Below are 52,096 nucleotides of genomic sequence, written 5' to 3' on the forward strand. Positions count from 1 at the left end.
AACATAAATGGTCATTTAACTTTTCTACAGTACACGCATCAAACAAACTGACATCATAGGTCCAGTGAACCTCTGCACTTTCATCATGTATTGCCAGGCTAATATTCAAATCAAACTTCGCAGAGATTTTGTCTGAATGATGAGGTGTAATGTCTAATCCAGCAAGATGCGTAGTTTCTTTATCATTGAGCACGCCATAGTTTGTATTCGTGGTCATCATGATTTGAAATAATGGTGCGTGGTTGGTGCTTCTTGGTACTTTTAAACGTTCAACTAGCTGCTCAAACGGGACACTCTGATTTGCTTGTGCTGCCAAGTTCACCTGTCTAATATGTGCAAAATAATCTGCAAGTGTCTTATGAGCCGTATTGACTCTAAGCACTAAGGTATTCACAAAGAACCCTATTAATGTCGCTAGCTCTTCTTGTAGCCTGTTTGCCACAGGCGTACCTATCACAATATCATGACTGTTGCTGTGTCGTGATAACAACAACGACAGTGCGCCATGGCACAACATAAACGGTGTTAAATTATATTTCTTTGCAACACTCGTTAAGCCTTGAGATACCTCTTTTGAGAGGCGTTGGCTTAAACAAGCGCCATCACTTGTTCTGTACTTTGGACGTGGCCTATCTAGCATCAAGCCGTGAACTGGCGGTAGCGCTGTTAATTGTTGCTCCCAATATTGCAACTGCGTTGCAACCTTTTCAGACTCCGCACCGCTTCTTTGCCACACAGCATAGTCGGCATATTGAATACTTAACTCAGCCAGAGGACTTGGTTTATTTTTGTAAAATGCGTCATAAAGTGTCAAGAATTCCCGTGTAAGCAATTCCATCGACCATCCATCGGTCGCAATATGATGCATATTCAACAGAAAAGTCCCTGACGCGTCGCCTGTTTGAAAGTAACCAACCCTCAGCATCAAGTCTTTTGATAGGGTGAACGACTTTTTAAGGTCACTCTCAATTAAACGTTCTACTTCAAGGCGTTGAGTTGATTCTTCTAAATGAGTTAAGTCCTCTACACGAATATGAAAGTCAATTTCATTAATAGGGCAAACTTGTTGATACATTTCACCGTCAAGTTCTGTATAAACGGTACGAATTACTTCATGTCGCTCAATAATCACTCTAAATACACTGTCTAGCAACGCTAGATCTAATTTTCCTAACACCTGCAAGATGATTGGTGAGTTGTACTCAGCAGACCCATCTTGTAATTTATCTATCAACAACAATCGCTGTTGCGCATAAGAGGTGGGTAGCGGTTTTGTCCCCCTTTGGACTTTTGCTATCACTGCATGTTCAGGCTTATTTGCAGCGCGTTCACGCTGAATTTTCTGCAAAAAGCTAATAATCGCCTGCTTATTCGCAATGATTTCTTGCTTAATCTCAGCGGGAAACTCACTTACTTTTAGTTTAAATCGAAGTTCACTTCCTTCTACATGAAGAAGCACGCCCTGTACTGCCGCTCGCTTGACAATATCCGCGATATTATTAGACATACTTTAAATTTCCCTTTACTAAAAGCCTATTGGATTGCCAAAAGATACGAGTATCTTCCTTTCCCCTTTGTAGGGCGTTCTGGCATGTGCTTTGAGCACGTTATCAACAAGCATTAAATCACCGTTTTTCCAGTCAAACTGAATTTGGCATTGTTTATACACATCACGAATATGATCAACATAGTGATCTGGAATTTGACTACCATCTGCATAATAGCAATTGCGAGGATACAACAGCTCTTGTTCATACATGGCTTTGACATCTTCTTGGGACTCAGGACTTAGGCAATGGAAATGCCAATGTAGTACCTGATTAATCCAGCTCTGCTCATTATTAACAGGATGGTTCATCACCGCTGGTCTAATAGAGCGAGTGACCAACACGTCACCATTTACCCATTCAAAGTCCATGTGCTTTTCTTTGCACATATGCTCAACCTGCTGCTTGTCTTCGGTATTAAAAATCGTTTTCCAACCTACGCCAAGATAGTCATGTGACTCATATTTACGAACATATATAATCCCCTTTTCAATGAAACTGTCTCTCACCTCACTGTTCAAGTTTTTTAGCACTTCTCGGCTATCAACAATTGGAGTCTGGCCACCTTCAAACGCTTTTTGTTCACAAGCAAATATCGCTAGCGCAGGAAACATATGATTGAAAGTATTCTCATTATGCCATAACAGAAACTCTGCATTTGCGTAGTTGATAGGTCTTTGAACGGTAGAACCTTCTGCTGCGGGATAATGCTCGCCGTTGTATGTAAGCGTTTCGCTAAATAGCAGTTCAGATACGCCTTGGACCGCTTTGTAATTATTAAACTGACCACCTCTTACCAACACAGCTCCCGCAGTGTTGAGCATTTCTGTAATATCGCCTTGCTGTTCTGATAAGAAGCTCAATGCACTGTGACTATCGCAGTCTAATTCGATTAAATAAGGGCTATATTGGCTGTCGCACATTCTTTTATACATCGTTTTTATATTATTTTTCATGCTTTGCTACCTCAATTCGAATGATGACTTATAGTGCGCCCTCTGACATAACGTCTACATCACTGTATATATCGCTGCTTTCATCCAAAATCATCATCAGGTCAATCTTGTTTGCGATACTTGCTATCGTTGGTTCTTCAAACAATTGCTCAACATTTAGCATCTGCTTAAACACGGTCTTGATCCTCACCATCATTCGCATGGTCAATAAAGAGTTTCCTCCCAGCTCAAAGAAGCTTGCTGAAGTGCTGATCTGTGCTTCATTCATCCCCAGTAATTCAGCCCAAATACGCAGCATTTTTTCCTCGGTTTCGGTCTGGGCACCGTTAAAGTTATCTTTACCATTGGTATTTTCAGGACGCGGTAATGCACGCTTATCCACTTTTCCATTCGGCGTTAGCGGCCAATTCTCAACTGGCACATAAACATCTGGAAGCATATAATCAGGCAAACTCAATGCTAAATATTCTTTAATACTGGTCAGTAATTCTGACTCAGCTGCAATTGATGATTCAGCTGGTTTGATATAAACAATTAGCTGCTGTACACCTGCATTTTCAGCTACCAACACAAGCGCAGAATCAATGATTTCAAGCTGCTCCAACTGATAACCAATTTCTCCTAGTTCGATACGAAACCCTCTGACTTTTACTTGCTCGTCTATTCGACCAATAAACTCAAGTTTGCCACTGGGCAAATACCGAACAATATCACCTGTACGATACAAACGTTCTGAACTGTTAGGGTGGTTAGCAGCAAAGAATGGGTTACAAACAAAACGCTCTGCTGTTAATTCTGTCTGGTTCAAATAACCACGGGCAAGCCCATCACCAGCGATATACAACTCACCACACGCCCCCATCGGCAACAATTGCTTATACGCATCTAAAACTAACAGTTGAGTATTGAGTATCGGATGGCCAATATTGATATTGGTCGAATCGTCCTGTGACGCTAGGTTTTGTGCGTTAAACATTTCAGCACTACATCCAACCGTTGCTTCAGTTGGTCCATACTCATTAACGAAACTACTGTTGGGCATCAATACGGACATTTTTTGGGCAAGTTTATAACTAAACGCTTCACCACCAACGACAATAACATGCTTACTGAGCACTTTTTTTGGCAATTCTAAGCCCTGTAAATGTGCAGGCGTCACCTTAAACAGGGTACATTCTTCACTTTGTACTGCTTCGTTTAGTTCATTGAAAATATTATAATTTTCAGGGAGTATTTTAAGGTATCCAGAGGTTTTCAACCAAGCGCCAAAAAGCGTCGTAACAGTCGCATCAAAGCTTATTGAGGTACTTAGGACCGAACAGCGAAGATCATCGTGTAGATAGGACTGAACATGCGTTAGATAGTTACTAACACCTTGATGCTCTAGCATCACACCTTTGGGTTTTCCTGTTGAGCCTGAGGTATAAATTACATAGGCAAGATTTGTGGTACTCAAACCAAGATCGGTACATTGTAGGTTAGATGTTTTGTAATCGGAAAATGGGTGTTGACTATCTTTTTGGCCTATTCCATCTACTTCAACCCAACTGCAGATGCTATTTTCTAAACAAGTGTGTGACTGCGCCAAAACCACCTTAACTCCAGAGTCGATAATGATATGGTGCAACCTTTCTTGTGGATATTTCGGGTCTAACGGCACATACGCTCCACCGGCTTTGAGGATTCCCAATACACCGATTACCATTTCAATTGAGCGTTCGATACACAGACCCACTAAGGTGTCAGGTTTTACACCTTGCGTATGTATTAAATAATGGGCTAACTGATTACCTTTACTATTTAACTCTGCGTAGGTTAACTGCTCACTACCAAATACCACCGCAACCTTGTCAGGATGAGCTTGAGCCTGTTGTTCAAATAACTCATGAATACATTTGCCTTTTGGATAGTCCATAGCCGTGTCATTTAAGCCATAAACCAAGTGCTGCTTTTCCTGTTCAGAGAGTATAGCTAAACTATGTGGTGCTATAGTACCTTCAGTTACTTTACTGAGCTGTGCGAGCAAACAACATAAATGCTCATTCATATTCACAACGCTTGCCTCGTCAAACAGGCTCACATCGTAGGTCCATGTTATGTCTAAGCCCTCGTTGTGCCAGTTTACATCAAAATCTAAATCAAACTTGGCTTGCACTGCCTTTGACCCATGGCGTGTGATGTCTAATCCAGCCAGTGTCATACAATCAGTAATACGACTATCAACACCATAATCCGTGCTTAAATTCAGAGTGATTTGGAACACAGGCGTATGACTTACACTTCTGGCCACACGCAACCTATCAACCAATTGCTCAAATGGCATATCTTGATTAGCTTGCGCGGTTAAATTCACCTCTCTAATATGAGCAAAATAATCCGTCAATGTGTCATGCTGAGTATTGGCTCTAAGCACCAAGGTGTTAACAAAAAAGCCAATCAACGGTGCAAGCTCATCTTGCAGCCTGTTTGCTACTGGTGTGCCTATCACCACGTCTGCATTGTTGCTATATCTTGATAACAACAAGGACAACGCACCATGTAACAACATAAATGGAGTAAGCTGATATTGCTTCGCCAATATCGCCAACTGCCGGCTCACCGTTGCAGGTAATTGGCCTGTAACTTGGGCCCCTTTATATTGTTTAACCTGTGGCCTTGGGTGACTCAAAGGTAAACTATGTAATGCAGGAGCACCTGCTAACTGGCTCTCCCAATATGATAACTGCTTTTCCAGTGCCTCAACCGATAAATTGGCTTTTTGCCACCGAGCATAGTCCGCATATTGAATATCTAACGCAGGTAACGGATTTGCTTGGTTCTGACTAAATGCCTCGTACAGTGCAAAGCATTCTTTGGTCAGTATTTTCATTGACCAGCCATCTGAAGCAATGTGGTGCATATTAAATATCAATACACCTGCTTTATCACCCGTACATAAGTAGCTCACACGCAGCAGCACATCATTTGATAAATCAAAGGATGTGCTGATATCCGCTTCAATTTTTTCTTCCACAGCCAGCGTTTGTGCATCCTCGCTTAAATGTTGCATATCCACAAGCGCAATTGAAAAGTCAACCTGAGACATCGGGCGAATACATTGCATAACCTCGTCATCAAGCTCTGTATATGTGGTCCTTAGCACTTCATGACGTTCTATCAAGGTGGTAAAGACTTTTTCCATCAGCTGAGCATCAAACTGTCCTTTGATATTAAGTACAGCAGCTATATTGTATTCTGCTGAGCTGCCTTTCATATTATCAATCACCCACAGCCTCTTTTGACCAAAAGAGACTGGAAAATAATTGGTGACTTCAGCTGAGCGCGTACTAGGAAGAATGGGAGAAAACTGACGCATTGCTGTTATTTCTTGTAAAAATGCGATCATCTCAGCTTTGTTATTCACCAGTTCATCACGCAGTTGCGCCGTCAGAGCACCCTTAGGAGCCTTTATTTTTAACTCTCCGTCTTTTTCACTTAACTCTATACCTTTAGCCTTGAGTTGATTAAATAATGTAAAAACGGTCATATTGAAAGCTCCTCGAAATCTTCTTCTTGTTGTGTATCCGCATCAGATACGTCATTTTGTCCGTTAATTGCTGTAAGTAACTCAGATACATCCACAAGCGAAGTGGCACTAAATAAAGCTCTCATCGGCACATCTATATGTAGCTGATTACGAATTTTTGAAACTAGTTTAGTTGCCAATAATGAATGGCCTCCTAGCTCAAAAAAGTTATCATTGACTCCTATTTCAGTGGTACTAAGACTCAGTACCTCCGCCCATATCGAAACCAATTGGCGTTCCATTTCGTTACGTGGTGCAACATAGTTCTGACTTGATCCAAACGTAACATCGATAAGTGCGAGTTTGCGTCGGTCAACTTTGCCATTGATAGTCAACGGAATAGCCTCGACTTCAATAAACACCGAAGGCTGCATATAGGTAGGTATGCTTTGCTCAAGCAGTTCTTTTAGTGCTTCTTGATATATATCTTGGTCTCTCTCCAATTGATTTTCAGTCACATAGTATGCAACCAAATGCTTGCTACCATTGTGTTCTTTCACCAGTACCGCACTATCTTTAGTGTTTGGATGTCGATTGATTTGCGCCTCTACCTCTCCAAGCTCAATACGGAATCCGCGGATTTTCACCTGTGTGTCGATTCGGCCTAGATAATCTAACGACCCATCCTCAAGCCAACAGGCCAGATCTCCTGTTCTATACATATTGGACTGTACACTTGATAACTTTTTCACAAATGGGTTAGGTATAAAGCGCTCTTTGGTTAATTCAGGGCGATTCAGATAACCTCTCGCAACCCCTGCCCCCCAAACATACAACTCTCCAGGAACACCTATCGGAGCAAGTTCTCCACGATGATCTAAAATCGCAACCCCTAGGTCACTGAGTGGTCTGCCAATAACGCTGTTTGAATATCTGTGTTCAACATCATTTTGCAAAATTCTTCTGTATGTCACGTGCACGGTCGTTTCTGTAATACCATACATATTAATTAGCTCAGGACTTGCATCTGAGTGCCTCGCTAACCAAGGAGATAATGAAGCTAAGTTCAATGCTTCACCACCGAACACCACATAGCGTAATGATAATTTGGCATTATTCTCAATATCAGCATTGATGAACTCTTTGAAGGCACTTGGAGTTTGATTGAGAACCGTAACCTTTTGCTGTACAACTAAGCGATAGAACTCCTCTGAAGAGCGCGCTACATCCGACGGTACAATTACCAATTTGCCACCGTAGAACAATGCTCCCCAAATTTCCCATACCGAGAAATCAAATGCGTAAGAGTGGAACAGGGTCCATGTATCGTCCGCTGAGAACTTAAAGTTGTCCTGCGTGCTAGTAAATAAACGACGTACATTTTGATGGGTTACCATTACCCCCTTTGGCTTGCCTGTACTACCTGAGGTATAGATTACATAAGCTAAATGATTAGGCTTAACCTCTTGATTAAGACAGCCTCCTTCATTGTGTACCACTGTAGCGCAGTCGCTTACTTGTGACCATTGGGTGTCTAGCGCCAGTAACTGAGTGTCACGTTCGACCAGATTACTCAACTGATCTTTTAGAGTACTGCTCGTGAGCACTATTTTTGCTTGACTGTCTTGCAATATGTGTGCAATTCGCTCATATGGGTTGGCAGGATCCATCGGTACGTAAGCGCCACCTGACAGTAAAATACCAACGATGCCAACAAGCATATCCAGAGATCTATCAACGTACAGCCCAACTAATGTGTCAGGTTTCACGCCCTGCGACTGTAAATATATCGCTAACGCATAACTTTTATCATAAAGTTGCTGATAGCTAAGCGATTCATTTTGCCATACAACAGCAACCCTATCTGGGTGAAGCGCAACCTGTTCCTTAAACTGATCAACAATACAGTCCGTTTCAGGGAAGTGCACGCGTTGCTCTCCATAGCAAAGTAGTAATTGCTTTTGCACATCGCCAATTAAGCTCACCGTATTGATACTCTGCTCTGGGTTACTAAGTAACTGCTCGGTCAACGTTTTAAATTGATCCATCAGTGTCGTGATGACCTTTTCATTGTAGAAATGACAATCCCAAGTAAATGCGACTTCTAACGTTGCCTTTGGTTTACCAGCAATCGTAAGAGGATAATTTGGTGCTTCATAACCAATAAAGTCATTAATAAGACTATCAGCTTCTGAGATCTTCTCTACTGGATAGTTTTCATACACAAATAGTGTCTGAATAAAGTCTTGATTGCTGTTCAATCGACCGTTTGAACGTTTAGACAAGAGCGTCTGTATATAGGTAAGCGACGTTGTTTCATAGTTTAGCTTTTCAGACTCCCTGCGATGCATCTGCTGTAAGTGTTCTAAAAGACTTAACTGTGCGTCAAATTGCACACAGGTTGGGGTAGTATTGATACAAAGACCAACGAGCTGTTCGCTGTGCTCCACATCAAGTAAACTCGTACGCCCTGAACTCACACTACCGAAAGTGACTGCGGTATTTCCACTATGAAGGTGAAGTAATAAACCCCAAATGAATTGCAGCACGGTATTCGTCGTCAACCTGTACTTTTTAAGCAATTGTTCCAATTTGAGGGTATCGTGCGCAGAAAACACCAAAGTAGCTTGTTCAAATACATCTTTTGCCACACTCTGAGCCGTTGACACCAATGCCATAGGTAACGGAGTTTTGTCTTCATGATGTTGCAAGTACTGCTGCCACCAATTAGATTCTTCATCTAAATTTCGGCTTAATAGCTTACGAACGTATACCGCATAACTAGGTGTGGTCGGTAGTATATACTGCTGCTTCCCTACCATTGCCTGATATAATTTAAACATGTTTGACAGAACCACACCTTGAGACCAACCATCCATTACAATATGATGTAACTCCAACACCAAATAGCTTGATGTTTTCCCCTCAAATAGATGCATACGCGCCAGCGGACCACCATCAAAACTAATGCCTGACCGCTTGTTTTGCTGTATCCAGTGTATACAGCTCGCTTTGAGTTCAGTATCTGATTTATCTGACCAATCTATACATGCAATTTCAGTATCTACATGCTTTAAAATCACCTGAATGCCCATATTCGTCATTGCGAAATGATCCGTGCTAACTTGCATTCTTAACACATCGTAGTGATCAACAATCAACTGCCAAACCTTACTTAGGATAAGCTTATCAGCGTGACCATTTATCCCTATAGCGGATTGCGTTAGGTACATACCGTTGTTGTTTTCAGTCCGTGCAAACTGAGTCTCAAAAAGTATTCCCGACTGTAATGGTGTTAGAGGATACATATCCTGAAGGTTGTCAGAGTGAATATTACTCTTCTTAGCCAAGCTATCCACTAAAGAATCAAGCTGTGGTAATGAGGCTGATAGCAATGGAAAATCATCAGGCGTATAACCCAACCTAGGTGAATCACAGCAATGTTCAATCAATGCTTCTAGTACCTCAACATATTGAGCTTGCCATTGACTTAAAGGATGATGTTGCCACTTCTTGGGGTATCTAAAAGTAAAAGATAATTGCTCAAAAGCCACCACTCCATTAATAGTGAATAGGTTATCAACCTCCTGATGTGGCGATACGGTACTTCCAGATGAGGCATTACATAAAGAGAAGTAGCCGCTATCGGCATTTGTGTCATTCGATTGAAAGTCTCCAAGAAAGTTAAAACTCACCGGAGATTTTGGAAGGTTTACGAAAGCTTCATGTTGATTTAGATATCGGAATATTGAGTACCCTACCCCCTTATTTGGAATTGAGTGTAGTACCGTTTTTATTTCTTTTATACAAAGCCCTATATTCCCTGGATCTGATAATGTTAGATTGACCGGATAGATACTCGTAAACCAACCTAGAGTTCTTGTCGTATCAATCGCTGCATCCAGCTGTTCCCGCCCATGCCCTTCTAAATCTAGGGTCAGTGTTTTCTTACCTGTAAGCTGGCAGTAGCTTAATAGCAAAGCACTCAGTAATAAGTCATTTATGCCAGTGCCATAAGCTTGATTACAGTGTTTTAACAACTTTTTGGTATCGACTTTTGACAACTTCACTTTTTTATACTGAAGGTCTTGATTCCGATAGCCACCATTTTCATACTCATCGAAATTGTCATCAAACGTGCCACACGCACCTTCAATCTCTTTGCTTTGGGTCAGCCAAAAATCTAGGTCTTGCTGACCTTGCTCAGTGTCTTTATATGCTGCTAAGGAATCAACCCAATTACGGTATGAACTTCTTTTTTGAGGTAAGCTCAACGATTGGCCCGCCATATGCTGACCGAGCAATTTATTAAGGTCTTCGAGGAGAATACGCCAAGATACTCCGTCGATCGCGAGATGGTGGATTATAATCGCTAACTTATCGTGGCTAGCACTTGCCCCACTGAAGTAAATCCAACGCATCATTGGACCCGATTGCAAATCTAAGCGACTTTGCCATTGGTCACATGTTTGCGCAATAAACTCTAGCTGTTGTGTTTCATCATCTGTTTCAAATTCATAGCGATGAATTGTTGATAGAATGCTATTTTCATCAGCAACGTCACTGTAGTATTGCTGCCAACCATTCTCTGTTTGCACGTATCTGAACCGTAATGCATCATGATGCTTTAACAAGGACTCAGCAAGCTTATACAAAGATTCAGTTGATAAATTCAAGTGTAGTGCTAACACCACAGACTGATTAAAGTGGTGTATATCAGTCTGTGTGTGTTTGAAAAAGTAAGACTGAATCGGACTTAAAGCCACTTCTGAGTTTAGCAAACCTTGCTCTTTGATGATGTTTCGAGCTTTTGAGGTATTGCAATTGGCGAGTAGCTCACAGATGGACTGGTAGTTAAACATATCTCGTACATCAAAGTGAATACCATATTCTAGAGCTTTGGAAACGACCTGGATGGTCTTGATCGAATCACCACCGAGCTCAAAAAAGTTGTCTTTAATACCAACTTTATCAATATCCAAGTTGAGCACTTGTGCCCAGATAGCCGCCAAACGTTTTTCTGTCTCACTACAGGGTGCTACACGCTCATTTTTTGCTTCAAAACTTACATCCATTGCTTCCAGTGCACGACGGTCAACCTTACCACTTGGGGTCAAGGGCATCTCTTTTAGCCTGACAAACGCGTGAGGTAACATGTAATCAGGTAGCATCTTTTGCAGTGCAACTTTCACATCATTGTTATCAAGTTCAAAGGGCTGTTCGCCTTGCACATGAGCTATTATATAATAAGCGATGAGTGTCTTATCACTGTCTTGACCTCGCGCTACAACTACAGCATCTTTTATTTGGGCTACCTGATTGAGCTTCGCTTCAATTTCACCTGTCTCTATGCGAAACCCTCTAATTTTGACCTGATTGTCAATTCGGCCCAAATATTCAATACTTCCATCACTCAGCCAACGGACTAAATCGCCAGTTTGATACATACGTGTATTTTGGCAAAATGGATTCGCGACAAACCGTTCTTGCGTTAAAGCTGGGCGATTGTAATAACCTCTTGCCAGACCATCTCCCGCGATATGTAATTCTCCGGGCACACTTACAGGCACAATATTTTTGGTTTTATCCAACACATAAAGCTGTGTATTACTAATTGGAAAGCCAATTGGAATGATATGGCGTTGCGCTAGCACCTCAGCTGTAACACAACTCACCGTGCTAATAATCGTGGTTTCTGTCGGACCATAGGTATTAAACAGGGTCGTATCAGGGTACTGCTGAATAAATGCTTTCGCCTGTGAAAACTCCAATTTTTCTCCACCAATAATAACCCTTTTTACATCATGTAAAGGCGTTTTAGCTGATACCAATTGGTGAAAAAAAGCAGTAGGCACGTTCAGCATTGTAATGCTATGTTTATCTAGAAGCGCTTGAAAATAAGGGAGTGTCAGTAGCTCCTCTTTTTGCTCAATGAATAGTTGCGCACCGCTATTTAAAATAACAAACACTTCTTCTACGAATAAGTCGAAACTCATCGTTGAAAATAATAACTGTTTGTCGCTCTGAGTGACTTGGTACTTACTCTTGGTATAATGGTTATGATTAACCAAGCTACGATGTTCAACCATTACACCTTTTGGTTGCCCTGTTGAACCCGAAGTGTAAATCATGTAGGCCAAATTATGCGGCTCTACATCTTGGCGTAGGCTAACTTGCAGCTCTGTCAATTCCTTGACTCTATCGCTGAGCGCACTTTCTGATTGGTCTAACACTATGAGTTTGGTCTTTTCACCCACCATAGCCGCGAGCTTCGCTGCTAATTTCTCCTGTGTCAGGACGATGCTTGTTTGGCTATCTCTTACCATAAAGTTTAGTCGGTCTTCAGGGTAATCAGGATCAAGAGGTACATAGGCTCCTCCTGCTTGCAATATCCCAAGTAGCCCCACTAACATTTCTACCGATCTATCAAAGCATAAGCCCACAAGAGTATCCGGTTGAACACCCTGATCTTGCAGGTATAAGGCCAGTTCACAACTTCTGTCATAGAGCTGTTGATAACTTAATACCTCGTCTTTATAACGAATCGCAATATTATCAGGGGTCGCCGAAACCTGTTGTGCAAATAATTGATGAATGCATTGATGTTCTGGATAGTAAGTCTGAGTGTTATTAAATTCATACACTAGACGATGTTTTTCCGCTTCGTCCAAAATCGTCAGCTCATCAATATTAGCATCAGGCGCCACAACAACAGCCTTGCATAAGGCAATCAAATGCTGACTCAAACGCTCAATAGTTTCTGGTTTATAGAGTGATGTTCTATATTCAATAATCGCGTCTAAACCGCTAGCGGTTTCATTAAACACAATATCAAGATCAAATTTGCTCGTTGTACTTTCTAGTGGGTAGTGCTGGATATTATTTGCTGGAACCTGCATTGGCGAGTTTTGCAGTACCATCATGATTTGAAATATAGGATCAACGGCTAAGCTACGCTGTGGCTGCACTAAATCTACCACCTTATCAAAAGGCGTATCCTGATGCTTGTATGCTTCCAAACAGGTTTGTTTAACCTGCGCTAAAAGCCTACTAAATGACTCATTACCATCGACTTGGCTACGTAACGCAAGTGTATTGATAAACAAGCCAATTAATCCTTCTGTCCCTTCATATTGACGGTTTGCAATTGGACTACCCAAACAAATGTCCTGCTGACCTGTATAGCGATATAACACAGCTTTAAAAGCAGCCAATAATGTCATAAACAAAGAGCAGCCTTGTTGCTCGGATAAAGCCTTAAGCTCAGCGGTTAATTTTGCCTCTATTTTGAACTTGTGATTTGCACCAGTAAAATCTTGAACAGCGGGTCTTGGGTAATCCGTCATCAAATTCAAACTCTCTGGTACACCAGCCAGCTTCTCTTTCCAATAGGCAAGTTGTTGCTCTAATAACCCTTGCTCTTCAAGCAGCTGACGTTGCCATATACTATAATCTAGATACTGAATAGGTAGAGGGGGTAGCGCTGGTTTTTTGCCTTGCTGCAAACATGTCATGATCAAGCCAAATTCTTTGACGATAACACCCATTGACCAGCCGTCGCTGATGATATGATGCAAAGTAAGCATCAAAATGTGTTCGTGCTCAGCAAGTTTCAGTAGCTTACTTCTAATTAATGGACCACTTGCTAAATCAAAAGGGGTACGAGCTTCCAACTTACAAAGCTGTCGAGATTTTTGGTAACGTTCTTGTTCATTTTCACACTGGCTAAGATCAGTACATTCAAGTTTTAAATGAAACTCATCAGCAATAACTTGGCGAGCTTCACTGTTCACTTTTGGGAATGTTGTTCGCAGGTTCTCATGACGAGCAATGATCAGATTAAATGCCTGTTCGAGGTGTTGAACATTCAGTTCACCTGAAATACGAACCACTTTAGGAATATTGTAATTTGCTGTATGGGGGTCAAGTTGATCAATAAACCACAGCCGCTGCTGAGAAAAGCTCAAGGGGAATGCAGTGATTTTTTCGCCTTCTGCATCAGTTCTATCCACCTTTTTAATTGCGGGGATCTCACTTGCTTTGGAAACTCTGGATAAAAACGCAATTATTTCTTCTTTATTTGCAATGACTTTATTGCGGATCTCGTCTGTCCAAGCTCCTTTCGCAGCTTTAAACTTCAGTTGCCCATCTTGTTCCCATAATTTAATGCCCTTTGCACTAACCTCATTAATTAGTTTAGCTATGGTCATGCAGATACTCCTTCCAACTAACCGATTTCGTATTTTTATTTTTTAATCTAAGGCTTAGATAAGGGATCTTTCATCCTTTAAACATAACGTTTTACCACAATTATCTAAGCCTAAATTTACCAATTAACAATTTGACAACTTTATTGCAAAAAACACATCCTACAATAGATGTGCCCGATACTGATAGAGATTTCTCCACTATACTGAAAAGTAGAATACCGTATTCAATATCAATAAGTTGCCTTTGTTGTATCGCTACGACATAGCCACCAAAATTTTTCTTGGCCCTGAGTAGGCCGCACGCCCATGAGACATCAACATATTGTCTATCAGCAACACATCACCTTGTTGCCAAGGAAAGTAAATAGTTTGAGCATTAAAGGCTTCTCTCACTTGCTCTAGTATCTTATCTTCGATGGGACTCTCGTCACCAAAACAAGCATGTGTCGGGCAGTTCTCAAGCTTTCCTTCATACATATGCATGAGTGCTTCATAAAATCGTTTGGGGTGGTTAGAAGGGTGAAACTGGTCCGCCTGATTAAACCAGACTTTTTCTTTTGTGACTGGATGCACTTCAATACCAGAACCAATCTGGGTTGTCCTCAAGTTACCATTGCTATCCCAACGAAAATCAACATTAGATTTTTTACAAATCTCAGTCACTTCGTCACGATCCGTCGATTCAAAAGTATCTTGCCATGAAGGCCCTAGACCCTTGCCGCCATGAAGATTCCTTATGTACATCACTTTTCGTGTTTCAAATAAATCTATGATCGCAGGGTCGAGTAATTGAAGCACTTTACGACCATCAGCAATCAGAGTATTGCCATCTGCATTAGGAGGAGTAATACAACAGAAAAACAGTTGTGAAGGCCATTGTTCGGCATAGGACAGTTCATTATGCAATGAAATAAACTGGTCAGCAGCATACTCTGTAGAGGTATAAATGCCCTTAGACATTTTCGTTCTAGGCGAATTTCCACCGACATAATCTAATAAGGAAGCTTCTTTAAAATGCTCTAGAAACTTATCAAACCGCAATACTGTGTCGATGTCGAAATTGCGAAACAAAACTGCTCCATGGGTCAGTAACTTCTCCTGCAGTAGATCTAAGTTGTTATTCTTCCACTCAAGTAGTTCGCTAAATACATCTTGTCCATTACTACTGTCATTGGGCTGTCTTTCGACTAAAAATGGTGAATTGGCTTGTTTACAATAAACATCTGTTACTACTGACATATTCTACTCCTTACAACCATCTTACGACGGTAAGTTAAAACTCTTTTTATACGTTTAGTTGTGGACAACCGTTATTAGCTAGTGCGGTACCATCTAGGTTGTAAACTCGTTGCCTTGTCACAAAATTGGACAGTGATTGGTTCTGCCCAGCCATTTCTCGGATTACAGTAGGGGTGGCCGGAGTACTTATTTCAGCTACTTTGTTCCATGTCCTTGTTTCATAGCAATGAACATATCCAGGGATATAGCGACGGTAAGCACGTATCTGCAAACATGAATCTGCAAGTACGTAATATTTACTATCAAATGCAACGTCTCTGGACATAAAACTACCGACGTCGATTGCCTCTCCTTTATTGCTGACAACACACCCACTAAACGAGTCACATATTAAGAGGTTGTCGTCATTACCAAATCCAATATTTCCTATTGATAAGTCGGTCATTATTATTCCTTTTATATGTTCCTATCTTCATTGAGCGGATAGGAACTGACTTTTAAAAGTTGCTATAAAGTGCCTTCTTCGAATTCACACTCATCAAATCCTTCATCTTCCGAGTCTTGCAAGTGACCTTGAGCTGCCATCAGCTCTTGTGCAATATCACTCACAGTTGGGGAGTCAAAAAGTATATGTAGAGGTAAATCAAGATCGAGATTCTGAGCGACTTTAGACACTAACAACACGGCGAGTAGCGAGTGCCCACCTAGTTCAAAGAAGCTATCATTGACACCTATTTTCTCTGGGTTCAGCTCTAAAATTTCAGCCCAAATATCAACTAATATCTGTTCCATCTCATTGCCCGGAGCAGCATAGCTTTCACTGGACTCCAGCGTTACATCCATTCTTTCCAACGCCAAGCGATTAACCTTACCGTTTAACGTCAATGGTATCTCTTGCAAACAAACAAATGTTGCTGGAAGCATGTACTCTGGCAATGTTTTTAATAGATGCGGTTTAAAAGCCTCGTTGCTAGACGTACTGTCGTTTGACTCTTGCACCGTGTAAAAAGCGAACAATTGTTTATTCGCTCCGTCGCCTTGTGCAACCACTACGCTTTCTTTAACCTGTGCATGCTGATTCAAACGCTCTTCTATCTCGCTAGGCTCAATACGGAACCCTCGGATCTTAATTTGCGTGTCAACACGTCCTAAGAACTCAATGTTGCCATCCGCTAGCCAGCGTACCTTATCACCCGTTCTGTACATGCGTTCCCCATCAACAAATGGGTTTTGCATAAACTTCTCTTCACTCAGTTCTGACTGATTTAAATATCCTCGAGCCACACCGTAACCTGCGATATAAAGCTCTCCCGGTACCCCTATTGGCTGCACCTGTTGGTGTTCATCCAAAATATAAACTTTGGCATTACTCAATGGTTTACCCAGTGGAATAACACTAAGCTCACTACCTATTAACGCTGATGTGGATAGTTTCGAGATTGTGGTCTCCGTCGGTCCATAGTTGTTATACACTTCACACTGTGGATTCAGGTTATTTACTAGCTCCACCATTGGCTTTGTTAGTGGTTCACCCGCAAAAATCAGTACCTTCGATACTCTAAGTATCTCCTGCTCTGACACCATAAACATGTCAAAGTGTGACGGTGTGATCTTCATACACTCTATCGGGTGAGCTGCTATGTATTTATGTAGCTCTATCGGGTTGTTTACAAAGTCATTTGAGAACACATGTAATGTCTTACTAAACATCAATGGTACAAATAACGAGATGTTTCCTAAGTCTGACGAGAAGGTAGACACTGAACCAAATGTTTCACAGCGTGTTAAGTCCATTTTATCGACAACTGAGTAACAATAATCAACAACCATGCGGTGCTCTACCATCACCCCTTTTGGCTTGCCTGTAGAGCCTGAGGTATAGATAACATAAGCTAGGTTGTTTGGCTTAACATCTGTTTGTAGATCTAACCTGGTACTGTTTAATGTCTTTAAGCACTCAGGGGCCAGTTGTCCTTGTTCGTCTAATACAATCACCAATGTCTGTGACGACACCAGTTGACGTACTTTGTCCACAAAACCCGCTTGCGTGATAACTATCTCAGCCTGGCTATCTTCAAGCATATAGCTCAGTCTATCTTCTGGATAATCTGGGTCTAATGGCACATACGCACCACCCGCTTGGAATATACCCAGTATCCCGACCATCATACTTAACGAACGCCCCACACACAGCCCAACTAAGCTGTCTGGTCGTACGCCTTGTAATTGCAGATATAACGCCAACTCATAACTGTGATCCGATAGCTGTTGGAACGTCAGTTGCTTCGACCCACCAGATAATACAGCTTCTTCGATTGCAATCTTATCTGGGTTTGCGGCAACTTGTTGTGCAAACAACTGGTGAATACACTGATCTTGCACATAGTTGGCTTGTGTTTGGTTATGTTCTACCAACAACTGCTGTCGCTGTGCAGCATCAATATAGTCAAACTCATTTATTCGCTTTTGTGGTGCTTGAGTTATAGCACGACATAAAGAAACAAAATGAGTACCGATACGCTCGATAGTCTCAGCCTTATAAAGTGCAGTTTTGTATTCAATAACCCCTCTCAGCCCATTCGGAGTTTCAATGAAACTCACCACCTGATCAAATTTACTGAAGTTATACTCCAATGGGTACGAACGAATGCTTTGATCGAGCGACTCCATAGGCACGTTTTGCAATATAAACACTATCTGGAATAACGCACTCACACTGGTATTTCGTTCAGGCTGTACTAAATCAACAACTCTCTCAAACGGACTGTCTTGATTTTCATAAGCTTCTAAACATGTGCTTTTCACCTGAGCGAGTAGCGAGTTGAACGAAGCCTTACCATCAATTTGGCTTCTCAGCGCAATATGGTTAACAAACATGCCGATTAGATTTTGTGTCTCTGCATATTGTCGGTTTGCAATCGGGCTACCAAGACAAATATCATCTTGCCCAGTATAGCGATATAGCAATGTATTAAATGCAGCTAGTAACATCATGTACAACGTACACCCTTGCTGCTCGGCGAGATCTTTCAAATCCGCCGTCAACTGCGCATCTAAATCGAAGGTGTGTCGTGTACCCGCAGAAATCTGAACACTTGGTCGAGGGTAATCTGTAGCCAGATCAAGCATCTCAGGGACACCCATCAATTTATCTTGCCAGTAAGCTAATTGCTTCTCTAGTAACCCACCTTCTTGCAGCAACCTCCTCTGCCAAATACCATAATCTAAATATTGGATAGGTAACGGTGGTAGCTCAGGGCTTCTACCTTGTTGTAAGCATTCCATGATCTGGCTAAATTCCTTAATCATGACACCCGTAGACCAGCCATCTGTAATGATGTGATGCATAATCAATACAAGAATATGCTCGTCATCCGACAACTTCAGTAGTTTTCCTCTAAAGAGCGGGCCGCTCGCCAAGTTAAAGGGTGCTTCAGCTTCCTGTTGACATAGCTGTTTCGCTTTTTCATGACGAGTTTCACTGTCTACGCAGTGACTCAGGTCAGTAACGGTCAATGAGAATTTAAGCTCTGCAAGCACAACTTGCTGTGCCACACCATCTTCATCCGGAAAAACCGTTCTCAAGCTTTCGTGACGTGAGATAATTAAATTGAATGCCTGCTCCAAATGCTGTATTTCAAGCTCGCCTTCAATAAGCACCGCATTTGGCACATTATAAACAGCGCTATTTGGTGCAAATTGATTTACAAACCACAGTCGCTCCTGAGAGAAACTCAATGGGAATGATGTGATTGCATCACCATTCTCAAGCACTCTACTCTCTGGAAGAATAGGCGGAACTTTATTACTCTCAGCCTCAGCCACTAACTCTGCAAAGCCAGCAATACTTACTTGTTCAAGAAGTGCTTTGAGCGGCACATCAATGTCAAAATGAGTACGAATACGAGAAATTAGCAATGTAGCCAGCAATGAGTGTCCACCCAGCTCAAAGAAGTTATCGTAGATGCCTATGCTGGCAGCTTCAATTTCCAATACATCTGCCCAAATTGAAACCAACTGTTGCTCTATTTCATTGCGTGGCGCAATGTAATCCTGGCTCGATGAAATATTAGCCTCCATACTCTCTAGCGCCAAGCGGTTCGTTTTACCATTCGCTGTCAAAGGTATAGTCAGTAAGCTGGTGTACGCAACTGGCACCATATAATCTGGTAGGCTCTGCTCAAGCCATCGTAATAGCACCTCTTTATCAAGCTCTACTAGATGGCTTTCACTGCTATCAACGGCAACATAAAATGCGACTAGCTTCTTGCTACCTCCCTGGCCTTGCGCGACAACGATACTCTCTTTAATGTCTGGATGCCGGTTAAAACATGCTTCTATTTCCGCAGGCTCAATACGGAACCCTCGGATCTTAATTTGCGTGTCAACACGTCCTAAGAACTCAATGTTGCCATCCGCTAGCCAGCGTACCTTATCACCCGTTCTGTACATGCGTTCCCCATCAACAAATGGGTTTTGCATAAACTTCTCTTCACTCAGTTCTGGCTGATTTAAATATCCTCGTGCCACACCGTGACCTGCGATATAAAGCTCTCCCGGTACCCCTATTGGCTGCACTTGTTGGTGCTCATCCAAAATATAAACTTTGGCATTATTCAATGGTTTACCCAGGGGAATAACACTAAGCTCACTACCTACTAACGCTGATGTGGATAGTTTCGAGATTGTGGTCTCCGTCGGTCCATAGTTGTTATACACTTCACACTGTGGATTCAGGTTATTTACTAGCTCCACCATTGGCTTTGTTAGTGGTTCACCCGCAAAAATCAGTACCTTCGATACTCTAAGTATCTCCTGCTCTGACACCATAAACATGTCAAAGTGTGACGGTGTGATCTTCATACACTCTATCGGGTGAGCTGCTATGTATTTATGTAGCTCTATCGGGTTGTTTACAAAGTCATTTGAGAACACATGTAATGTCTTACTAAACATCAATGGTACAAATAACGAGATGTTTCCTAAGTCTGACGAGAAGGTAGACACTGAACCGAATGTTTCACAGCGTGTTAAGTCCATTTTATCGATAACTGAGTAACAATAATCAACAACCATGCGGTGCTCTACCATCACCCCTTTTGGCTTGCCTGTAGAGCCTGAGGTATAGATAACATAAGCTAGGTTGTTTGGCTTAACATCTGTTTGTAGATCTAACCTGGTACTGTTTAATGTCTCTAAGCACTCAGGGGCCAGTTGTCCTTGTTCGTCTAATACAATCACCAATGTCTGTGACGACACCAGTTGACGTACTTTGTCCACAAAACCCGCTTGCGTGATAACTATCTCAGCCTGGCTATCTTCAAGCATATAGCTCAGTCTATCTTCTGGATAATCTGGGTCTAATGGCACATACGCACCACCCGCTTGGAATATACCCAATATCCCGACCATCATACTTAACGAACGCCCCACACACAGCCCAACTAAGCTGTCTGGTCGTACGCCTTGTAATTGCAGATATAACGCCAATTCATAACTGTGATCCGATAGCTGTTGGAACGTCAGTTGCTTCGACCCACCAGATAATACGGCTTCTTCGATTGCAATCTTATCTGGGTTTGCGGCAACTTGTTGTACAAACAACTGGTGAATACACTGATCTTGCACATAGTTGGCTTGTGTTTGGTTATGTTCTATCAACAACTGCTGTCGCTGTGCAGCATCAATATAGTCTAATTGATTAACACTCGTATCAGGGCTTGTCGTGATACTTTGACACAAAGTTGTGAAGTGCTTCGACAAGCGCGCTATCGTGTCGTGTTTAAACAACGATGTCGCGTAAACTATTTCACCAGATAACCCGTCAGCTGTTTCTGTAAATGTGATAGTCATATCAAACTTACTGACTTTGCTTTGTAACGGGTACGGCTGAATGTTACTCGCGGTTGCTCCCTTTGGCGTGTTCTGCAAAACAAGCATAACTTGGAACAGTGGGCTAATCGCCATATTACGAACCGGCTGTATTAAGTCTACAATTTTCTCAAAAGGCGTATCTTGATGTTTATAAGCCTCTAAACACGTTGTTTTTACCTGCTGCAGCAAAGAGGTAAATGATGCCTCACCTGCCACCTGATTACGCAACGCTAAGGTATTTACAAACATGCCAATCAGCCCTTCAACCTCTTCGTATTGACGATTAGCAATAGAACTACCTAAACAAATGTCTTGCTGACCGGTGTAACGATAAAGCTGAGCATTAAAGGCCGCCAACAAGGTCATGTAAAAGGTAGCACCTTGTTCTTCTGCTAGCTGCTTAAGACTATCCGTAAGCTGCCTATCAAAGCTAAAGTTCAAGCTTGCACCTGCGGTGCTTTGCGTGCTTGGTCTTGGGAAGTCTGTCATAAGGTCTAGACAATCTGGCAAACCAGACAGCTTGTCTTGCCAATAAGTCAATTGCTCAGCAAGGAAGCCTGGCTTATCCATCTGCTGCCTTTCCCACACGCTGTAATCTAAGTACTGAATAGGCAATTGAGGCAACTGAGGCATTTTGCCTTCTTGTAAGTCTTGAATGATAGCACTTAGCTCATTGATTATGATGCTCACTGACCAAGCATCGGTGATAATATGGTGCATAGTTACTATCAGAATATGCTGTTGTTCAGACAGTTGAAGCAGCTTGCCTCTGATCAAAGGGCCATTAGCAAGGTCAAACGCTCTAGCAGCTTCATTTTGACACAATATTTGGGCTTTTTGATTGCGAGCATCGGAGCTGTCGTAATAAGTTAAGTCAACCTGCTCTAATGCGAACTCTAGCTTATCTAGAATTACTAGTTGAGCCTGACTATCTATACATGGGAAAACCGTACGCAGGTTTTCATGACGTTCAATCATAATATTGAATGCCTGATCTAATTGCGCAACATCTAGCTCACCGCTTATAGTCATCGCTCCTGGAATATTATAAGCAGCAGAGTTTGGTTCAAACTGATCGATAAACCATAATCTCTCCTGAGCAAAACTCAGAGCATATGAGGCTTCACTTCTCGCTACAGGTGACAGCGGCATCAACGAGCCGTTTTCAGTGTCATCAATTAACGCCGCAAACTGAGCAATCGTCGGCTGCTCAAACAGTGACTTTATCGTTAGCTCTACGTCAAAATGACGACGAATCCGAGACATAACTTGCGCGACTTTCAGTGAATGTCCACCGAGTTCAAAGAAGCTATCATTGATACCTAACTTCTGTGGCTCAACATCTAGGATTTCAGCCCAAATAGTCACAAGTTGTGCTTCTATTTCATTACGCGGAGCAACATACACTTTCGCTGATTCCAAGTTCACAGCTCTTTGCTCAAAGACACGACGGTCTACCTTGCCATTAGGGGTTAACGGAATTTCATCAATACCAATGAATGCAGCAGGTAACATATATTCAGGCAAAGAATGCTTGATATATGTATTCAAGTCATCACGACTGATTTGTTCATCAGCACTGATATACCAAGCGATAAGTTGTTTATCGCCTTCTTGACCATGGGTCGTTACCACACAGTCTTTTATCGCAGGATATTGAGCAATACACGCTTCAATTTCACCCAATTCAATACGATAACCACGAACTTTGACTTGCTGATCTATTCGACAGATGTACTCTAAGTTACCCAAATTTTGGGCAGACCAACGCACTAGGTCCCCTGTTTTATACAGCTTACTGCTGGCATCGCTTGAAAACGGATTCGCAATGAACCTCTCAGCGGTTAATTCTGGTTTATTGAGATAACCTCTTGCCAAATTATCACCACCAATATAAAGCTCACCAGGCACACCGATTGGTGTACATTTTAACTGTGAGTCCAATACATAGAGCTGAGTATTAGAGATGGGTCGTCCAATAGGCACACTGTCAGGTAGTTCAGCGTTTTCACATGTCCAATGAGTCACATCTATCGACGCTTCTGTTGGACCATAAAGGTTGAACAGTTTTGTATTCGCTGCTTTGACGCTTAGGAATTGGTCTGCAAGTGTCTTGAGCAGCGCTTCTCCACTACAGAACACAAAACGAACTGACAGTAGTTCAGACATATTCACAACTGACATCATACTTGCCAGCATAGAAGGTACAAAATGCATGATTGACACTTGGTGTGCCTGAATTAAATCACGTAAATATTCAGGATCTTTATGCCCTTCAGGTTTAGCGACTATCAGCTGAGCACCATAACCTAACGTCCAAAAGAACTCCCAAACCGAAACGTCAAAGCTATACGGTGTTTTCTGTATTACACGGTCATCTGCATTGAGTTGATACGTTTTATCCATCCAGTCAAGTCTGTTCATTAATCCGCTATGGACAGACTCAACCCCTTTTGGCTGACCGGTACTACCTGATGTGTAAATCACATATGCAAGATGCGATGACATAAGGCCAATGGATGCTTTTTCAATGTTTTGAGTGCTATATATTGCGAACATATCAGCTTGATCTAGACATACAATCTGTTGTGCGCCCTGTTGGAACAATTCAGTCAATTTTTGCTGTGTCAATACTATCTCAGCGCCTGAGTCTTGGACCATATAATTTAGACGTGCCAGCGGTAAGCTTGGGTCTAGAGGGACATATGCTCCACCAGCTTTCATTATCGCCAGCAAACCTATCACCATTTCAATGGAACGCTCGACACTAATACCAACCAAGACGTCAGGTTTAACACCTTGCTCAATTAGGTAATGTGCCAGTTGGTTCGCTTTCTCATTGAGTTGTGCGTAAGTTAATGTCTCGCTTATTTCGCCATCGAAGGTGACTGCTCGTGCATTAGGTGATTGTGCTGCGTGAAGCTCAAACAATTCATGAATACACTTGTCTGTTTGGTAATCCGAGGCCGTATCATTCCATGTTAACAATTGGCTTTGCTGTTGCGCACTTAATACAGATAGCTCACCGACAGTGTCGTAAGAGCACTCTAACAAGCGCATCAGGGTTAGCTCAAAGTGTTCTAAAAACTCGGCAATTCCGTCTGCTGAGAACTGTTCTGCTCGATAGCCAAGTTCAAAGCTTAATTTACCTTGTAATCCAGTGCTCTCTGGCAATACCATCAATGTCAGAGCATAGTTCGTTTGTTCTTCATTTCTGATGTCAGTTACAGCTAATTGAGATCCTTGAATAATGTTGTGTATCTCTTGATCCACTGGATAGTTCTCAAATACCACCAGCGTATCGAACAGACTTCGTCCGCTACCATCCACATGACTTGCAGGGCTCAGAGACTGAATTTCCGACAGCGATAAGTAGCTGTTGTCGACACGATCGATGCTCGCTTGGTGCAAGTCTTGCAGCCAAGTCGCGATATCCTGACCGTGATCAATATTAACCACAACAGGAAGGCTGTTAATAAATAGACCAATTATTTGTTCAACGCCTTGTAACTCGGCAGGACGACCTGAAACAGTTTCACCAAAAACAACTTGTTGCTCTGCACTGTACCTGTGGATCACATAGGCCCAAGCTGCTTGAATCAAGGTATTTAAGGTAACTTTATAGTGTCTTGCGGTGGACTGTAATTGCTCGCTCACCTGAGCACTTAAGGTTAGTTTTTGCTGCTGTGCACCGGTAGTACTTGTGGGTTCTTTGCTACCAAGGTGAAGTTGTGTTGGAGATTCAACACTTGCCAACATGTCTTGCCAGAAGGCACGCGCTTGTTGTTCATCTTGTTGCTGAAGCCATGTTATGTAACTGTCATATTGCGGTATAAATGACTCTGCCTCTGACAGAAGCTCGCCGTTGTTATGACGTATATCTGTGTATATGGAGATCACTTCTTTCAATACTAATGGTAATGACCAGCCATCCGACAGTGCATGATGGTTTGACCATACTAAGCAATGGCGGTGCTTATCTAAGATAATCAAGGTGATCCGCATCAACGGTGTTGCTTTTAAATCAAACCCTAGTGCTCTATCGTCTTGTAAGAACTGTGTTAACTGTTGGCGTTGTTCTGCATCACTCAAGTGCGACCAGTCGAGCGTCGTGTATGGTAAATCAACATTCGTCAATACCAATTGATGTAGGTGATCCTCGGTGAAAGTAGTACGAAACACATCATGGCGCCTAACAACTTCTCTCCATGCTTGCTCCATAGCGCTGTTATCTAACTCACCTTCGATATTAATGGATAGCTGCGTCAAATATGCCGAAGCATCCAAGCTACTATGGAATAATAATCCTCGCTGCATCCCTGTGGTCTTATAGAGTTTTTCCAAATTAGGATAAACCTGATAGCACTCATCTAATTGCGCTTGAGTAACATTGCTCAACGGAAAGTCTGATGGCGTCACACCCGCAACTTCACTTTCTAGGCAATGCGCAATAATTTTATGCAACGCTGATTCAATACCTTTAACCAAGGCAGTCATAGTCTCTTGTTCGTATTGCAAAGCATTATATCTAAGAGAAAACTTCACTCGACCGCCGGCCACCAAACCATTGAGCTCAAGCTTATGGCTGCGTTGACGTTGCGCACTGACATCATCGCCAACAAACTCGTCTGCAACTTGGAATGAGCTTTCATTATTTACCACATTGTCAAACTGGCCTAGGTAGTTAAATAAGATCTCTGAACGATTAAACACTGTGGAGGCGTTCGTAGCATTTTGTGTTTCGCTCGCCAAAGCTTGTTGTAATAAACCAAAACCGATTCCATTGTTTGGCACACTTCTTAATTGTTCTTTAACAAATTTGATTACCTCACCGATTGCCGTAGCTGACTGTGTTTTCAGTGTCACTGGGAACACACTGGTAAACCAACCAAGCGTTTGATTCATGTCCAGCGTTGGACTTAATGGCTCTCGACCGTGGCTTTCCAAGTCAATACGCAGAGTGTCTTGACCTGTCCATCTGTGAATAGCTAGATATAGTGCTGATAACAATAAGTCATTAATTTGCGTACGGTATGCAGTTGCACACTGATTCAGTAGCGCTTGAGTTTCCTGCTCTTTCAGCTCGAATGAAACAGACTCACTCACCGCAATGCGGTTATCTTCAACACCACTATGATCGACTGGTAATGTTTCAACTGACTCATTTACTTGAGATAACCAAAATGCTTTTTCAGCTTGTAAACTATCGCTCTTTAAATAGCTTTCAAGGAAATTACCCCATTGTTGGAACGAGGAAGTTTTCGCCGCTAGGGTAATTTCATGTCGCTGCTGCCATTGCTCAAGTGCACTTGCCATATCTTGCAATAGGATTCGCCACGACACACCGTCAATTACCATATGATGTGCAGTTAACAACAGACGACGCTGTGTACGACCTTCAAATAGCACAGCACGGAACACATCTGCGTCTAAGATAGACAATCCCGCCTTTACCATGCTGCCGTGCTTAGCAAGCTCAGACAGCCATGCGTCACCTTCGACATCACTTAAATCAACAGATTGAACAGCACGAATAGCCAGTAGCTCAGTCAGTGGTACATAAGTCGCGGTGTTCTCATTGACTGACAAACGCAACATATCATGACGTGCGTATACTGCTGCTATGATCTTGTGTAACACTTCAATAGAAAAATTAGCTGGTACACTCAACAACACTGACTGGTTATAATGATGCTGATCGGTCTTATCACCCATTAAGAATTCACGCTGAATTGGAATGAGCACTTGCTCCCCTGCAACGCTTTCTTGTGGGGCAACAACGCTCGATTCAGAATTCGCTTGAGATGCTAATTTCTCAATCGTTTGACACTCAAAGATTTGCCGCGTTGTGATCACAATTCCTAGCTTCGCAGCCTGAGTCACCGCTTGAATTGCTAGAATAGAGTCACCACCAATCGCGAAGAAGTTGTCGGTGATACTCACTTTATTAAGCTTTAACAACTTCTTCCAAAGTTCACATAACTGCTCTTCTAACTTATTTCTCGGCGCAACATATTGCTGCATGAGCTGAGCAGGGACCGCTTTTTCCTCTAGCGCTTTACGGTCAACTTTACCATTTGGTGTATGTGGTAGATTGTCGAGCATTACAAATGCCGAAGGAATTTTATGACTAAGTAGCGATTGCGAGAGATATGAGCGTAATACATCACTCAGGTTTAACTCATTTAAGTCTGTATAACTACTCGCCCTATCAACCACAACATAAGCCACTAACTGCTTAGTGTCTTGAGAGGGTTCTAACGATTTAGCAAGCACCACAACTTCAGAGATCTGCGTGTGTGCAACGATGGCCGCTTCAATTTCACCTAACTCAACTCTAAAACCGCGTATTTTTATTTGCTGGTCGGTACGACCAATAAATTCTAGGTTACTAGGTTTGCCATTTTGGTCGGCAACACAGCGTACTAAGTCACCAGTTTTATACAAACGCTGTGCGCTGTTAAATGGGCTCTCAATGAACTTTTCTCTCGTCAGTTCAGGGGCGTTATGATAGCCGCGAGCTAAATAGTCCCCCCCAACATAGAGCTCCCCTGCCACACCAACCGGACACAATTGACGCTCATTGTCTAATACAAGTAGCTCACAGTGTGGTGCAGTAGTACCAATTGGTACTGAGCCACCGGCGTGTTGCGTACAATCATAAAAACTGCTCCAAACACACGCCTCTGTGGGCCCATATTCGTTAACAAGACGACAGTTTTGCCACAGACTATGAGACTGGTGTTGTTTTACCAACTGCTGATCACAAGGTTCACCTGCAACGATGACCGTTTGCACAGACTGACCTGGTTGTATATCCGCGGCCAATATCGTCTGGTAAACACTTGGTAAGGTCAGAAAATGACTAATTTGCTCTTGCGTTATCAGCATCTCAAAATCTTGTAACTCTAGCCCTTGCTTAGTATCAACAATACAAAGCTTGCCACCAGATACCAAAGTCCAGAAAATCCCTACCATAGAGCTGTCAAATGCGTACGACGAAAACAGCGCAAAGCTTTGTGGCGCTTCTTGGTATGCTTCAAACCTTGCTAACGTGGACTGTGCCAAAGCACCGTGTTCAATGGTGACACCTTTAGGCAATCCAGTTGAACCTGATGTATAGATAACATAGGCTAAATGATTCAATGCTACGCCTAATGTGTCTCTATCGAGGTTATCCTCACTGTATTCACCTAAAAAGCTATCCCATATATCCTCATCCAAAGGAAGAATCTGTAGGTCAGATAGTGGTAAATCTGCAAATAGCTCCGCACTGGTCAGAACCATCTCCACCCCTGAATTATCGAGTATGTGCTCAATATGTCTTTCAGGATAATCAGGGTCTATTGGCAGATACCCTGCACCTGCTTTTAGAACACCCCATATACCAACAATCATTTCCAGTGAACGCTCTAAGCACAACCCAACCAAGGTGTCGGGTTTAACCCCTTCTGCAACTAAATAGTTTGCAACCTGATTCGCTTTGGCATTAAGTTCTTTGTAAGTAAGTTGTTCAACATCTCGATCAGATGTTCGGATCACTACTGCCGCTTTATCAGGGTTATTGACAACCTGTTGTTCAAATAGATCTATGACCGACTTGCCAGTATTCTCAATTACGTGTGACTGGCTAAAACTCGTCTTTTGTGACGACCACTGCGACCAACGCAGTAGTTGTTCTGTTTCACCTTTAGATAGCACCGACAACTCGCTTATCTTAGCCTGCGGTGCAGCAATGATCTCTTTTAGCAATATTTCAAAATGCTGTGACATACGTTCTATTGTCACAGCATCAAAGATTGACGTGGCGTATTCCCAATCAAGCTTGAGTCCGCTTGCATGACCACTGTTTTCCAGTTCATAAATGTCTAAACTGAGATCATGAAGCGCAATTGATTGCGATTGCTCTATTCTTTGCGCCGATACATCAGGTAGGTCAAACCACCCTTGTTCATTATTTTGTAGTGCTAATTTAACTTGGAATAATGGTGAATAACCTAGGTTACGTTCTTGTTTTAGCTCATCGACCAATTTCTCAAATGGCAACTGAGTATGCTCGTATACATCTAACAAGTCATCCTTACTACGCTGTAACAACTCTGTAAAACTAGGATTGTGACCCAAGTTCAGTTGCAGCACGACACTATTGGTGAAAAAGCCGACCAATGGTGCCAATTCACTTTGCTCTCGGTTTGCAACTGGTGAACCAATAACAATGTTATCTGCTTCAGAGGTATCGTTATCTTTATTTGAATGTCTTGCTAATAAAATTGAAAGTGCTGCATGTAATACCATAAACATGGTCGCGTTTGACGCCTTTGCAAGCTTATTCAATCCCACTTGAATATCTGCACTTAGCATCTGAACGTGATGCGCACCTTTGTAGTCTTGTACCTGTGGTCTTGGCCTATCTAAAGCTAGGTTGTGTACTTCAGGTATTCCTTGTAAACGCTCTTTCCAGAATGCCAGATGCCTATCTAATGTCTCACCCTGCAGTGTTTCTTTTTGCCAATGTGCATAATCTCCATATTGCACTTCAATCTCAGGCAACTGCAAACTTGAGTCGCGGTAAAGCCTATTGAACTCATCAAATACGATACTAACGGACCAGCCATCTACCGCAATGTGGTGCATCGTGACTAAAAGAACATGCTCGTTCTCTTCTAGCTTTAACAACATGACTCGAATCATCAGATCTTCGTCTAGCGCAAATAGTTGCGTGGACTGCTGAGCAATATTGCTATTCACCGCCTGCTCTTGGTCAGCCTCTGACATTTTTGTCAGATCGAGTCGCGGTATTGAGAAATCCCACTTTGAAGACACGACTTGAATTGCCTCGCCTGATTGTGTTGTTTGAATAGTCGTACGTAACACCAGATGACGTTCAATAATGATCTCAAAAGCATTGGTCATTGCTTCAATATTCAACTCACCAGACAACTTAAAAGCTTGGCACATATTGTACTGGTGTGTGTCATGCTCTATTTGTTCTATAAGCCATAAGCGCTGTTGAGCAAATGACAGCGGCGTAGGCTTATCACTTGCAACAGATTGGATTTCAGCGTGATAACTGGTCGTTTCTCGGTCAATCACAGTGGCTAGCTGGCGCACCGTCTGCTCGCTAAATAGTGTGCGGATTGGCACATCCACATGCCATTGTGTTCTGATCTGAGCAACTAAACGAGCAGCGAGTAATGAATGGCCACCTAAGCTGAAGAAGTTACTGGTAACACTTATCCACTTACCCTGCTGCGGTTGGACGTTGAGCAATTGCTGCCAAATGTCACAAAGCTGCTTTTCCATTTCTGTTTCAGGGGCGATGTAATCATGGCTGTCAACAAACTGCGGTTTAGGTAATGCTTGTCGATTAACCTTTCCATTAGGTGTTAAGGGGATTTGCTCAAGACAAACATATGAATTAGGTAACATATAGCTAGGTAAAAGCACCTCTAAGTGTTCACTTACAGCTTGTTCTAAATCCGCGTCCTCATGCCCTGGTTTAACCGTGAAGTAAGCCACTAATCGAGCTTCATCCCCTTCACCAAACACATGCGCAAGCGCATCTGTTACCCTTGGATGCTGTTTTAGTCTGGCTTCAATTTCTCCAAGCTCAATACGATAGCCACGGACTTTAACCTGAAAGTCCGCACGACGCAGATATTGTAAGGTACCATCTTCAAGCCTACGAACTAGATCCCCTGTTTTATATACACGCTCATCGGAATGTGGACATTCAATAAAGCGCTCAGCCGTTAATTCACTGTGATTGAGGTAGCCTCTTGCTACTCCTGCACCGCTGATATACAACTCACCAGCAACACCCACTGGCACAGGGTTCAAATGGCTATCAAGAACATAAAGCTTAGTATTATTAATGGGTACGCCCAGCGAAATACTATTTTCAACTTTACATACCGCCGACCAAACTGCAGTTTCTGTCGGACCGTACATATTCCATAACTCAATATTACTATGACTGATCAGTGCATCCTTTAGCGTTTCACTTAACGCTTCACCACCACATAACACTTTTAAATTATGCTGAACACGCAATCCATGACCAACTAGCATTTTCCAAGTTGCAGGTGTAGCTTGCATCACCGTTACTTGGTGAGCTTGCATCAGATGTGTCAAATCATCTGGAGATTGTGTGTTTTCAGATGATGTAATCACCACCTTTGCACCAACACTAAGCGGTAAATACAGCTCTAACACATGAATATCAAACGATAAGGAAGTTACCGCTAATAACGTATCATCTTGCGTCATCCCAGGGGCATCTTGCATCGCTGACAGAAAGTTTACGGCATTGCGATGTTCCAGCATCACGCCTTTGGGCTTCCCTGTTGAACCTGAGGTATAGATAAGATATGCAAGGTGACCAGAAGTCAGACCCAACATCTCCTTATTTAGATCATGGTGCTCAAGTTGGGCTATGTCTGCTGCAATGCCCTCATCATCTAAACAAATGCAGTGTGCTTGTGGCAAACGATTACTCAAGTGTTTTTCCGTCACAACCCATTGTACTTGCGAGTCCTCTAGCATGTATGCCAACCGTGCCGATGGATAGTTAGGGTCCATGGGTAAATAAGCACCACCTGCTTTCATAATAGCCAACGTACTGACCAGCATCTGCACTGAACGGTCAAGACAAACACCAACAATAGAGTCTGGCTTTACTCCATGACGCACAAGGTACTGAGCTAAACGGTTTGCACGTTGGTTTAGTTGCTCATAGCTAATTGCTTCATCATTAAATATCGCAGCGACCGCATCCGGCTTCAGTGCGACTTGACGCTCAAACAATTCATGAATACACAGCTCTTGTGGAAATTCAGTAGCGCTATCATTGTTAATATTAATTAACCGCATCGACTCCTGTGCGCTAAGTAACGGCAATTGGCTTACTTTGGCATTCGGCATGTTGATAATGCTTTCCAGCAGGGTTTCAAAACTGTCAACCATTCGCTCGATAGTCGCATGCTCAAAGAGATCTGAAGCATATTGCCACTGCATCTCTAATCCTGATTCACCTTCACTCACCGTCAGCGTTAAGTCATACTGTGTAAAGTCGTTGCTCAACTGTTGCTGTTGGATCTCAAGTCCAGGCAGTGAAAGCTGTTCTACTTCTTGACTTTGTAGTATCAACATCACTTGAAATAGTGGACTGTGGCTTAGACTTCGCTCTGGCTGTAACACATCAACTAACTTTTCAAATGGCATTTGCTGATGCTCAGAAGCCGCTAATGTATTTTCTTTGCTTTGTTGAAGTAACTCAATGAATACCGGATCATCTGATAAATCAGAGCGGAACACTAAATTATTAATGAATAAACCAATAAGCGGCGCGACCTCAGCCTGTTCTCGATTCGCAACAGCAGAGCCAAAGACGATGTCTGTTTCCCCTGAATAACGGCTCAAGAAACTTGCAAATGCCGCGTTTAGCATCATGTACAACGTTACTTCGTTATCTTTTGCTAACGCATTAAGTCCATTAAGCGTAGCTTGATTAAGCGTACGCTCAACCGATGCCCCCTTGAAGCTTTGCACCGATGATCTAGCATGGTCTAGTGGTAAACTATGTACAATCGGTAAGTTACTTAACTGGGTTTTCCAATAGGTTAAGTGATTGTGTAAAGTATCTTCAGTGAGGTTTGTGCGTTGCCAATTTGCATAATCACTGTACTGAATATCTAGTTCAGGTAAATGGCTTTGCGTATCATGCACCTGCGCCGCATACAAAGCATTAATTTCTTTGGTTAGCAGCCCTGATGACCAGCCATCTGCTGCAATATGATGTACTGCCAACAACAAGATATGGGACTGAGCATTGAGTTTCAGCAGCTTGGCTCGAAGCATGAGATCTTGGCTAAGATCAAACGCTGTGTTTGTTTCTTCGTTGGTCAGCTCTTCAATACGCTTATCTTGCTCGGCCTGAGTCAAATCGGTGAGATCGACGCTTTTAATAACGAACGGCCTCACTTGCTTAATCTGTTGATAAACCTGGCCATTTTCCTCACTGAATGTAGTTCTCAATGCTTCATGACGAGATATAATCGTAGAAAAAGTTTCTTGTAGGTAAATTTCGTTCAATTCGCCATAAAGCTTCACTGAGCAAGCCAAGTTATACTGTGCAACTTCTGATTCTATTTGATTTACAAGCCACATACGCTCTTGTGCAAAAGAAGGTAGCAACTGTTTTGTATCTGGCTTTTTGGTAATTAATGGTAATTGACTCGCTGATGCGTTTTCCACAACTTTTGCTAACTTGCGAATCGTATTTGCAAAGAAGAAATCTCTGATAGACACTTCCACATGCCATTGCTTTTGTATCTGAGCAATCAAGGTGGTCGCTAATAGAGAGTGCCCACCGAGATTCAGGAAGTTGTCATTTACACCTATTTTGTCAAGGCCAAATACGTCTTGCCACAACACACAAAGATTGGCTTCCATCGGTGATAGAGCTTCTTCCGATTGCTTCGCTTGTTGCGATGCCACTGGTGCTGAGGCGCCCACTGTATCACTGTACAAAAAGTCTATATCATCAGCTAGATAGCGCTTTTTTGACAATGAGCGTTGGATCTTACCGCTAGAGGTTCTATTAATTTTTCCTGCTTTGAGGAATATAATATCTCCAAGCACGACTTCAAAATGTTCAAAGATAGCGGCTTTGATGGTTTCACACGCGAGCGCATAATCGAATTCGGCCATCTCGCTACGGCTAATTTCCAGTAGTAATATTGCATTACCATTGACCTCAAAAGCGCCAGCACCGTTTTGATTAAGACCAGGGTAAACACTATAAGCCAGCTTCTCAAAGTCCTGCGGATAATAATTGCGCCCTTTGATAATCATGACATCTTTAATACGACCTGAAATAAACAACTCACCTTCGTGAATAAAACCTAAGTCGCCCGTTCTGAGATAGCTCTGATTGTCATTCTCTAATCGCGCGCCAAAACTGGCAGCGGTTTTTTCTGGGTCATTCCAGTACCCTTGAGCAAGGCTTGGGCCTGCAAACCATATTTCACCAACCTGACCATCAGGTACAACTGTACACGTTTGTGGTGAGACAATTTTCAGATGATGATTTTCTTGAACCTGACCATGACCAATCAAAATCTGCTGCTTTTCGTCTTCTTGAGATAGGGTTACTCGCCCTTTTTGCAGCGCCTCACTACTAAATGGTAAAGCTGTGTAGGAAACTGTGTGTGCCCCACCACAAATGAATACCGTTGCCTCTGCCATTCCGTATGCAGGGAATAGTGATGACTCTTTAAAACCAATACGAGCAAAACGGTCACTAAATCGCTCAAGTGTTTGTGCATCTACTGGCTCTGCTGCATTAAACGCAACTCGCCAAGTTGACAGATCAATACCAGCTAACTGATGTGGCTTAATACGCTCGATACAATGATCAAACGCAAAATTTGGTGCGCCACAGATAGTTGCTTTAAATTCAGTAATCGCCTTAAACCAAGTCAGTGGACTCTTAATAAACCTCACTGGTGACATCAATACCGAGTGCGCACCAAGATAAATAGGCAATAGTAGCGTGTTTACTAAACCTAAATCATGAAATAAAGGCAGCCAGTTACAAAATACATCTTCTTGTGCACAGAGTGTTGCTTGCTGTAGAGTTTTCAAGTTTGCAACAATATTCCCGTGCGTTATGACGACCCCTTTTGGTGTCCCCGTAGAGCCCGATGTATACTGTAAAAAAGCGGTTGTTTCAGCCGTTGGGGGGGTGAGTGCAACTGGGGCATCATTGCCTGTTAACTCTTCAAAGCCTTTAACTGGAATCGGAGATAGCTCAGCTTGCAACTGACTTTTCATCTGTGCGTTAGTCAGAATTAAATTAGCTTTACAGTCATCAATTACCGTCAGAACTCTGCCCGCATGTTTTTTGCTTTGGGGTGGATACAAAGGAACCGCGACAACACCCGCGTACAAACAACCTAAAAATGCTTGTATATATTCCAAGCCAGGAGGATATAAAAGAACTACTCTAGATCCAGCCTCTACTTCTGACAATAACGAATGGGCAATTGATTGTGCCCGTTGATGAAGCTTGCCAAAGCTAATTTGTGATTGCTCACCTGCGTCTTCGATAAAAGTAAAAGCGTTGCTGCGAGCAGTTGAGCAGGCATGCGCCGCTAGATAATCATGAATAGTTTCCATTAGTATTCCTTACTCTTTAAGTTGTTTGCTTCTCGTTTTTATTGTTTTGTTACTTGAGGTGAATGGTTTTTTTACAAAACAGCATATCTGCTGGCACACCCATATCCTTACAAGCTTCGAGAAATTTTGTTGATTCTTGCACTTGTCTAGAGTCTTCTTCATGTTCTAGACCGTTAAAATATTTAAAGCAGGTCTCCAGCCCAATCGCATAAACGCACACCTGTTTAGCATTAAATGCCTGTACCATAGGGATTGCCTGTGCACAATCTGAACCATCTAGGCGCCTTGAGTTTTTAATCGCTTTTGACACTTTCTTTGTATGTAAAGCCCCATATGCCCACGTATATGGTGCACCAACGCATTCCATGCCAATGGCTAATACATCTAGGTCATTAAAGAGCTTCCCTAACTGCATGTATAAGTTTTGGTCAGGGTTTGAAGAGTCGGCCCCAAAAAAGCACTTTTTGCCATATGCTTCAATGTACCAAGCTGCCTTTGAACGAATGTTCAAGTCACCATGTTCACCAAGAAATGGTAAGCTCACAATACGGCCATTGGGAATTTCTATTTCTTCCAAATCATCGACTTCGATCACGTCAAAGTTCAACTGTTTCAGCATCAATCGTAACGACGGATCGGCAATAGTGCCTCCATTGTTTTTCGGCACAACAATCTGTTTAGTTTTGTAACGCAGTTGCAGTAATGTCTCTATATTTGCATGATCCATATGAGTATGAGTCAGCAAGATATAATCAATCGTATTGGGCAGCTCGCTATAGCCAATCATGGTATCGTCATGGTGACTTTCTCTTGAGGCAATAATCGGATCGACCAAGATACATATATCTTTGGTTTCAACCATAAAGCCCGCATGCCCAGTGTAATTAAGCCTGACACCTTCTTCTACAGGAACGTGCTTAATAGCCGGAGCTGCAGACGTAAAAAGATCTCTATACGACACACCACCTGTTTGTGAGAGCCCTTCGAACAACTCATCAATTTGTGTCAGTGTGAGCGGTTTTTCTCTGGATTGAAAAATAGCATCAACAATCGCGGCATTGAAATCAGCATTGACCTGAAGGTGATTTTCATCTGGTAAGCGAGGAGTGCTAAGTACAAACGGACGTTCACCCACTCTCGAGAGCAAACCAAAAGACAAACTTTGTAGCTGTGGTTTGTAATATTGGCTACGGTACATCAAAGGCTCAATGATACGATAGGATGGACGATGCTCCATATCTAAAAATAATTCAACACATCCTTTGAGTGGATCAGGCACCTTTTCATATAAGTATTCAATGCTTTCACCACTTTTATGCGCATATAGCAAATCATCTAAATACTTAACAGCATCCGACAGCTCAATAAGGTCACCGCATCGTTCATCTAATTCTTCGATCAGCGCTTTAATATCATCAACTTGCTCTTCGGTACAGTTTAAAAACTCCCCACCAGTTAACACCGACTCCTTCGACGCTATAATATGTAATTTATAGTTCTTAACGAAAGATTGCATAATTCGACGGTGAGTATTTACTACATGGCGTGCACAAGTTACTGGTGGCATCAAGTATGGCCATGCGTACCAATGATTTAACAGGGGTTCAAAGTAAACATCAGGTTTTAGGTATAGTAATTCGTTATTCATTATGATTCTCAATCCAGAAAATTCTTAGAGGTGACCTTTCGCGATCAGCTGTTATTTCCAATCAAACTCTTTGCCTAATAGCTCAAAGAGTTTTTGGTTATACGGACGATAAAACTCGGAGAGTTTCTCATTGGCGCTTCGACTAGATGGAGGAAACCGTATTGGATTCTCATTGGCTTTTTCGCCATATTCGGGAATGTCTATAACAGGCAAGTCCAAAAACTTTTGCACTCTTTCTAATGTAGGTTGTCGCTCATTAAAGTATTCGGCTGAATCTAAAATTAAAACATTATCTTGACCAAAACGATTGATCCAATGTTCAACAGATTTATAATAAATTCCCGTTTCAAGCGCTGGAAAACCACATGCAGATTTCATAGAAATACTGGGGAAGAAATCCAATATACGGTCAACATACGCTCCAAAAGTCTTAAAATGTGGGTCATTTTTCAATGCGCGAGCACCTAAGAACAACTCCCACTTCCAGTGCGTATAAACTCGAGAAACAGGATCTCTGAGCGTAATAACTATTTTCGAATCAGGGTTTAGCGCATACAACTGCTCCATCATATCGAGATTATTCAGTTCTGGTTTAAGATAACCACACCTCACCGAATGACCAGTTTGCTTTTGCAAACGCTGCTTCTCTGCTGTCGTTGGGTAATACAGCTTTACTCTATCTGGATGTGTACCTCTAACCTCTTTCGCCAACGGATGCATGACATTAGGGTGCATTTGCAAATGAGTTACTAAATCACTTGAACCACTTTTTACTGGGCCGACAACAACATAATTTGGCACAATACGGTCTTTAGAATAAAGGCGTCTTAAAAACAGACGCCACTTTGGAGCTTTCGCAAAGTAATAGCTGAGAAATTGATACTCCACGACCCCTGATAGAAGCTGCCAAGGGTTGTTAAACAATGATTTACCATAGTATTTACGTATGCGATATTCGGTAGACAGCTCAAATGCTCTAAAATACTTTCTCACATCTCTTTGCGCATCTAAATGTTGATTATCCCTCAACATGTTCTTTCTCCAATGTAGAGCTGCTCACTGTTATGTCATGCGTCGCCTGTTGTTTAGTTTGGGCAGTAGGTGATGATGCTTCCTTGGTAATTTCCTCTACAACTTGACCGTTCTCCATTTTCACAACTTTATCTGCAAGATCAAAGTAGCGGTCGTCATGTGTAATCACGATCACCAACTTATTAAGGCGCTTTAACTCAGGTAATATTTGGTAGTAGAAAATATCTTTAAAGCTTGGGTCTTGATCCGCAGCCCATTCATCGAATACATAAATTGATCTATCTTCTAGGTAGGTCACTAGCAGTGCGAGCCGTTTTTTCTGGCCGGCTGATAATTCAGTGGTTGAAAATATGCCGTCCTTGACACTTACCTTCGCTTCCAAACCCAACTCTTTTATATTCTGAGCTGCACGTTGATCGATTTCATCTGAAGACAAGCCATACAGCTTTGTAAATAAATAGAAATCAGAATAGATTGCGGAAACGCTTTGTCGATAAGTATCTCGATTGAGATCAGTCACTGCTTTATCATCAAAGTCAATTTCTCCTTTACTGGGGACATAATGAAGAGAAAGTAGTTTTGACAGTGTGGTTTTTCCTGAGCCATTTCCGCCAACTAGAAAAGTGACCTCCCCACGCTGAAGCGTTAAATCAACTGGCCCTAGATGGAAGGCAGCATCGCCATTGCTTTGAACGGGGTAAATATACTCTAGCCCTTTCACTTGTATCTGCTGACATTCAATTGGCTCATTAGATATGATAGAGCCTGAATTACTTTCTATAGGCATCTCCTCCAGCAAACTATTCAATTTCTTAGCTGCAATTTGGGCCATAATGATGCTATTTGCCAAGCTGATTAGCGCAGCCATTGGTCCCGTTATGTATAACAAGACCATAACGATTCCCTGCAAATTTGCATTTGAAAGTGCGTAGTAATTGGCCATCACATAAGTCACAAGACCTATCGCCACAAAACTAATTAGGGTCCCATAGTTCAAACCAACGCTTAAGAAAAAGCGGCCTCGCTTTTGTGCCACTGTATATTCATTTTCATAGGCATGGAGGTTTTCCTCCAAAAAAGCATGCTTTTTCTGCTGATTAAGTTTTAACTCTTTTGCACCATATATGAGGCCCCTCATCCCTTCTTGTATGCCATCGAAGCTGTTGCGAGCAGCCGTCAAATATTTTCGGCCGAAAAGTAACGGCAGACGATAAGTCACGGTACCAACCACAATAACGCCAACAATGAACAAAAATACTTCAACTTTTAGGTACATTAAAAACGCCAACATACCGAATAAAGTTGCAGAAGCGACCAATACATTAGGGAAAACAGCTGCACCCTCTGTAACGCGTGCGATGTCGTTGTTCAGCGCAGTCAAAATACGAGAGTGTCCTAATTGCTCCAAGCTTTGGATAGGAAGTTGAGAAACCCTTTTATATAATTTCTTCCTTAACTCCACCGTTGCATCAATTGACGTATGTGCAACCATTGTTTCTGATACCACTCTACATAATAAGATAAACATTACTATCAAGAAGTAAAAAAGCGCTTGTGATGGAGATGATATTTCAAATGTTCCCATCAACCAGTATGAAGATTCAAAATCAGGCTGCATAAGTCGCCCTAATGAAGGCTGCAAAGACAGTAGTATCAAAGGTACAATAATGGCGTACGCTACACCTGCCATAGACCCAAGCAAAATAGATAAAAATATCTTATTGGGTGCAGTTGCAGTCAATAGCTTGAATAACCCTATCGGTGAGTTCTCATTGTGTTCTTTCATTTTTAAAGCTCCTTTTACTCAACCTGCTATTTGCTTGGCTCTAATATCAGTGTTGATGCTGATTTAGTCTCACCTTTCGCCGCTAACTGCATTGGCCATAGCTTTAATTGTTTGAACGGCTCGATATTGTCGTCGTAGTGTGTACTCACTACATTTCCGCTTTGCCCAGTATTATTAATGAAACCGTCTTTCGTGTTGTCACTAAGATCAATAACCTGACGGTAGTTAGCAGTAGAAGTTGTGCGATAACCATCATTGTCAGAATATCTCCAGTTGCCACTGTTTACTGTGTAACGGTCCCCACTGGCGGCGATTTTTCTATCAAATATAAAGCTTAATGGTTGGCTTGACGTGAGGGCTAAATGAGGGAAATGAGTTTCATGAACTTCTTTCCACGGTTCACCTTGACCATGCTTGCGATTAATTTCATCAATCGCACTACTTAATGCGCTTAATGCTAACTCTTCACAAGTCTCTTTTTTCTCGGTGTTAATTTGATCACACCAATCAAATTGTAATGAGCTACTTTTATGAACAGCGCGGTTTAGAAGTGTCGGTTTCAAACGATTCACAAAATCCTGAAGTTCATTGCCTCTTTCCTCATGTAAATGATTTCCCCTAAGGTCATCACTGAGTAGAAAACTATTAAAGTGGCGTAACCATACTTCATACATCACGGCTTCTTCACTATCGCCAGACAATAAGCCTTGCCAGTTTTTAAGCCTATTAATAACCTGTTGTTGCTCACTGTTTTTGGCCTTTAGCCCCACAAAGAACGGTAACAACTGCCGTGCTTGCAAACTGTCGACATTGCCTTGTAATTCAACAAAATCTTGTACCGTAAATTTTTTACCTTCATTTACAGTCTCTTGAATTGTCTGTTCAATACGTTTCACTCTATACGGTACTGCCCATACGTTGGAAACCAGGTATGGGTAGTCATCAGCGTGATTTTTATTATTCGCATTGAGTACATATCCTTGTTCGGGATTGACCATCTGCGGCATCGCATCCGTTGGAATGTACCCATCCCATTCATACATCGAGTTCCATCCAGGTACTGGTAATCTACCATTGCTATGATGACGAATAGGGATATTACCTGCTGCAAACATGCCTATATCGCCGCTAATATCTGCATAAACAAAGTTCAGAGCTGGCGCTACATAGTCTTGAAGAGCTGATTTAAAAGTCTCCACATCTTTTGAATAGTTAATATCCAGAAAGCTTTTGAAAGTCTTATCCTGTCGGTCCAGCGCGCTCCATCGAAAAGCCAATGGACGTTCAGCTCGACCAAGCGCATCACTGATCAATGGCCCGTGTCGCGTTTTACGCACTTGCCATTCGACTGCTGGAATTGGGTCGGTTAAAAACTGCGGAAAGTCTGACTTTACATGGATTATCTCGTTTTCAATATCCATATCGAGCCATTGACCATCTACTTCATATTGATCAACATTTAGTGGGTTGGTACGTATCACATAAAGGTCCGCTGCATCTGCCAGCATGTTGGTAGTACCCCATGCAATCGACTCATTACGTCCCATAAATACCACAGGTGTACCTGGGTAGGTTGCCCCCGTAACATTAAGCTTATCACCTGTGATGTTCGCCAAATACCAAGCCGATGGGATCTCGACTCGTAAATGTGGGTCACTTGCCAATAAAGGTAAGCCGCTTTGAGTATGTTTGCCAGATACAGCCCATGCGTTGCTGCCCAGCCCTTCTCCTCCAAGATTGAACCGAGGCTGTAATTGACTATTTTGTGCCAAAAGCCCTTGTACCAAATTTGGCTCGACCAAGCTTGCAGTATGCTTATCAGGGAAGCTCTTCATGTTCACATTGGGCATCAGTTCATTTGCTTTTTCGACGCCAAGTTCTTGAATTAACGCACTGAGCGTTAATTCACTGCCATAATTCAGCGGACCTGCCAAGTTATAGGCCATCAACTTTATCAACACGAGTGAGTTAATGGGTTTCCACAACTCTGGTTCAACATCAAGAACCTTAAACTCTAGCGGCAGCATGTTGTCTTCTTCGATCCAAGCATTTATACCATTTGAATACGCCTCAAGTGTCAGTAGTGAACGTTGGTCTAAAGACTCTAATGCGGTTTGCGATGCATGATAAATACCTAATGTTCTCATAAACTTATCACTTTGCAGTGACTCTCTCCCCAACACTTCGCTCAAACGACCAGTTGCTAAGCGAATTGCAAAGTTCATTTGCCACAAGCGTTCCTGAGCGTGCACGTAACCCAACGCAAAAAATGCGTCAAGATCATTTTCAGCTTGAATGTGAGGAATCGAGTTTTCATCACGAATTACTTTGACTGAAGAGCTTATGCCTTGAAGATGGGTTACCCCTTCATTCTGTGGCAAGCTTTTCAACAAAACACTGTAGCCATATGCAAACAACAGTATTATCGGAATAACAATCCATAATATAAAACGAAATAATATTGGATTTGAGCGCATTAGCATGTCATTTTTTCCTTATGAAGTTCCGCTTTAATAGCAGTCTCTCAATTACACAATTCCTTGATAGGTGGAGACTCAAACTAACGTTGAGCCCTGTTATACAAGCCCCAGAAAGTAAACAAGTTCATCTAATGCTTGGTAGAATTGGTCAATCTCTTGTGGGGTGTTGTAGATGTACGCTGAGATACGTAACACCTCACCACCCATTTGCTGATCAACTATGGGCTGAGCACACATGTGTCCAGTTCGGCACATAATGCCGTAAGAGTCACTTAATGAACGCGCAATATCCGATAGGTCATCACACCCTTTAATTCTTAAGCTACCTATAGCACAGCGATTCTTCGCGCTTTTCGTCCCTAACAATTGGATGTAATCTCGCGCTAAAGCACCTTTTATAATTGCTTCTGTGAGTTCTTCTGTGTGTGCTAAAGATGCTTCTTCACCAAACTGCTTTAGGTAGTTCAATGCGGCACCAAAGCCCAACGTCGATGCAATTGCAGGAGTACCCGCTTCAAAACGGTGAGGTATTTTTCGCTCTTGTGAGCCTTCCATATCAACCCAATCAACCATACCACCACCAACCATCAGTGGACGAAGCTCATTCAGTCGTGCGCTTTTTCCATATAGGCATCCAACACCTGTTGGACCTAGCATTTTGTGAGCTGAAAAAGCGACAAAATCGACGTCTAATTTAGAAACATCAATGCGTAAATGCGGGTGTGGCATAGACTGTGCGGCATCAACAACCACTATTGCATCACATGCTTCTTTCGCGACCTGAGTCATCAGCTCGATAGGCGCAACGGTGCCCGTTACGTTTGAGCAGTGCGTAAGTACCACGACCTTTGGTTTGAGTTTAAGTAGCTCATAGTAATGATCTAAATCTATACCCCCTTCATCATTAACATTAACTAATCTTAAATCTGCGGCTCTACGCCAAGGCAACATTTGCGCATGATGTGAATCTAAGAAGCCAACCACAATATCATCAGGTTGAAGGTCCAAACCATATGCCACCATATTTAGCGCTTCTGTCGTGCCTTTTGTGAATACTATCTCATTACCAAAGGCGCCTAAGTATTGCGCTAGTGAATATCTAACCCGCTCATAAGAATCTGATGCTTCCTCTGAAAGGTAATATTTCCCTCTATGAATATTCACGCCATTTTGAGAGTAATAGTTAGACATCGCTTCGATTACCGAACGTGGCTTCAATGATGTGGCAGCGCTATCTAAGTAAGTAACTTTTTGCCCATCAATAAGGCGCTCAAGAACAGGAAAGTCCGATTGGCAGTTTATTAGATCCATGATATTAAACTCCTTTTTTCATCTCTCATTGCAACACTTGAAACACATGACATGAATTTACCGCCACGATCGGCAGGTAAATAACTTGTTGTGGAGCAATGGAGGTTATTTGTTTTTAAATTATCCTTGAGCCTTTCTAACAGCTCATCTTCGAGTTGCTGTGTCCAGTCATCATTGCTCATGTACTGAAAACTAAATTCATCATCATCTAGCTGATTCATTTGATACATGTCTATCCATGCTGCTGGACCTATCAAATCATCTAATTCTCTAGGTGTTACTAGCGCACCATCATTGAGCCATAATACGTTTTTAACGCGCCCTTCATGACGAACCATGGGGGCAGAGTTCCCACATGGGCAAGGTTCAGGGTTCAAACGGTAGAGATCCCCGGTGGCATATCTAATATGAGGAGATAAGCGATCACCAAGAGTTGTGATAACCATTTCTGCTAACTCCCCTGGTTTAGCTGTTTGTCCATCTTTGATAAATTCAATATGGTAATCTTTGATGTTGATATGCTGATACCCTGCTGGGCATTCAAAGCCAATGTAACCTAGCTCAGACATACCAAGCATGTCTGCAAAAGCGACTTTATCACCAAAACACTCTTTAATTTGGCGACGTGCTACCTGAGTACACAAGGTGTAGCCAGACATAATGCAAAAACCTTCCTTTTTGTGAGGCACTCGCCCTGCTTTTTTCATAGCTCTAATCAAAAATGCGAAGTGAGTTGGGTCTACAAATAGGAGATGAGGGTCGTACTCCTCTATTTCATCTAACGCGCGATTTACCATCTGCTCTGGGGTTGTCAGTAAGTCATGATATACAGGCAATACCAACGTACCATCAGGTAGCATACGACTTTCCATCGTGCTATTGGGATTAGCACATTCAACGTCCGAACAGTTTGGTGCAGCAAAGCGACAGGTACGTAGCTTTAATCCAGGCTTCCACAATGATGAAAATGCAGAGTTAACGGAGATACAACTGGCTTGACGCCTCGCGAGATCATATGACAACACCACACTCACGAGTCTATCTCCTTCTGTACCAGAGCTTTGAAAACGCATCACATAGGGGCTTTTCAAGTTATAGCCAGAAGCTATCACCGACGCAGGAAAACCTTGGCGGTAATTCCGTTTAACTGTGGGTGGTATTTTTAGTAAATCACTGGTCTGGGTAATATCGGCTAAAGTAAGCCCAACCTGATCTAAATGTTTTCTAAAGAAGCCAGTGTTCTTGTATGCATAATCCAGCTCGTTTTTTATTTTTTTAAAGGCCACGTCCACGACAATCTATCCCTTGATATAAATAAAATTATAAATTAGATACTATAACGCTTATTTTTTGAGAACAAGATGGTTCTTAAATATTAATAAATAATAGGGGATTGTTAATATTGTTAACAACTGGCTATTCTGGTTTTAAGAATACCGTTTATTTTAACAATTGAACATTTAACATACAGCTAATAGCATCTAGATAATCACGAAATAAAAGTAACACACTGAATTTAAAATATATTTTTTATTTGCTTTTGTAGGGTGTATATACCAAATATAATTATTTCTTTTAATATCAGTTTGTTATGAATTTTTTATACAAAAGCATGGAGCTTACAGGTTTTTTCAATAAAGCGAGCTTTTTACAACGGTTACAGTGTGCGATTTTGAGTGAGTTTAGCATTTTTATATTTGCAAATAGCAAAACTATAAACGCCAGCTTGATTCAAGGAGAACAATATTTAACCAGCAGCAAACCGCAATATAAGTAAAATGCTCCTATTAATGATGAGTTAACTGTTCAGTATAGTGTACACTTTGAGACATTCAGTGCTAGGAACATCAATCACTATAATGGTTAAAATAGATGTACTAGTGTAATTACCAAGGGAAACTGACGGTATAATTACCGAGCAACTTTTACGTATTTACATTATCAGCGTCAGCCCAACTTGGGCAGTAGTTCCAACTTTGCCTGTCTAATGCCGCACTTTTCATCTTTTTTCTTAACCATATTTGGTGTACACCATTAGGACTGATTTCAATGTCCATGATTCAAGTTCACTAATTTGTGCTGCTAGTTGTTTAGGATCGGAGCCCACCATAGCCACTTTTGGCTTTCTATGTAGTTTGGCTTTGGCAATACCTGCCTGTGACACTTCCTCACTAGTTGGCTGGCGAACACATAGGCACTCTATTTGACAATATAAGCGGTACCGCCACATCATATTGTCAATTCTTAAACGGCAGTGGTAATTGTGAATTTACTATCTCTGCACAAACACATGAAGCCGATGTAACATTTAACCTCACAGCAAAAACAACCAAGCAAAACACAGTGCAGTTCAAGCTGATATCAGATGAGCCAGAACTGAAGTATGAAAATAATCAACTGAATATCTCTGTCATAGGCCAAGAACCTGTAATTTACACGGCCAAGTTTGTTAATTGGGATGGTAGAAGTGAAGGTAAAAGAAGGGCAAATGCCTAGTGCACCAGAGAACGATCCAACAAGTGATGGAAACACGTTTAAAGGTTGGGTTCAGGCTTTATCAAAAATTGTGGTTGATACAACCTTTACCGCACAATTCGACATTAACACCTACCAAGTGACGTTTAAATACTGGGATGACACGGTACTAAAACAAGAGATTGTTAACAATGGTCAAACTGCCACGGACTTCGATAGACAACTCACGCGTGAAAGCTATACATTTAGCAGTTAGGACCATGCGCTTAGCAACATCACCGCAAATCTTACAATTACCGCACAATACGAGATCAACAAAAATCTGGTGATTTTCAAAGATTGGGATAGTAAAGAGCTTGCACAGTTCAATGTTGAGCACGGCTCTTCGGTGGTTGCGCCAGAGTCTCCCACGCGTGAAAACTACGAGTTTACAGGTTGGGGGAATCATTTGATACAGTAACAAGTGCACTTTCGATCACGGCGCAATATAGCAAAATCTCAGGACAAAACGCTAAAGTTGAAGGTAATAAAACTGAAAGTAACAAAGCAGAATCATCAAGTTCTGGCTCATTGGGCGTGTTAGCGTTCCTACTCATATCACGCAGATTGAAAAAAGGGACTAATTAAGCGCATATAGGGTAAACTAGAGTGAAGTCTAAAGTTACTATATATACTTAATCACTCGAATATTTTGATGATTATATTCAAAAAACTGCCAGCTAAAAGCTGGCTGTTTTTGTAACCGAGTGATTAAATTCGCCACTATACTTCATTTGTTTTATACAATATCGACAAAGCCTTTAGCAAAGTAGGATCTTCACCTCTTATATTCCTATCTGCAGAGCCTAATCGAGTGTGCGGCACAAAGTCTTCCCTAAAGCTGCCACTGATATGATACAAACGCTCAAAACCAAGCTCTAGCCAAGTGCAACTATGTTCAAGCTGAATCGTTTTAATGCCAACAAGCAAATCAGCCATACCGAACCTAAAGACTGTTTGGCCGGAAACTTACGTACGAAGAGCGAAATTTTGTCTTTTGATAGGTTCATCATATTGCAATGGCAATTGCACTGTTGTACATACTGAGCCAATTAAAAGCGCATTATTATAGTTAATTTGGCAATCCGAAAAGTCTGGAAGGTTCGTCGCGTTACTAGTATTGAGTGCCGTAGCTAACATAATTGATAGCATCATATTCTAATTTCGTTATAGCTTTTTTTATTGCCAGCATAGCCCACTTTGGGAACGTAATTCAATTCGAAACCGGAATCGTTTATTCGCCAGCAAAACGTTTTTACACTGTAGCGGTGAAGCCATTTAAACGTAAAAACGCTGTAAGGGATTAAATACCTAGCAACTGTTGCTGCAACTCATGAATTTGGTCACGTACTTTAGCCGCTTGCTCAAACTCAAGTTCACGGGCATGATGCATCATTTTGCTTTCCAGTTCACTGATTTGCGTCGCAATTTGTTTAGGGTCGCTAGCCACAGTATGACCTTTACCCGACTTTTTGTGCATAGTAGTGACTGTGCTTTGCTCAGTTACCTCTTCACCTACATCCATCACATCGGTGATTTTTTTCACCAATGCCTGTGGCTCAATACCATGTTCTTGGTTGTACGCATGTTGAATGGTGCGGCGTCGGTCAGTTTCATCAATGGCTTTGCGCATTGATTTGGTGATCACATCGCCATACAAAATAGCTTTACCATTTAAGTGTCGTGCAGCACGGCCTATGGTCTGGATCAATGCCCGGGCAGAGCGTAAAAAACCTTCTTTATCAGCATCTAAAATTGCGACCAACGACACTTCAGGCATATCTAAGCCTTCACGAAGTAAGTTAATGCCCACTAGTACATCAAATACACCTTTACGTAAATCTCGAATGATCTCTACTCGTTCAACCGTATCTATATCCGAATGTAAATAGCGCACTTTTACATCGTGGTCATTTAAATAATCAGTTAAATCTTCTGACATTCGCTTGGTAAGCGTGGTGACCAATACGCGTTCTTTTTTCTCTACACGTAGGTATATTTCAGACAATAAATCATCTACTTGAGTTGAAACTGGACGCACTTCAAGTTCAGGGTCAAGTAAACCTGTTGGCCGGATCACCTGCTCTGCCACATCACCATTTGATTTATCCATTTCAAAATCACCAGGCGTGGCTGACACATAAATAGTCTGCGGTGCGATAGCTTCAAATTCATCAAACTTTAAAGGTCGGTTATCCATAGCCGAAGGTAACCTAAAACCATATTCTACTAGGTTCTCTTTGCGACTTCGATCGCCCTTATACATAGCCCCAATTTGTGACACAGTAACGTGTGACTCATCAATGATCATTAACGCTTCATCAGGTAAATAATCAAGTAATGTTGGCGGCGGTTCGCCAGGTGTTCTACCCGACAAATAACGACTATAGTTTTCAATGCCAGAGCAATAACCCAGCTCAGTCATCATTTCAATATCATACTGTGTGCGTTGAGCAACCCGCTGTTCTTCAACCAGTTTATTGTTATCGAGTAACTGTGCACGACGTGACTTTAGTTCGACTTTGATATTCTCAATGGCACCTAGAATTTTTTCGCGTGGCGTTACATAGTGAGTTTTTGGATAAATCGTTGCACGGATTAAATGTTTCTCAACCGCGCCCGTGAGCGGGTCAAACATACTGATACGCTCAATTTCATCATCAAACATTTCAACTCGAATAGCGTAAGAATCTGACTCTGCAGGAAAAACATCAATTACCTCACCACGCACTCTGTAAGTACCTCGGCTAAAGTCCATGTCATTTCGAGTATACTGCAACTCCGCTAAGCGTCGGAGCATATCGCGTTGATCAACGCTATCACCCACTTTAAGTAACAACATCATTTTCATGTATGAGTCAGGGTCACCCAAACCATAAATAGCTGATACCGATGCCACAATAATCGTATCTCTACGCTCCAGCAATGCCTTAGTTGCTGATAAACGCATTTGCTCGATATGCTCATTAATTGACGCATCTTTTTCTATAAAGGTGTCGCTGGCAACCACATAAGCTTCTGGCTGGTAGTAATCGTAATAAGATACAAAGTACTCTACCGCATTATCAGGAAAGAACTCTTTCATTTCTCCATAAAGCTGCGCTGCTAGCGTTTTATTATGTGCCATAATGATGGTTGGGCGGTTCAAGTTACTAATAATATTGGCCATGGTAAACGTTTTACCAGTACCCGTTGCACCTAATAATGTTTGGTGCGCCAGCCCTGCCTCTAAGCCATCACATAACTGTGTAATTGCGGTAGGTTGATCGCCACTTGGAGAAAACGGTGACACTAATTTAAATTCATCATTCATCTTGCATACTCCTTCAATGATGCGTTTTGCATTCTCGCTAGGCTACTATTAAACCACTTATACGCAACTAACGCCGTTACCAAATTACCAACTGCGGCGCCGATAAATAGACCAGTCAGATCTCCAAGTAAAGCGCCCAAATAGGCAAAGGGCACATAAAAAATAAACAGCCTTACTACACTCAATGCCAGTGCATTCATAGGCTTATGCAACGCATTATATGACGAATTGGTTAAAATAATAATGCCTTGTAGCCCGTAACCCAGCGGCATAATATAGATAAACAGTTCTATTACACGCACAACTTCAGGCTCATTACCAAAAGTACGACTGATCAGACCTGAAAATACCAACAATAAAAGATAAATAAAGAGCTGCCACAACATAACAAATTTTAGCGTTTGTTTGTAAGCTTGCTGAACCCTATCATATTTTCCCGCACCGAAGTTTTGGCTAACAAAAGGAGGTAAAGTCATTGATAAAGCCAGAACGACTAAACTTGCTATTGATTCTATACGGCTGCCTACACCAAAAGCCGCAACAGCCTCTGGCCCATAACTTGCCACAATGGCGGTCATAACTGCCATAGCCAAGGGGGTTAGCATATTCGCTCCTGCAGCAGGAAAGCCAATCTTGAGTATTTTTCGACTTGCACTAACTACACCTTGCTGATCACCTTGCAAGCTGAGTAAACGCTTTTTAATTGCTAGCAAATACAAAATGATCACCATAGCAACCGACCATGCTATGACACTTGCTATTGCTGCTCCCTTAATACCTAACTCAGGAAATGGTCCAACGCCAAATATCAGAAGAGGGTCAAGAACCGCATTTATCAAACCTGCAAATCCCATGATAAAACTTGGTGTTTTAGTATCACCGCTGGCACGCAACACTGAGTTACCAATCATAGGTGTAATTAAAAAGACACTGCCTAAAAACCAAATTGAAATGTAATCATAGATATAAGGCATAACTTGATGATTAGCACCTAATAACTTGAAGATAGGATCAATGAACAAAAAACCAAGCACCGATAAACAAAATACAAAAACCGCTGATATTAACAGTGCAATCGTCGCATCAAATTTTGCCTCTGCAATATTATTCTCTCCAAGTGCCTTAGCTATCACCGCCGAGGTGCCAATACCAAGCCCTATAGCAAGGCTTATTACCGTAAACGTCACTGGAAAAGTAAAGCTGACAGCAGCCAACTGTTCAGTGCCCAACATACTAATAAAAAACGTGTCTACAATATTAAACATCATTAAGGTGATCATGCCAAAAATCATTGGTATGGTCATTCGTTTCAAAGTAGTGGCGATATCTGCACTTAAGATATCATTGTCTTTATTTGGATTGTGCACAGACGACATATGATGCGTGTTCTCCTATAATAAGCCAAGTATTTTAAATCATCCCAGGCTTTAAACCCAGTCAATTCATCAATCATTTTATCGTTGCTCTTTTTACTTTAAATATGCATAGAACAATGACTTTCGCTTTGAATAGACCGAGTTACTGGCTAAAAGCGCACAAAACCCCTTTAAATGACAAATTAGTTACACCTTTAACACCTAAGCGTATTTTTTTTGCACAACAAAAGGGCGTTTTGGTCATAAAAAGTTCACTTATATCAAAATCTGCGCCAATAATAAGTGATTTTAATAAGCGTTTGATTTTATGGGCAAAAAATAATTTAAGGAAATATATTGAAATGCTCGCAGGGCTCTATTTTCATAGCTTTGACACACTTCTTAAATATTAATAAACAATGTTATCCACAGATTCCGTGGATAAGTCAATAAACACCAATAAAATAAGGCTCTGCAGAGAGATCATTTTCAAGCTGCTAATACTGACAAGTTGATCTCTCATCAAAACTGCTTGCAGCACAACGAAAAACAATATAAAAAAAGCCACCCCCTTTCGTACCTTAAACTACCCCAGTTTATTTAGTTAAACAAAACAAATAACTAACCCTCTGTTTTATATAAACTTTAAAATATACACAGATAATCTATGCTGCTTTCATAGGGTGGTAGCACACAACAATCGCGCACCAAGCAAAATTGAGCACAAATTTTACTCTCCTTCTGCCTGATCTTTTATCAACGATCTTGTACTCACAATGTAGATCAAAAAGAAAAGTTTATAAAACACCCTATTCGACTAATAATTAACTCAAAAGCCTAATAATCGCACGTTTGATACAAAATTTAGACTATCGACTAAGTTTCACCACTTAAGCAAGTACTCTGTCACGAAACCTAATTGCAATAAATTTCAGCAAATCGGGTATAAAAGCAGCGAATAAGACAGTTTTTTAGTTTTATGTCACTTTATTGGTTGACACCTTGCTATGGGGTCATTAATATTTCGCCCCGTTGAGAGATACACGCTTCCCCCTTAGCTCAGTTGGTTAGAGCGACGGACTGTTAATCCGCAGGTCCCCCGTTCGAGTCGGGGAGGGGGAGCCAAGTTTTTCATCATAACGATT

At 41.8% G+C, this 52,096-nt stretch carries 19 protein-coding genes and 1 tRNA gene; 3 read left to right on the forward strand and 17 right to left on the reverse strand.

Going from position 1 to position 52,096, the window contains the following annotated elements:
- The 14 genes from SANK73390_RS18150 to SANK73390_RS18215 all read right to left on the reverse strand — a co-directional run.
- On the reverse strand, positions 1-1,507 hold a 1,507-nt coding region (locus SANK73390_RS18150; protein WP_462767818.1), incomplete at its 3' end, for a condensation domain-containing protein.
- A gap of 18 nt (positions 1,508-1,525) precedes the next feature.
- Positions 1,526-2,503 (reverse strand): TauD/TfdA family dioxygenase, encoded by a 978-nt coding sequence (locus SANK73390_RS18155; RefSeq protein WP_462767819.1) that lies wholly within the window; start codon positions 2,501-2,503, stop codon positions 1,526-1,528.
- Between the two features lie 28 nt (positions 2,504-2,531).
- A complete protein-coding gene (locus tag SANK73390_RS18160) occupies positions 2,532-6,029 on the reverse strand; it encodes a non-ribosomal peptide synthetase (protein WP_462767820.1) in 3,498 nt (1,165 codons plus the stop codon).
- Entirely contained in the window at positions 6,026-14,218 is an 8,193-nt protein-coding gene (locus SANK73390_RS18165; RefSeq protein WP_462767821.1) for an amino acid adenylation domain-containing protein, read from the reverse strand. The genes SANK73390_RS18160 and SANK73390_RS18165 overlap by 4 nt, the downstream gene beginning before the upstream one ends.
- Positions 14,219-14,473: 255 nt before the next feature.
- Complete coding sequence (locus SANK73390_RS18170) at positions 14,474-15,457, reverse strand: TauD/TfdA family dioxygenase (RefSeq protein WP_462767822.1); 984 nt, start codon at positions 15,455-15,457, stop codon at positions 14,474-14,476.
- A gap of 46 nt (positions 15,458-15,503) precedes the next feature.
- Positions 15,504-15,902, reverse strand: coding sequence for a hypothetical protein (locus SANK73390_RS18175; protein WP_462767823.1), 399 nt, complete (start codon positions 15,900-15,902; stop codon positions 15,504-15,506).
- Between the two features lie 62 nt (positions 15,903-15,964).
- The gene (locus SANK73390_RS18180) at positions 15,965-35,512 is read right to left on the reverse strand and encodes a non-ribosomal peptide synthase/polyketide synthase (RefSeq protein ID WP_462767824.1); all 19,548 of its coding nucleotides are present in this window, start codon (positions 35,510-35,512) and stop codon (positions 15,965-15,967) included.
- Positions 35,513-35,561: 49 nt separating this feature from the next.
- Positions 35,562-37,160, reverse strand: coding sequence for an MBL fold metallo-hydrolase (locus SANK73390_RS18185; RefSeq protein WP_462767825.1), 1,599 nt, complete (start codon positions 37,158-37,160; stop codon positions 35,562-35,564).
- 51 nt (positions 37,161-37,211) lie between these two features.
- A complete protein-coding gene (locus SANK73390_RS18190) occupies positions 37,212-38,192 on the reverse strand; it encodes a sulfotransferase domain-containing protein (RefSeq protein ID WP_462767826.1) in 981 nt (326 codons plus the stop codon).
- On the reverse strand, positions 38,179-39,978 hold the full coding sequence (locus tag SANK73390_RS18195) for a cyclic peptide export ABC transporter (protein ID WP_462767827.1): 1,800 nt from the start codon (positions 39,976-39,978) through the stop codon (positions 38,179-38,181). The genes SANK73390_RS18190 and SANK73390_RS18195 overlap by 14 nt, the downstream gene beginning before the upstream one ends.
- Before the next feature lie 26 nt (positions 39,979-40,004).
- Complete coding sequence (locus tag SANK73390_RS18200; protein WP_462767828.1) at positions 40,005-42,461, reverse strand: penicillin acylase family protein; 2,457 nt, start codon at positions 42,459-42,461, stop codon at positions 40,005-40,007.
- A gap of 93 nt (positions 42,462-42,554) precedes the next feature.
- Positions 42,555-43,769, reverse strand: coding sequence for an aminotransferase class V-fold PLP-dependent enzyme (locus SANK73390_RS18205; RefSeq protein WP_462767829.1), 1,215 nt, complete (start codon positions 43,767-43,769; stop codon positions 42,555-42,557).
- Positions 43,760-45,061 carry a phenylacetate--CoA ligase family protein gene (locus tag SANK73390_RS18210; protein WP_462767830.1) on the reverse strand — a complete coding sequence of 434 codons (1,302 nt, stop codon included), beginning with the start codon at positions 45,059-45,061 and terminating at the stop codon, positions 43,760-43,762. The genes SANK73390_RS18205 and SANK73390_RS18210 overlap by 10 nt, the downstream gene beginning before the upstream one ends.
- A gap of 719 nt (positions 45,062-45,780) precedes the next feature.
- Entirely contained in the window at positions 45,781-46,002 is a 222-nt protein-coding gene (locus SANK73390_RS18215) for a hypothetical protein (RefSeq protein ID WP_462767831.1), read from the reverse strand.
- Positions 46,003-46,236: 234 nt separating this feature from the next.
- Between SANK73390_RS18215 and SANK73390_RS18220 the strand changes: the two genes are divergently transcribed.
- Together SANK73390_RS18220 and SANK73390_RS18225 are read left to right on the forward strand one after the other, a co-directional pair.
- Positions 46,237-46,500: an InlB B-repeat-containing protein gene (locus SANK73390_RS18220; RefSeq protein WP_462767832.1), complete on the forward strand. Its 264-nt coding sequence runs from the start codon at positions 46,237-46,239 to the stop codon at positions 46,498-46,500.
- Between the two features lie 69 nt (positions 46,501-46,569).
- Positions 46,570-46,704, forward strand: coding sequence for an InlB B-repeat-containing protein (locus SANK73390_RS18225; protein WP_462767833.1), 135 nt, complete (start codon positions 46,570-46,572; stop codon positions 46,702-46,704).
- Positions 46,705-47,006: 302 nt separating this feature from the next.
- Here the strand turns inward: SANK73390_RS18225 and SANK73390_RS18230 are convergent, their stop codons facing one another.
- The 3 genes from SANK73390_RS18230 to SANK73390_RS18240 all read right to left on the reverse strand — a co-directional run bounded on the left by SANK73390_RS18230 (position 47,007) and on the right by SANK73390_RS18240 (position 50,972).
- The gene (locus SANK73390_RS18230; RefSeq protein ID WP_462767834.1) at positions 47,007-47,222 is read right to left on the reverse strand and encodes a hypothetical protein; all 216 of its coding nucleotides are present in this window, start codon (positions 47,220-47,222) and stop codon (positions 47,007-47,009) included.
- Positions 47,223-47,586: 364 nt separating this feature from the next.
- The gene (uvrB, locus tag SANK73390_RS18235; protein ID WP_462767835.1) at positions 47,587-49,596 is read right to left on the reverse strand and encodes an excinuclease ABC subunit UvrB; all 2,010 of its coding nucleotides are present in this window, start codon (positions 49,594-49,596) and stop codon (positions 47,587-47,589) included.
- Complete coding sequence (locus SANK73390_RS18240) at positions 49,593-50,972, reverse strand: MATE family efflux transporter (protein ID WP_462767836.1); 1,380 nt, start codon at positions 50,970-50,972, stop codon at positions 49,593-49,595. The genes uvrB and SANK73390_RS18240 overlap by 4 nt, the downstream gene beginning before the upstream one ends.
- 1,027 nt (positions 50,973-51,999) lie before the next feature.
- On the opposite strand from SANK73390_RS18240, the gene SANK73390_RS18245 reads away from it, so the two are divergent.
- A tRNA-Asn gene (locus SANK73390_RS18245) sits at positions 52,000-52,076 on the forward strand.
- Positions 52,077-52,096 lie beyond the last annotated feature (20 nt).

The organism is Pseudoalteromonas sp. SANK 73390, from assembly GCF_054966645.1.

What these genes read in the sequence shown, in the direction of transcription:
- SANK73390_RS18155 (WP_462767819.1), bottom strand. Translation starts at nt 2,503, where the DNA reads ATGAAAAATAATATAAAAACGATGTATAAAAGAATGTGCGACAGCCAA.
- SANK73390_RS18160 (WP_462767820.1), bottom strand. Translation starts at nt 6,029, where the DNA reads ATGACCGTTTTTACATTATTTAATCAACTCAAGGCTAAAGGTATAGAG.
- SANK73390_RS18165 (WP_462767821.1), bottom strand. Translation starts at nt 14,218, where the DNA reads ATGACCATAGCTAAACTAATTAATGAGGTTAGTGCAAAGGGCATTAAA.
- SANK73390_RS18170 (WP_462767822.1), bottom strand. Translation starts at nt 15,457, where the DNA reads ATGTCAGTAGTAACAGATGTTTATTGTAAACAAGCCAATTCACCATTT.
- SANK73390_RS18175 (WP_462767823.1), bottom strand. Translation starts at nt 15,902, where the DNA reads ATGACCGACTTATCAATAGGAAATATTGGATTTGGTAATGACGACAAC.
- SANK73390_RS18180 (WP_462767824.1), bottom strand. Translation starts at nt 35,512, where the DNA reads ATGGAAACTATTCATGATTATCTAGCGGCGCATGCCTGCTCAACTGCT.
- SANK73390_RS18185 (WP_462767825.1), bottom strand. Translation starts at nt 37,160, where the DNA reads ATGAATAACGAATTACTATACCTAAAACCTGATGTTTACTTTGAACCC.
- SANK73390_RS18190 (WP_462767826.1), bottom strand. Translation starts at nt 38,192, where the DNA reads ATGTTGAGGGATAATCAACATTTAGATGCGCAAAGAGATGTGAGAAAG.
- SANK73390_RS18195 (WP_462767827.1), bottom strand. Translation starts at nt 39,978, where the DNA reads ATGAAAGAACACAATGAGAACTCACCGATAGGGTTATTCAAGCTATTG.
- SANK73390_RS18200 (WP_462767828.1), bottom strand. Translation starts at nt 42,461, where the DNA reads ATGCTAATGCGCTCAAATCCAATATTATTTCGTTTTATATTATGGATT.
- SANK73390_RS18205 (WP_462767829.1), bottom strand. Translation starts at nt 43,769, where the DNA reads ATGGATCTAATAAACTGCCAATCGGACTTTCCTGTTCTTGAGCGCCTT.
- SANK73390_RS18215 (WP_462767831.1), bottom strand. Translation starts at nt 46,002, where the DNA reads ATGATGTGGCGGTACCGCTTATATTGTCAAATAGAGTGCCTATGTGTT.
- SANK73390_RS18230 (WP_462767834.1), bottom strand. Translation starts at nt 47,222, where the DNA reads ATGGCTGATTTGCTTGTTGGCATTAAAACGATTCAGCTTGAACATAGT.
- uvrB (WP_462767835.1), bottom strand. Translation starts at nt 49,596, where the DNA reads ATGAATGATGAATTTAAATTAGTGTCACCGTTTTCTCCAAGTGGCGAT.
- SANK73390_RS18240 (WP_462767836.1), bottom strand. Translation starts at nt 50,972, where the DNA reads ATGTCGTCTGTGCACAATCCAAATAAAGACAATGATATCTTAAGTGCA.